This window comes from Actinocorallia libanotica, from assembly GCF_039525175.1.
GTDB lineage: Bacteria > Actinomycetota > Actinomycetes > Streptosporangiales > Streptosporangiaceae > Actinocorallia > Actinocorallia libanotica.
This window is the reverse complement of record NZ_BAAAHH010000022.1, coordinates 1-56,144: the sequence shown is the minus strand read 5'-3', so window position 1 is coordinate 56,144 and position 56,144 is coordinate 1. Positions and strand designations below refer to the sequence as shown.

Annotated in this window: 52 protein-coding genes (1 of these 52 running past the window's edge); 29 read left to right on the top strand and 23 right to left on the bottom strand. The window is 72.9% G+C overall.

Annotated elements, in window-relative coordinates:
• Both ABD140_RS24335 and ABD140_RS24330 read left to right on the top strand, forming a co-directional pair.
• A protein-coding gene (locus tag ABD140_RS24335) for a purine-nucleoside phosphorylase (protein ID WP_344243270.1) crosses the window boundary here: on the top strand, positions 1-417 show its 3' portion. The gene continues 381 nt to the left of window position 1, outside the view; 417 of the gene's 798 nt are visible here — the last part of the coding sequence; the start codon falls outside the window, past its left edge; it ends in the stop codon at positions 415-417.
• Positions 414-2,099: a phospho-sugar mutase gene (locus tag ABD140_RS24330; protein ID WP_344243269.1), complete on the top strand. Its 1,686-nt coding sequence runs from the start codon at positions 414-416 to the stop codon at positions 2,097-2,099. The genes ABD140_RS24335 and ABD140_RS24330 overlap by 4 nt, the downstream gene beginning before the upstream one ends.
• Positions 2,100-2,171: 72 nt before the next feature.
• On the opposite strand, the gene ABD140_RS24325 is transcribed toward ABD140_RS24330, so the two are convergent.
• The 6 genes from ABD140_RS24325 to ABD140_RS24300 all read right to left on the bottom strand — a co-directional run bounded on the left by ABD140_RS24325 (position 2,172) and on the right by ABD140_RS24300 (position 8,369).
• Positions 2,172-2,675: a DoxX family protein gene (locus tag ABD140_RS24325; RefSeq protein ID WP_344243268.1), complete on the bottom strand. Its 504-nt coding sequence runs from the start codon at positions 2,673-2,675 to the stop codon at positions 2,172-2,174.
• Between the two features lie 88 nt (positions 2,676-2,763).
• Positions 2,764-3,312, bottom strand: coding sequence for a TetR/AcrR family transcriptional regulator (locus ABD140_RS24320; RefSeq protein WP_344243267.1), 549 nt, complete (start codon positions 3,310-3,312; stop codon positions 2,764-2,766).
• Between the two features lie 45 nt (positions 3,313-3,357).
• Positions 3,358-4,653, bottom strand: coding sequence for a hypothetical protein (locus tag ABD140_RS24315; protein ID WP_344243266.1), 1,296 nt, complete (start codon positions 4,651-4,653; stop codon positions 3,358-3,360).
• Positions 4,654-4,741: 88 nt separating this feature from the next.
• On the bottom strand, positions 4,742-5,998 hold the full coding sequence (locus ABD140_RS24310; protein WP_344243265.1) for an RNA polymerase sigma factor: 1,257 nt from the start codon (positions 5,996-5,998) through the stop codon (positions 4,742-4,744).
• Complete coding sequence (locus ABD140_RS24305; RefSeq protein ID WP_344243264.1) at positions 5,995-6,357, bottom strand: YciI family protein; 363 nt, start codon at positions 6,355-6,357, stop codon at positions 5,995-5,997. Before ABD140_RS24305 ends, ABD140_RS24310 begins: the two co-directional genes overlap by 4 nt.
• A 260-nt stretch (positions 6,358-6,617) precedes the next feature.
• Positions 6,618-8,369 (bottom strand): acetyl/propionyl/methylcrotonyl-CoA carboxylase subunit alpha, encoded by a 1,752-nt coding sequence (locus ABD140_RS24300; RefSeq protein WP_344243263.1) that lies wholly within the window; start codon positions 8,367-8,369, stop codon positions 6,618-6,620.
• A gap of 249 nt (positions 8,370-8,618) precedes the next feature.
• On the opposite strand from ABD140_RS24300, the gene ABD140_RS24295 reads away from it, so the two are divergent.
• Complete coding sequence (locus tag ABD140_RS24295) at positions 8,619-8,891, top strand: WXG100 family type VII secretion target (protein WP_344243262.1); 273 nt, start codon at positions 8,619-8,621, stop codon at positions 8,889-8,891.
• Between the two features lie 250 nt (positions 8,892-9,141).
• Here ABD140_RS24295 and ABD140_RS24290 read toward each other — a convergent pair whose 3' ends face one another.
• The 3 genes from ABD140_RS24290 to ABD140_RS24280 form a co-directional block, all read right to left on the bottom strand.
• A complete protein-coding gene (locus ABD140_RS24290) occupies positions 9,142-9,519 on the bottom strand; it encodes a PIN domain-containing protein (protein ID WP_344243261.1) in 378 nt (125 codons plus the stop codon).
• Positions 9,516-9,809 carry a hypothetical protein gene (locus ABD140_RS24285; protein WP_344243260.1) on the bottom strand — a complete coding sequence of 98 codons (294 nt, stop codon included), beginning with the start codon at positions 9,807-9,809 and terminating at the stop codon, positions 9,516-9,518. The genes ABD140_RS24290 and ABD140_RS24285 overlap by 4 nt, the downstream gene beginning before the upstream one ends.
• A gap of 404 nt (positions 9,810-10,213) precedes the next feature.
• Positions 10,214-14,590: an FtsK/SpoIIIE domain-containing protein gene (locus tag ABD140_RS24280; protein ID WP_344243259.1), complete on the bottom strand. Its 4,377-nt coding sequence runs from the start codon at positions 14,588-14,590 to the stop codon at positions 10,214-10,216.
• Between the two features lie 497 nt (positions 14,591-15,087).
• On the opposite strand from ABD140_RS24280, the gene ABD140_RS24275 reads away from it, so the two are divergent.
• Genes ABD140_RS24275 through ABD140_RS24230 form a run of 10 tightly spaced genes read left to right on the top strand, consistent with a single transcriptional unit; the run spans position 15,088 to position 24,307 of the window.
• The gene (locus ABD140_RS24275; RefSeq protein ID WP_344243258.1) at positions 15,088-15,867 is read left to right on the top strand and encodes a CpaB family protein; all 780 of its coding nucleotides are present in this window, start codon (positions 15,088-15,090) and stop codon (positions 15,865-15,867) included.
• A gap of 4 nt (positions 15,868-15,871) precedes the next feature.
• Positions 15,872-16,759, top strand: a complete 888-nt coding sequence (locus ABD140_RS24270) for a CpaE/TadZ family protein (RefSeq protein ID WP_344243257.1) — start codon at positions 15,872-15,874, stop codon at positions 16,757-16,759.
• Positions 16,760-18,064 (top strand): TadA family conjugal transfer-associated ATPase, encoded by a 1,305-nt coding sequence (locus tag ABD140_RS24265; RefSeq protein ID WP_344243256.1) that lies wholly within the window; start codon positions 16,760-16,762, stop codon positions 18,062-18,064.
• Positions 18,055-18,981, top strand: a complete 927-nt coding sequence (locus ABD140_RS24260) for a type II secretion system F family protein (protein WP_344243255.1) — start codon at positions 18,055-18,057, stop codon at positions 18,979-18,981. The genes ABD140_RS24265 and ABD140_RS24260 overlap by 10 nt, the downstream gene beginning before the upstream one ends.
• Positions 18,978-19,931 carry a type II secretion system F family protein gene (locus tag ABD140_RS24255; RefSeq protein WP_344243254.1) on the top strand — a complete coding sequence of 318 codons (954 nt, stop codon included), beginning with the start codon at positions 18,978-18,980 and terminating at the stop codon, positions 19,929-19,931. The genes ABD140_RS24260 and ABD140_RS24255 overlap by 4 nt, the downstream gene beginning before the upstream one ends.
• Before the next feature lie 9 nt (positions 19,932-19,940).
• Positions 19,941-20,153: a Flp family type IVb pilin gene (locus tag ABD140_RS24250; RefSeq protein ID WP_344243253.1), complete on the top strand. Its 213-nt coding sequence runs from the start codon at positions 19,941-19,943 to the stop codon at positions 20,151-20,153.
• Positions 20,154-20,157: 4 nt separating this feature from the next.
• Entirely contained in the window at positions 20,158-20,589 is a 432-nt protein-coding gene (locus ABD140_RS24245; RefSeq protein ID WP_344243252.1) for a TadE family protein, read from the top strand.
• Positions 20,586-21,038: a TadE/TadG family type IV pilus assembly protein gene (locus ABD140_RS24240; RefSeq protein ID WP_344243251.1), complete on the top strand. Its 453-nt coding sequence runs from the start codon at positions 20,586-20,588 to the stop codon at positions 21,036-21,038. The genes ABD140_RS24245 and ABD140_RS24240 overlap by 4 nt, the downstream gene beginning before the upstream one ends.
• A complete protein-coding gene (locus ABD140_RS24235; RefSeq protein ID WP_344243250.1) occupies positions 21,035-21,460 on the top strand; it encodes a TadE/TadG family type IV pilus assembly protein in 426 nt (141 codons plus the stop codon). Before ABD140_RS24240 ends, ABD140_RS24235 begins: the two co-directional genes overlap by 4 nt.
• Positions 21,461-24,307 carry an AfsR/SARP family transcriptional regulator gene (locus ABD140_RS24230; RefSeq protein ID WP_344243249.1) on the top strand — a complete coding sequence of 949 codons (2,847 nt, stop codon included), beginning with the start codon at positions 21,461-21,463 and terminating at the stop codon, positions 24,305-24,307.
• Here ABD140_RS24230 and ABD140_RS24225 read toward each other — a convergent pair.
• The 4 genes from ABD140_RS24225 to ABD140_RS24210 form a co-directional block, all read right to left on the bottom strand.
• Positions 24,264-24,953 (bottom strand): YncE family protein, encoded by a 690-nt coding sequence (locus ABD140_RS24225; RefSeq protein ID WP_344243248.1) that lies wholly within the window; start codon positions 24,951-24,953, stop codon positions 24,264-24,266. The genes ABD140_RS24230 and ABD140_RS24225 overlap by 44 nt on opposite strands.
• A 121-nt stretch (positions 24,954-25,074) precedes the next feature.
• Positions 25,075-26,097 carry an NYN domain-containing protein gene (locus tag ABD140_RS24220; RefSeq protein WP_344243247.1) on the bottom strand — a complete coding sequence of 341 codons (1,023 nt, stop codon included), beginning with the start codon at positions 26,095-26,097 and terminating at the stop codon, positions 25,075-25,077.
• Between the two features lie 74 nt (positions 26,098-26,171).
• Complete coding sequence (locus tag ABD140_RS24215; protein ID WP_344243246.1) at positions 26,172-26,381, bottom strand: acyl-CoA carboxylase subunit epsilon; 210 nt, start codon at positions 26,379-26,381, stop codon at positions 26,172-26,174.
• Between the two features lie 33 nt (positions 26,382-26,414).
• Positions 26,415-28,007 carry an acyl-CoA carboxylase subunit beta gene (locus ABD140_RS24210; RefSeq protein ID WP_344243245.1) on the bottom strand — a complete coding sequence of 531 codons (1,593 nt, stop codon included), beginning with the start codon at positions 28,005-28,007 and terminating at the stop codon, positions 26,415-26,417.
• A 93-nt stretch (positions 28,008-28,100) separates the two neighbouring features.
• On the opposite strand from ABD140_RS24210, the gene ABD140_RS24205 reads away from it, so the two are divergent.
• From ABD140_RS24205 to ABD140_RS24185, 5 genes are all read left to right on the top strand, one after another.
• Positions 28,101-30,716 (top strand): phosphoenolpyruvate carboxylase, encoded by a 2,616-nt coding sequence (locus ABD140_RS24205; RefSeq protein WP_344243244.1) that lies wholly within the window; start codon positions 28,101-28,103, stop codon positions 30,714-30,716.
• A 50-nt stretch (positions 30,717-30,766) separates the two neighbouring features.
• Complete coding sequence (locus tag ABD140_RS24200; protein ID WP_425544145.1) at positions 30,767-31,663, top strand: biotin--[acetyl-CoA-carboxylase] ligase; 897 nt, start codon at positions 30,767-30,769, stop codon at positions 31,661-31,663.
• A gap of 67 nt (positions 31,664-31,730) precedes the next feature.
• Positions 31,731-32,681: an adenylate/guanylate cyclase domain-containing protein gene (locus tag ABD140_RS24195; RefSeq protein ID WP_344243242.1), complete on the top strand. Its 951-nt coding sequence runs from the start codon at positions 31,731-31,733 to the stop codon at positions 32,679-32,681.
• 60 nt (positions 32,682-32,741) lie between these two features.
• Positions 32,742-34,826: an RNA degradosome polyphosphate kinase gene (locus ABD140_RS24190; protein WP_344243241.1), complete on the top strand. Its 2,085-nt coding sequence runs from the start codon at positions 32,742-32,744 to the stop codon at positions 34,824-34,826.
• A complete protein-coding gene (locus tag ABD140_RS24185; RefSeq protein WP_344243240.1) occupies positions 34,816-35,745 on the top strand; it encodes an NUDIX hydrolase in 930 nt (309 codons plus the stop codon). Before ABD140_RS24190 ends, ABD140_RS24185 begins: the two co-directional genes overlap by 11 nt.
• On the opposite strand, the gene ABD140_RS24180 is transcribed toward ABD140_RS24185, so the two are convergent.
• The 4 genes from ABD140_RS24180 to ABD140_RS24165 all read right to left on the bottom strand — a co-directional run bounded on the left by ABD140_RS24180 (position 35,742) and on the right by ABD140_RS24165 (position 38,833).
• The gene (locus tag ABD140_RS24180; protein WP_344243239.1) at positions 35,742-37,205 is read right to left on the bottom strand and encodes a CYTH and CHAD domain-containing protein; all 1,464 of its coding nucleotides are present in this window, start codon (positions 37,203-37,205) and stop codon (positions 35,742-35,744) included. The genes ABD140_RS24185 and ABD140_RS24180 overlap by 4 nt on opposite strands.
• Before the next feature lie 73 nt (positions 37,206-37,278).
• Entirely contained in the window at positions 37,279-37,752 is a 474-nt protein-coding gene (gene bfr, locus ABD140_RS24175; RefSeq protein WP_344243238.1) for a bacterioferritin, read from the bottom strand.
• 100 nt (positions 37,753-37,852) lie between these two features.
• Complete coding sequence (locus ABD140_RS24170) at positions 37,853-38,197, bottom strand: (2Fe-2S)-binding protein (protein ID WP_344243237.1); 345 nt, start codon at positions 38,195-38,197, stop codon at positions 37,853-37,855.
• 180 nt (positions 38,198-38,377) lie between these two features.
• Positions 38,378-38,833 carry a hypothetical protein gene (locus ABD140_RS24165; RefSeq protein ID WP_344243236.1) on the bottom strand — a complete coding sequence of 152 codons (456 nt, stop codon included), beginning with the start codon at positions 38,831-38,833 and terminating at the stop codon, positions 38,378-38,380.
• Between the two features lie 122 nt (positions 38,834-38,955).
• On the opposite strand from ABD140_RS24165, the gene ABD140_RS24160 reads away from it, so the two are divergent.
• Positions 38,956-39,627 carry a response regulator transcription factor gene (locus ABD140_RS24160; RefSeq protein WP_106403512.1) on the top strand — a complete coding sequence of 224 codons (672 nt, stop codon included), beginning with the start codon at positions 38,956-38,958 and terminating at the stop codon, positions 39,625-39,627.
• A gap of 38 nt (positions 39,628-39,665) precedes the next feature.
• Positions 39,666-40,937, top strand: coding sequence for an ATP-binding protein (locus tag ABD140_RS24155; RefSeq protein WP_344243234.1), 1,272 nt, complete (start codon positions 39,666-39,668; stop codon positions 40,935-40,937).
• Positions 40,938-40,988: 51 nt separating this feature from the next.
• Here ABD140_RS24155 and ABD140_RS24150 read toward each other — a convergent pair whose 3' ends face one another.
• From ABD140_RS24150 to ABD140_RS24140, 3 genes are all read right to left on the bottom strand, one after another.
• Positions 40,989-41,552, bottom strand: a complete 564-nt coding sequence (locus ABD140_RS24150; RefSeq protein WP_344243233.1) for a GtrA family protein — start codon at positions 41,550-41,552, stop codon at positions 40,989-40,991.
• Between the two features lie 131 nt (positions 41,553-41,683).
• Complete coding sequence (gene purE, locus ABD140_RS24145) at positions 41,684-42,175, bottom strand: 5-(carboxyamino)imidazole ribonucleotide mutase (protein WP_344243232.1); 492 nt, start codon at positions 42,173-42,175, stop codon at positions 41,684-41,686.
• Positions 42,175-43,335 (bottom strand): 5-(carboxyamino)imidazole ribonucleotide synthase, encoded by a 1,161-nt coding sequence (locus ABD140_RS24140; RefSeq protein WP_344243231.1) that lies wholly within the window; start codon positions 43,333-43,335, stop codon positions 42,175-42,177. The genes purE and ABD140_RS24140 overlap by 1 nt, the downstream gene beginning before the upstream one ends.
• 44 nt (positions 43,336-43,379) lie before the next feature.
• Between ABD140_RS24140 and ABD140_RS24135 the strand changes: the two genes are divergently transcribed.
• Positions 43,380-44,099, top strand: a complete 720-nt coding sequence (locus ABD140_RS24135) for a glycerophosphodiester phosphodiesterase (RefSeq protein ID WP_344243230.1) — start codon at positions 43,380-43,382, stop codon at positions 44,097-44,099.
• On the opposite strand, the gene ABD140_RS24130 is transcribed toward ABD140_RS24135, so the two are convergent.
• Positions 44,092-45,261, bottom strand: a complete 1,170-nt coding sequence (locus ABD140_RS24130; protein WP_344243229.1) for an acyl-CoA dehydrogenase — start codon at positions 45,259-45,261, stop codon at positions 44,092-44,094. The two genes, ABD140_RS24135 and ABD140_RS24130, sit on opposite strands and share 8 nt — an antisense overlap.
• Positions 45,262-45,305: 44 nt before the next feature.
• On the opposite strand from ABD140_RS24130, the gene ABD140_RS24125 reads away from it, so the two are divergent.
• Complete coding sequence (locus tag ABD140_RS24125; protein WP_344243228.1) at positions 45,306-46,619, top strand: UDP-glucose dehydrogenase family protein; 1,314 nt, start codon at positions 45,306-45,308, stop codon at positions 46,617-46,619.
• Between the two features lie 13 nt (positions 46,620-46,632).
• Here the strand turns inward: ABD140_RS24125 and ABD140_RS24120 are convergent, their stop codons facing one another.
• Complete coding sequence (locus ABD140_RS24120; protein WP_344243227.1) at positions 46,633-47,652, bottom strand: glycosyltransferase family 2 protein; 1,020 nt, start codon at positions 47,650-47,652, stop codon at positions 46,633-46,635.
• 89 nt (positions 47,653-47,741) lie between these two features.
• Here ABD140_RS24120 and ABD140_RS24115 point away from each other — a divergent pair, with 89 nt between their 5' ends.
• Positions 47,742-49,316: an LCP family protein gene (locus ABD140_RS24115; protein ID WP_344243226.1), complete on the top strand. Its 1,575-nt coding sequence runs from the start codon at positions 47,742-47,744 to the stop codon at positions 49,314-49,316.
• Here ABD140_RS24115 and ABD140_RS24110 read toward each other — a convergent pair.
• Positions 49,294-49,995 (bottom strand): IspD/TarI family cytidylyltransferase, encoded by a 702-nt coding sequence (locus tag ABD140_RS24110; protein WP_344243225.1) that lies wholly within the window; start codon positions 49,993-49,995, stop codon positions 49,294-49,296. The genes ABD140_RS24115 and ABD140_RS24110 overlap by 23 nt on opposite strands.
• Before the next feature lie 75 nt (positions 49,996-50,070).
• On the opposite strand from ABD140_RS24110, the gene ABD140_RS24105 reads away from it, so the two are divergent.
• From ABD140_RS24105 to ABD140_RS24080, 6 genes are read left to right on the top strand one after another with little or no spacing between them, the layout of a single operon-like run.
• Complete coding sequence (locus tag ABD140_RS24105; protein WP_344243224.1) at positions 50,071-51,657, top strand: CDP-alcohol phosphatidyltransferase family protein; 1,587 nt, start codon at positions 50,071-50,073, stop codon at positions 51,655-51,657.
• Positions 51,654-52,298, top strand: coding sequence for a DUF5941 domain-containing protein (locus ABD140_RS24100; protein WP_344243223.1), 645 nt, complete (start codon positions 51,654-51,656; stop codon positions 52,296-52,298). The genes ABD140_RS24105 and ABD140_RS24100 overlap by 4 nt, the downstream gene beginning before the upstream one ends.
• A complete protein-coding gene (locus ABD140_RS24095; RefSeq protein ID WP_344243222.1) occupies positions 52,295-53,035 on the top strand; it encodes a phosphocholine cytidylyltransferase family protein in 741 nt (246 codons plus the stop codon). Before ABD140_RS24100 ends, ABD140_RS24095 begins: the two co-directional genes overlap by 4 nt.
• A 5-nt stretch (positions 53,036-53,040) precedes the next feature.
• Positions 53,041-54,096: an iron-containing alcohol dehydrogenase family protein gene (locus tag ABD140_RS24090; RefSeq protein WP_344243355.1), complete on the top strand. Its 1,056-nt coding sequence runs from the start codon at positions 53,041-53,043 to the stop codon at positions 54,094-54,096.
• A gap of 1 nt (position 54,097) precedes the next feature.
• Positions 54,098-54,976: a CDP-alcohol phosphatidyltransferase family protein gene (locus ABD140_RS24085; RefSeq protein WP_344243221.1), complete on the top strand. Its 879-nt coding sequence runs from the start codon at positions 54,098-54,100 to the stop codon at positions 54,974-54,976.
• Positions 54,977-54,990: 14 nt separating this feature from the next.
• Positions 54,991-55,860 carry a glycosyltransferase family 2 protein gene (locus tag ABD140_RS24080; protein ID WP_344243220.1) on the top strand — a complete coding sequence of 290 codons (870 nt, stop codon included), beginning with the start codon at positions 54,991-54,993 and terminating at the stop codon, positions 55,858-55,860.
• The last annotated feature ends 284 nt before the right edge of the window (positions 55,861-56,144 follow it).

Sequence of the window (56,144 nt, the reverse complement as noted above, 5' to 3'; positions counted from 1 at the left end):
GGCGACCCGGTGCTCATCGCCGACCATCTGAACCTCAGCGGCGCCAACCCGCTGACCGGCACGTCCTTCCTCGACCTGACCGAGGTCTACTCCAGGCGGCTGCGGGCGCTGGCCAAGAGCGTCGAGCCGGAGCTGGACGAGGGCGTCTACGCGGCCTTCCGCGGCCCCACGTACGAGACGCCGGCCGAGATCCGCATGCTGCAGACGCTGGGCGCCGACCTCATCGGCATGTCCACGGTCCTGGAGGCGATCGCGGCGCGCGAGGGCGGCGCGGAGGTCCTGGGCCTCTCCCTGGTGACGAACATCGCGGCGGGCCTGTCGGACGCCCTGCTGGACCACGAGGAGGTGCTGGCGGCCGGGCTCGCCGCCGCCGAGCGCATGGGCCGCCTGCTGGTGACGGTGGTGGAGCGCCTGTGAACCTGCGGGAACACGCCGAGGCGTGGCTCGCCCAGGACCCGGACCCGGTCACCCAGGCCGAGCTCGGCCTGATCCTGGAGAGCGGGGACACCGCGGCGCTGGCCGACAGGTTCGGCTCCGCGCTGGAGTTCGGCACCGCCGGGCTGCGCGGCGAGCTGGGCGCGGGGCCCAACCGGATGAACCGGGTGACGGTCATGCGGGCGGCGGCCGGGCTGGGCCGCAGGCTGCTGGACGGGGGAGAGGCCCGGGGCCGGGCCGTCATGATCGGCTACGACGCGCGGCACGGCTCCCACCGGTTCGCGCTGGACTCCGCGGCGGTGCTGTCGGGCATGGGGGTGCGCGCCTGGCTGCTGCCGGGGCCGCTGCCCACGCCCGTGCTGGCGTACGCGGTGCGCCACCTGGCGGCCGACGCCGGGGTCATGGTCACCGCGAGCCACAACCCGCCGGGCGACAACGGCTACAAGGTCTACTGGGGCGACGGCTCGCAGATCGTGCCGCCGGTGGACGAGGAGATCGCCGTCCGGATCGCGGCGGTGGGGCCGGTGAACGAGCTGCCGCTGGGCACCGCGCCCGGCCGCGCCCGCGACCCGGAGGAGGCGACCTGGAAGGTGCTCGGCGACGAGATCGTCCAGGCCTACCTGGAGGCGCTGCGCCAGATCCCGCTGGGGGACGCGCGGGACGTGCGGGTGGCCTACACGCCGCTGCACGGGGTGGGCGCGGCCACGGCGCTGCGGGCGTTCATGGAGTTCGGGTTCGCCGCCCCGCTGGTGGTGCCCGAGCAGTGCCTGCCCGACCCGGACTTCCCCACGGTCGCCTTCCCCAACCCGGAGGAGCCGGGGGCGATGGACCTGGTGCTGGAGCTGGCCGGCCGGGTCGGCGCGGACCTGGCGCTGGCCAACGACCCGGACGCCGACCGGTGCGCGGTGGCCGTCCCGCTGCCCGGCGGAGGCTGGCGCCTGCTCACCGGCGACGAGGTCGGCGGCCTGCTGGCCGAGCACGTGCTGCGCCGCACCGAGGGCGACGACCGGCTGGTGGCCACCACGATCGTCTCCTCCTCGCTGCTGGGCCGGATCGCCGAGGCCCACGGGGTGCACTACGCCGAGACGCTCACCGGCTTCAAGTGGATCATGCGGGCGGGCTCGCCCACCCACCGGCTCGTCTTCGGCTACGAGGAGGCGCTGGGCTACAGCCTCGGCGGCGACCGCGGCCTGCCGGTCCACGACAAGGACGGCATCGGCGCGGCGCTGGCCGTGGCGGCGCTGGCCGCGGAGGCGGGACGCGACGGCCGGACGCTGCTGGACCTCCTGGACGACCAGGCGCGGCGCTTCGGCGTGCACGCCACCGGCCAGCTGTCGGTGCGGGTCGCCGACAAGGCGCTGATCGACGGGGCGATGGCGGCGCTGCGCCGGGACCCGCCCGCCGAGCTGGGGGGCCGCGCGGTGACGCGGGTCGACGACCTGGCCCTGGGCGTGGACAACCTGCCGCCCACCGAGGGGCTGCGGTTCCGCCTGGCGGGCGGCGCCCGGGTGGTGATCCGCCCTTCGGGCACCGAACCCAAGCTCAAGTGCTACCTGGAGGCCGTCGTCCCGGTGGAGGGCGACGACGTCGCGGCCGCCCGCCAGGCGGCCGCCGCCGACCTGGAGGCCCTGCGGACGGCGATGGCGGCCTACCTGCCCGCCTAGTCCCGGGTGCTCGTACGGCCCAGGGCCCGGTTGCGGAAGGTGATCCGCAACCGGGCCCGATGCCTTCACCCGTCAGGAGACGGGCGCGGGCGAGGCGGAGCGGGTCCGGTGGACGATCCCGGACGCCCAGAGGGCGACGGCGATGAAGAGGACCTGCTCGGGGACGCGGAACCACAGCGGTGTGGCCGGGTCGCCGTTCAGGGGGATCCCTTCGGCGGCGGCGTGGACGTTGGCCGGGAACATCAGGACGAACAGGATGGCGAGGCAGACGCCCGCCGCCGGGCGGGTCCGCGCCAGGACGAGGCCGAGCGCGCCGAGGAGCTCCAGCACCCCGGTCGCGTAGACCACGAAGCGGGGGAAGGGGACGTAGGGCGGGACCATCGCCACCATGTCGTCGTGGCCGGGCATCGCCGTGACGCTCTCCGGCAGGAAGTGCGCGAGGCCGGTGAAGAAGAGCATGACGGCCAGGCCGTGGGCGGCGCAGGCGCGCGGGTCGGCGAACCTGCCGACGCCGAGCGCGCCGAGGAGGCGGAAGCCCAGCGCGGGGACCGCGAGCAGCAGAAGAGTCGTGAACATGAGGCTCCTTCCGGGTGCGGGATCGCTAAGGTAGTGATTGACCAATAACTTTCGCCGGCAAAAAAAGGGAGGACGGGGCCGGCGGGGATCAGTCGGCGGACAGCCGCAGGCCGTTCCAGACGCGGTCTTCGAGCGGATAGCCCAGGGCCACCCAGGTGTTGATCATCATGCCGGAGGACATGAAGGCGGCGGTGGTCTCGGGGTCGCCGCCGAGCAGCAGGTGGAGGGTGTCGTAGAGCTCGTCCCAGTCGCGCCGGACGAGCCGTCCGAACTCCTCGTCGCCGCGCTGCTGGGCCTGGAAGGCGGCGACCTGGACCTGCATCTGCATCATCAGCAGGTCGGAGTCGGCGATCAGTGCGAAGTAGGCGGCGGCCAGGGCGCCGTACACCTGCTCCTGCGGCACCCCCTCGGCCGCCTCGGTGAAGGTGTCGCGGGTCCGGACGAGGCAGAGCCGCGTCGCGGCCAGGAAGATGGCGCGCTTGTTGGGGAAGAGGCGGAAGAGGTAGGGCTGGGAGACCCCGGCCCGCCGGGCGATGGACTCGGTGGAGGTGCCCTCGTAGCCGCCGCGGGCGAACTCGCTCATCGCCGCGGCGATCACTGAACGGCGGCGCTCCTCCGCGCTCATCCTCGGGCTCATGCCAGGAAGGTTAGTGACTGATAACTAACTATGCAAGGGGGTTCCTCAGAAGTCTCCGCCGCCGAAGTCCCCGAAGCCACCGCCGCCGCCGAAGTCGCCGAAGCCGCCACCGCCGCCGAAGTCCCCGAAGCCGCCGCCGTGGTCGACGGTGCCGTAGCCCATGCCGCCGAAGCCGCCGCCCCACATCGAGCCGATCGCGGTGCCGATGAGGATGGAGTTGAGCATGCCGAACCCGCCGTAACCGGCGTAGTAACCGCCCGCGTAGGGGGCCCACTGCGGGCCGGCCTCCCAGTACGGGCGGCGCTGCCCGGCCACCTCGACCATGCGGGCCTCGGGGTCGGCGCCGTGCTCCACCCGTTCGGCGTCCGCGGCGCAAGCCGGCACCTCGCGGGCCTGGCCGCCCATGGGGGCCCACAGCACATCGCGGACGGACGGGCCGTGCTGGGGGTTGAAGAAGCAGGGCGGGCGGCGTTCGGGCACAGGTTCGCCCGCCTGCCGGGCCCGGACGGCGACCATGTAGTAGCGTCCGTCCTCCAGGGCGTGGGTGACTTGCTCCATGTCCTCGGACGTGCGGGCGGACTGCGTGGCGGCCTTCGCGCGGTCGTAGGAGTCCAGGGCGCGCACGTAGTCGTCCTTGGCGGCCGGATCGACCTTCGGGTTCTTCAGGTCGAGGTCGAGTGCCGCGATGTCCTCGCCGAGCCGGGTGACGTCCTCCTCCACCCCCTGCTTGAGCTCCTGCAGCTGCCGCTGCTCGTCCCGGGCCCGGCGGCGCCTGCTCGCCCTGACGTAGAAGAACCCGCCGACCACCAGGATCAGCAGCACGCCGAGGAACCCGTAGGTGAGCGCGCTGCTGGCGGTGGAGGGCCGCTGGCCGGAGGCGACGTTCACCGAGTCCACGAAGGAGACCAGCCCGTCGGCGGGCTGACCCCGGTGCTCGCTGGCGGCCTCCGAGGCGAGCCGCCCCGCCTCCCCGCGGCTCAGCCCGGTCTGCCCGAGCGAACCCGCGGCGAAGTGCCGTCCGGACAGCAGCCCGTACACCCCGGTGCTGCCCATGGCGTTGGCGATCTCGGCCAGGTACTGGTTGGAGGTCTGCGCGCTGCCCATGTCCCCGGTGACCACCAGGTACACCGGCGTCGGCGAGTCCTTGACCGCCTGTTTCACCCGCGCGACGCCCGCCGCGTCCAGTGTCGTCTGGCCGGGCGCGGCATAGAACCGCTCGCTCCGCAGCGCCGAGATGACCGACGGGTCCGGCTGCGCCGCCGCCCGCGCGTGCACACCCCCGACGGGCAGGAGTGCCGCGATCAGGGCGATGAGCAGAGAGAACACCCGCGTGAGCGCCATATGTCCATGTTGCTCGGTTTTGTCCTGTTCAATCCTGGGCGGACGTCAAAGCCGGGTATGCCTGGTCACAGAAGGCGGCTCTGACCGCTCAGGAGGCCTTCGGGGACAGGCGGGCGGCGCGGGTGAGGAGATGGCGGCGTTCCGGGGCGCTGAGGGCGCGGTGGGCGGCGGCGCGGTAGGCGGAGGCGGCCTCGGTGAGGTCGCCTTGCAGCTCCAGGAGGTGGGCGCGGGTGGCGAGGAGGCGGTGGCCGCGGGACAGGCGGGCGTCGGCCTCCAAAGCCGCGAGCAGCTCCAGCGCGGGGGCGGGGCCGTGGACCATGGCGACGGCGACGGCGCGGTTGAGCGAGGTGACCGGGTTGGGGGCGATCTTCTCCAGCAGGTCGTACAGGCCCAGGATCTGGGGCCAGTCGGTGGCGGAGGGGTCCGCGGCCTCGGTGTGCACCCCGGCTATGGCGGCCTGGAGCTGGTAGGGGCCGAGGGGGGAGGCGCCGCCCAGGGCGCGGGTCAGGAGGGCGGCGGCCTCGTCGACCAGGGCGCGGTCCCAGCGGGAGCGGTCCTGCTCGGACAGGGGCACCAGGGAGCCGTCGGGGGCGGTGCGGGCGGGGCGGCGGGCGTCGGCGAAGAGCATCAGGGCGAGCAGGCCCAGGACCTCCGGGTCCTCGGGGAGGGCGCGGCGCAGCAGGCGGGTGAGGCGGATGGCCTCCCCCGACAGCGAGGGGGCGGTCAGGGAGTCGCCGTCCGAGGCCGTGTAGCCCTCGTTGAAGATCAGGTAGAGGACGTGCAGCACCTCCGCGAGCCGCTCCGCCCGCTCGGCCGCCTCCGGCGGGCGGAAGGGCAGGTTCGAGGTCCTGATGCTCTGCTTGGCGCGGCTGATCCGCTGGGCCATCGTCGGTTCGGGGACCAGGAAGGCGGCGGCGATCTGCGCGGTGCTCAGGCCGCCCACCGCGCGCAGGGTCAGGGCGATGCGGCTCGGCGTGGACAGCGCCGGATGGCAGCACAGGAAGAGCAGCGTCAGGGAGTCGTCGCGGTCGGTCTCCGGGTCGGCGTCCGCGGGGCGGGCGAGCAGCTCCGACTGCGGCGTGGCCAGGACGACGCGGTCCTCGCGGAGCCTGCGGGAGCGCTCGGCCCGCACCTGGTCCACCAGCCTGCGGGAGGCCACGGTGACCAGCCAGCCGCGCGGGTTGTCCGGAACGCCCTCGGCGGGCCAGCTCAGCGCGGCGGCCAGCAGCGCCTCCTGGACCGCGTCCTCGCACAGGTCGAACCCGCCGTACCGGCGGACGAGCGCCACGAGGACCTGCGGCGCCAGCTCGCGCAGCAGGTCCTCGACGCCGGGGGCGCCGCTCACGCGTCCGCCGGGGCCTCGTGCAGGACCGGCCAGAACTCCACCGCGTCCTGGTCGGCGGAGGGGATCTCCGCCGCGATCTGCAGCGCCCGCTCCTCGCTCTCGCAGTCCAGCAGGTAGAAGCTGGCCATGTACTCCTTGGTCTCCAGGTAGGGGCCGTCGGTGACGGCCGGGGCGCCGTTCTCCCGGCGCACCAGCCGGGCGTTCACCGCGTCCGCCAGCCCGTACGCGCCCACCAGCTCGCCGGTCTCGCGGTACTTCCGGTTGAACGCGTCCTGCCTGGCGATCGCCTCGGGCCACTCCTCCGCCGGAATCGAGTCCCACTTCTCCTGGTTCCCGTAGATCATCAGCAGGTACTTCATCGCGGTGGCCTTCCTCTCGGCGCGCCCCTCCGGCGCGCTCTCACCCCTGAGTCGGAGCCGTCCGGCCCGGCTCGACATCCCTCACGGAATTCTTTCAAGATCTTTTCGCCCGGACGGCCGAACGGCCGAACGCCCGGGTCCCGAACGCCCGGGTCCCGAACGCCCGGGTCCCGGACGGCCGGGTCCCGGACGGCCGAAGGCCGGAGGTCCCGTGCGGGGAGCACGGGCCTCCGGCCTTCGCGGACAGGACGGGGGAGCCGTCAGTCCTTGATCTCGCAGATGGCGGCGCCGCTGGTGACGGTCTGGCCGACCTCGGCGGCCAGACCCGTGATGGTGCCGGCCTTGTGGGCGGTCAGGGGCTGCTCCATCTTCATGGCCTCCAGGACCACGACGGTCTCGCCTTCGGCGACGGCCGCGCCGTCCTCGACGAGGATCTTGACGATGGTGCCCTGCATGGGGGAGACCAGGGAGTCGCCGCTGGCGGCCGCGGCGGCGCCCTTCTTCTTGCCGCCGCGCTTGGGGGCGGCCTTGCCGGCGGCCGGAGCCGCGGCGCCCGCGCCCAGGCCGGAGGGCAGCACGACCTCCAGGCGCTTGCCGCCGACCTCGACGACGACCTTCTCCCGCTCGCCGGCCTCATCGGCCTCGGCGGCCGGACCGGCGTACGGCTCGATCTTGTTGTCGTACTCGGTCTCGATCCAGCGGGTGTGGACCGAGAACGGGGCGTCGGTGTACGCGGGCTGGGTGAGGATGTCCCGGTGGAAGGGGATCACCGTGGGCATGCCCTCGATGCCGTACTCCGCCAGCGCCCGGCGGCCCCGCTCGATGGCCTGCTCGCGGGTGGCGCCGGTGACGATCAGCTTGGCGACCAGGGAGTCGAACGACTGCGGCACCGTCTGGCCCGCGACGTAGCCGGAGTCCAGGCGCACGCCGGGCCCGGTCGGGATCTCCATCGCGGAGATGGTGCCCGGGGCGGGCAGGAAGCCGCGTCCGGCGTCCTCGGCGTTGATGCGGAACTCGATGGAGTGGCCGCGGATCTCCGGGTCGCCGTAGCCCAGCTCCTCGCCGTCGGCGATGCGGAACATCTCGCGGACCAGGTCGATGCCGGTGACCTCCTCGGTGACCGGGTGCTCGACCTGCAGGCGGGTGTTGACCTCCAGGAAGGAGATCGTGCCGTCCTGGCCGACGAGGAACTCGCACGTGCCCGCGCCGACGTACCCGGCCTCCTTCAGGATCGCCTTGGAGGAGGAGTACAGCAGCTCCAGCTGGGCGTCGCTGAGGAACGGCGCGGGGGCCTCCTCCACCAGCTTCTGGTGGCGGCGCTGCAGCGAGCAGTCGCGGGTGGAGACCACGACGACGTTGCCGTGCCTGTCGGCCAGGCACTGGGTCTCGACGTGGCGGGGCTTGTCGAGGTAGCGCTCGACGAAGCACTCGCCGCGGCCGAACGCGCCGACGGCCTCGCGGACCGCCGACTCGTACAGCTCGGGCACCTCTTCCAGGGCGCGGGCGACCTTCAGGCCGCGCCCGCCGCCGCCGAACGCCGCCTTGATCGCGATGGGGAGGCCGTGCTCCTTGGCGAACGCGACGACCTCGTCGGCGCCCGAGACCGGGTCGGCGGTGCCCGCCACCAGCGGGGCGCCGACCTTCTGCGCGATGTGCCGGGCCTGGACCTTGTCGCCCAGGGAGGTGATCGCGGCCGGGGGCGGCCCGATCCAGATGAGCCCGGCGTCGGTGACGGCCTGGGCGAAGTCGGCGTTCTCCGACAGGAACCCGTAGCCCGGGTGGACCGCGTCGGCGCCGGAGTCGGAGGCGATCTTGAGCAGCTTCTCGACGTTCAGGTACGACTCGGCGGCGGTCTGCCCGCCCAGCGCGTACGCCTCGTCGGCGACGCGCACGTGCAGGGCGTCGAGGTCCTGCTCGCTGTAGACCGCGACGCTGCCCAGCCCCGCGTCCCGGCAGGCACGCGCGACCCGCACCGCGATCTCGCCCCGGTTGGCGATGAGAACTTTCCGCAACGTACGACTCCGTCCATGAGAACCGTCTGAGGGATCACCCCTGACCCGACCCGTCGAAACGCGAGTTTAGGGAATCGGATTTTCCGCTGCATAATCGCCTCCTTATTTCGGGGCTTCTGCAGGTGACTCAGGGGGTTCACGACGTTTTGGCCGGATGCGGACGTCCCGGTCCCGCCCTGTCGTGGCCGAAGTGGTGTGAGCTGTGGGAGGTACACCGGCAATCCGGCTCGACGAGCGAGAGGACGACCCATGGGTGCGGACCGCAGAGGCGGCAACATCGGCCAGATGGAAGAACTCGCCCGCCTGTTCTCCCGGCACTCCAAGAACCTCGACGCCCTCATCAAGGACCTCAACGGCCGCACCGTCGGCTCCACCGAGATCTGGTGGGGCCCCGGCGCCGACCGCTTCCGCACCGCCTGGGCCGAGGCCAAGAGCGCCTTCGACAAGATGGCCCTCGCCCTCGAAGAAGGCGCCACCGACGTCCGCCGCTCCCAGCAGAACATCGAAGCCGCCACCCGCTGACGCCCCAGAGGCTCAGCGGCCTCCTGACGGCTCAGCGGCGTTCTGACGGCCCGGGGCGTCTTGGCGTCCTGACAGCCTGGAGCGTCCTGACGGCCTGAAGCGTCCTGACGGCTCGGAGGCGTCGTGGTGGCGGAGGTTCCTGACGGTCGGAGACTTCGTGGTGGCAGGGGCGTTCTGACGGCTTGGAGCGTTCTGTCCGCGATCCGGCCCGGGCGGGTGCGGTCGCTCCCCTCGGAAGCGGCGGGGAGGGTCAGGGGATGATCTCGCGGATGGTCATGCCCATGCCCGCGTAGCGGGCGGGGAGGGCGGTGCAGACCGGCCGGCCCTCGGGGGAGTCCGCCTTGGGGCGGGCCTCGAAGGCGGCGTGGGCGAAGGCCCAGTCGACGCCGCTCTCCAGGAGCTCGCCGAGGCAGTGCCCCTCGACGCCGCCCAGGGGCAGGAACCGGAGCTTGTCCAGGGTCAGGAGGAACTCGCCGAGGCGGGGGCGGCGCGCGGTCGCGGCGGCCAGGCAGAGGGCGGGCACCAGCAGCGGCCGGCCGGGCTCCTTGGCGGCCTCGACCATGATCTGCGCCATGTGGCGGCTGCCCATCGCGGCGAGCGCCGTGTGGTCCAGGATGTGCGGGATCACCGGCGCTCCGCGTCGGCGGGGATCTCCGCGGCCGGGGTGCCCTCGGCGAGCCAGCGCTCCCAGTCGGCGCGGGTGCCCCGGGGGTCGACGTTCGCGCGGTACTCGGCGAGCAGGAAGTCGTACAGCCGCCGCCGCTGCTCCTCCAGCTCCGCCAGATCCGGCTCGGCGGGCCGGCCGAAGGCGCTCTCCAGCAGCTCCTGCACGGAGATCCCCCGCTCCGCGGCGAGCCCGGCGAGATGCCGGCGCATCCGTTCGTCGATCTGGAAGGACGAGGCCTCGAGACGGTCCATCCCGCGAGTGTAAGCGCCCTCTCTTCGCTCTACGCGTTCTTTGCGATACCCAAAGTCACGACCCGCCCTTCCGGCCAACGACTCGCTCTTCCGGCTACGACTCGGCCTTCCGGCCATGGGCCGGTCTCCTGGTCACGGTTGGCCTTCAGGTCAACGAGCCGTCTCCCGGCCGCGGGCCGGTCTTCCGGTCACGACTCGGTCTCCCGGCCAACGACTCGCCCTTCCGGCCACGGCTCGCCCTTCCGGCCACGGCTCGGCCTTCCGGCCATGGGCCGGTCTCCTGGTCACGGTTGGCCTTCAGGTCAACGAGCCGTCTCCCGGCCACGGACCGGTCTCTCGGCCACGGGCCGGTCTTCCGGCCGTGGGCCGGTTTTCCGGTCACGACTCGCCCTTCCGGGCATGGGTCAGTCTTCGGCGGGGGTCGGGGGGAGGGCGGCCTGGACGGGGGTGGGGGTGCCGGAGAGGATGAGGAGGCCGCGGCCCGGGGGGCCGGCGTAGGAGGCGTTGCGGGGGAGGCGGAGGCCGAAGAGCTCGCCGTCGTCGGGGGACTGGACGCCCAGGAGGAGGCCGGTGCGGGTCTTGCGGGCGTCGGCGATGAAGCCGCGGTAGCCGCGGCTGAGGTCCTCGGTGGTGCCGGCCAGGACGACGGCGTGCTCGCCGTCGCGGGCGCTGCGCAGCAGGGCCTGGACGGCGTCGCCGAGCTCGGTCTCGTCGATCAGCTCGGCGTCGTCCACCAGGACGGCGAAGCGGTGCTCGGCGGCGGTGAGCGCCTCGACCTCGGGCTCCTCGGCGGTGGAGTCCAGCACCGCCAGCACGCCGGGGACGCCGCGCAGCTCCCGCAGCGGAGAGCGGCGCGGCGTGATCACCAGCAGCGGCACGTCCCGTTCCAGCAGGCTGCGGGCGATGGTCGCCAAGGTGGTGGAGCGGCCCGAGCGGGGCGGCCCGGCCACGATGAAGGAAGGGCCCTCCTCCAGCAGGTCGACGCCGGCCGGGGAGAGGGTGTCGCCGCCCGCGCCGACCAGGCACCACAGCGGCGACGGCGGGCGGAAGTCCGGCCGCAGGGCCAGGGCCTCCTCGGAGGTGACGCGGGCGGGCAGCTCGTCCACCCGCAGCGGGCCCGGCAGCACCCGGCCGTAGCGGGCCGCCGCCGCTGCCGCGATCTCCTGCAGGGCGGCGACCTGGGCGGCGCCCGACGGGTCGCGGCCGAGGATGCCGATCTGCGACTCCAGGGTCGGCGCGTTCGGGGTGACGCGCAGGGCGCGCCCCGGCGGCATGTGGGCGGGGATGTGCGCGTCGGGCAGGCCCGCGTAGCCGTAGTCGGACGGGTCGGACATGCGCAGGATCAGCCGCCGGTCGAAGGCCATCGCCGCCTGGCCCGTCAGGCCCGTGCGGTCGCCGGTGAAGACGGCGCGCAGCCCGACCGCGGCGCCCTCCTGGAGCAGCCGCAGCAGCCCGGTGACCAGGCGCCCGTAGTCGTAGTGCTCGAAGGCGGCGGTGAAGCCCTCCCAGCGGTCCAGGAGGAGCACCGTCCAGGGCAGCCGCTCGCCCGCCGAGACGGTGGCGCGCTGCTCGGCCAGCGAGGCGAACCCCGCCTCGGCGAGCAGTTGCCGGCGCCGCCCCACCTCGGCGTTCAGCGCGTTCAGCAGCCGCTCGACCCGGTCGTGGGACTCGCGCGGGACGACGGCGCCGCAGTGCGGCAGCGCGGCCAGCGGGGCCAGCCCGCCGCCGCCGCAGTCGATCGCGTACAGGTGCACGTCGTAGGGGGTGCAGGAGGCGGCCAGCGCCCCGGCGAGCGAGCGCAGCGCCGTGGTGCGGCCCGACTGGGCGGAACCGGCGAGGTAGAGGTGGCCGTCCTGCTCCAGGTCCAGGGCGAGCGGCGCGCGGCTCTGCGCGGCGGGCAGGTCGGTGACGCCGAACTCCACGGGCGGCACCCGCACCACCGAGCCCCCGGCGGCGGGCCGCGGGGACAGCCCGACCGCGTCGGGCAGCGGGGTCAGCCACGGGCTCGGCTGGGGCGGGATCCCCGCCTTGCGCGCGGCCTCGGCGACCGCCCGCACCAGCACCGCGAGGTCGGTGACCTGCTCGTCCTGCTGGTCGGCGGGGACGGGCAGCGGATGGCCGAGCTGCGCCCAGCCGAGCGTCCGCGCCTCGGTGGGCCGGCCGCCGCCGCCGCGCCGCCCGCCGATCCGCGCCGACTGCACCGCCGCGACCGGGCCCGCGCCGGACTTCACGAAGCAGCGCCCCGGCGTCGCCTTGGCGATCCCGGACCCGACGGGCCCGTCCAGCACGTCGGTGGAGTCCTCGGGGTCGGTGACCCGCAGCGCGATCCGCAGGTTGGTGTTGGCGCGGATCTCGGCGGTCACCACCCCCGCGGGCCGCTGGGTGGCCAGGATGAGGTGCACGCCCAGCGAACGCCCCCTGCGCCCGATGTCCACCAGCCCGTCGACGAACCCCGGCAGTTCGGCCGCCATCGCCGCGAACTCGTCGATGACCAGCACCAGCCGCGGCAGCGCGGGCGGCTCCTCGCCCCGCGCGGCGTCCTGGGCGGTGCGGGCGGCCTGGTAGTCCTCGATGTCCTTGGCGCCGGCGCGGAGGAGCAGGTGCTCGCGGCGGCGCAGCTCGGCGGCGAGGGACTCCAGGGCGCGTTCGGTGAGGTGGCCGTCGAGGTCGGTGACCATGCCGACGGTGTGGGGGAGGGCGGCGCAGTCCTTGAAGGCGGCGCCGCCCTTGTAGTCGATGAGGACGAACGTCATCTCGTCCGGGCGGTTGCGCACCGCCAGGGCGGCGATGAGCGTCTGCAGCAGCTCGGACTTGCCGGCGCCGGTGGTGCCGGCGACGAGGCCGTGCGGCCCGTCGGCGCTCAGGTCGATCTCGAACGGGCCGCCGGAGCCCACGCCGACGGGCACCCGGGTGGCGCGCCCGCCGCGCCGCCAGCCGTCCAGGACGTGCGCGGCGGTGGGGTCGGGCATGCCGAGCAGGTCCAGCAGCCGGGCGGAGGCGGGCAGCGCCTCGGCGGTGTCCTCGCGGGAGACGTCCTTGATCGGCGCCAGCGCCCGGCCGAGCCGCCCGGCCCACTGCACGCCCACCCGGTCGGCCAGCACGGGGCCGAGCGCCTCCAGGCCGTGGCCGCGCAGCCGCAGGTGGTCGGCATCGGCCCAGGAGGCGACGACGGTGCACTCCTCGGGCAGCAGCCGCTCCTCGTCGTCCAGGCAGACGACGTGGACGCCGTACTCGTGGCCGTGCTTGAGCACCTGCGGCATGCCGGGCGCGCGCCGCAGGGAGCGCGCGCCGTCCAGGACGAGCAGGATGTTGTAGGGGACCTCGGCTCTGGGCCGTGCCGAGGCGTCGAAGGCGCTCTGCTGCCGCCCCCGCCGCCGCTCGGTGATCTTGATGGCGAGCTCGGTGATGCGTCCCGCGGTGCTCACCGGGTCGGCGCCGACCAGCGCCACGCACTCCTCGCCCTCGCGCGGCGCGCAGTGCGGCAGCCAGCGCACCCAGTTCCAGTGCTCCTCGGCCGCGTCGTCGGCGGCCAGCACCACGATCGACAGGTCGCGCGGGCTGTGCAGCGCCGCGGCCTGCCCGACCAGCCAGCGCGCGACCTCGCGGGAGCGCTCGCGCGGCCCGGTGAGCCCGAGGACGCCGTACTCGGTCATCGGCAGCGGCACCGGGACGCTGCGCGCGACGGGCGGCATCTCCTGCTCGCCGCGGGCGAGCGCCTCGCGGACGTCCTCCTCGGCGCCCTCCAGCTCGATGGCGGCGGGCAGGTCGGCGAGCCCGAGGCGCAGGTGGAGGGTGTCGGGGTCGCCCAGGCGGCGCTCCCACAGCCGCCGCCGGGGCCCGGTGGCGGTGAGCAGGACCTCGGCGGGGTCGGGATGGGCGGCCCGCCGGTCGCGTTCGTCGGCGCGCCGCAGCTCCTCCAGATCCTTGGAGAAATAGGCGGATTTAAGCTGGTATTCCTTGTAAGCCTTTTTGTAGGACTTCCTGCCGTACAGGCGGTCGCCGACCCACTCGGCGACCATCATCAGCGGCCAGGCGAGCGCGAAGAGCGCCCAGTACCACTGGCCCAGCACCCAGGCCATGACCAGCCCGAACACCGAGAAGAGCAGGGCGCCGAAAAGGCGCAGCCTTTCCCTTCCCTGTTTCTCCGGAAGGTGGGGCACCTTCATCCGCTTGGGCTGGTTCCGCGGCGCTATCCGGGGCGGCCGGTTGAACGCCATTCCCTGTGGAAGCGGTTCCAGATGGGTGTCGGGTGAACTGTTCGGCATCAGGGACAGAACGGAATTGCCGCAGACGAGTACCGCGCCTTGCGGCCATTCCCGTTCGCCGTCCAGCTCCTCGCCGTCCAGGGTCGCGCCGGGGGCGGCCCGCACCGTCGTGCCCGAGCGGCCCACCGTCACCGTGACCCCCGCGGAGAGGTGCGCGGCACCCGGCCCGAGCCGGTGCACCCGGCCCGCGTCGGGCCCGCCGACGACGCGCACCTCCACCAGCCCGTCGGGCTCGGACGTCAGCGTCGCCGGGACGGTGGCGGCGTCCAGCGTGATGATCGCGCCGTCGCGCAACTCCCGCGCGGCGCGGGCGGTGGGGTCGAGCATGCGCCCGTCCGCGTAGATCGCCTGCTGCAGGGAGACGACGTTGCGCTCCCCCGCGGAGGCCTGGTGCCCCGGCTGCGCCAGCAGCCCCGCCAGTGTCCGTGCCACGGCCGCCACCGAGGCGTCCGCGTCGCCGCTGACCAGGACGTCACGAGGGCCGGCGCCGTCCAGCGCCGTCAACGAGATCCGCACGCACCACTCCGCTTCGCCGGGGGACGGAAGGCCGGATCAAGAGTCCCACAGGAGCCGTGCGCGCGGGGGCCCCCGAACGCCGTCCTGTGGATCGTTCGGTGCGCGTCAGCGCACGTTCGGCCGCCAATAGGGCGTGTCAGCGCACGTCAGTCCGTGGATGAGGAGCCTTCCGGACGGCCGACTTCAGCACTCATGGCGAATCTGCGGTCAGACTCCAGTCAGATCAAACGTATCGGCGGTGGTCGTCGGTCCGGGAAACGGTGTTTGATCTCTGGGGAAAAGGGTAGCCGTGCCCTGCATGCACCTTGATCACGCACTTCGCACGCATATCCGGGGTACCATCGCGCCAAGCGCAGAAAACCGGTCAATTTCCTACACTCGGTTACGAGAGTGCGTCAGGTACTGGAATCCATTGACGTGACGTTGTCAAGACCGCAAGCATGGTCGCTCCGGCCGTTTTGCAGAGTGCTCGGATACCCCCCGGAGTGGCCAGAGCGATGAGGACCAGTCAGCCCAGTCAGCCGACCGGCACCAACAACACCGGCCCCCGCGGGCTCGGCACGGGCCTGGCGGCCTCCGCCGGACAGCGGCTCCCGGTGCCGCCGCGCGAGCGCAAGCCCGCCCTGGCGGCGCTGGCGGTGCTGCTCATCCTCGGCGGGGCGCTGGCCAGCGCCTACCTCGTCATCCAGAGCGGCGACCGGGTGTCGGCCATCGCGGTCGAGAGGGCGGTCGCCGCCGGGGAGCGCATCCCGGCCAACGCGCTCAAAGAGGTGTCCATCGGCGACACCGGCATCCCGTACGTGCGCTGGAGCGAACGCGACAAGGTGGCCCAGGCCTACGCCAAGGTGCCGCTCACCCCGGGCTCCCTGCTCACCAACAACATGGTGAGCGCCGAGCAGGCCACCACCACGGGACGGCTCGTCGTCGGCCTCTCGCTGAAGGCGGGCCAGGTGCCCAGCGAGGGCCTGCAGCCGGGCCAGACCGTCGCCCTGTACGCGGTCGGCGGGCGCGAGTCCGGCATCAAGGCCGGCACGCTCCTGGCGCCCGACGCCGTGGTGCGCAAGGTGGCGGGCTCGGACACCGGCGACTCCAAGCTGGTGAACACCACGAGGGCCTCCACCGAGGTCAGGGTCTCGGTCGAGGTGCTGCCCGAGCAGGCGCCCGCCGTCACCCAGGCCGCCTCGGCCGGGGACGTGGCGGTCGCGGTGGTCCCGCCGGGCACCACGGTGCCGGTGCCGCAGGCCAAGCCCCAGACCAAGACCAAGCCGGGCGGGTGAGCCGGTGGCACTGATCGCGCTGGCCGCCGACAAGGGCGCGCCCGGGGTGACCACCGCCGCGGTGGCCCTGGGCGCGGTCTGGCCCCGCCCCGTCATGGTCGCCGAGTGCGACCCGGCGGGCGGCGACCTCGTCTACCGCCTGCCCGGCGAGCACGGCATGCTCGACCCGGCCAAGGGCATGCTCTCGCTGGCCACCGAGGCCCGCCGCGGCCTGCGCCCCGAGCAGATCGCCCCGCACACCCAGCGGCTGGTCGGCGGCCTCGACGTGCTGGTCGGGCTGACCAACGCCGAGCAGTCCAAGGGCCTGGACTGGCTGTGGAGCCCGCTGGGCCGCTCGTTCGCGATCCTGCCGGGCGTGGACGTGCTCGCCGACTGCGGCAGGCTCGGGCCCGGTTCGGCGCCGCTGGACCTGCTGCGCGAGGCCGACCTCGTCGTCCTGGTCACCCACGCCACCCTGGAGCACGTCGCGCACCTGCGCGAGCGCCTCTCCCAGCTGTCGGCCGACCTGCCGCAGCAGCGCGCCAGGCTCGGCGTGGTGGTGGTCGCCGACCCGCGCGGCTACCGCGGCTCGCTGACCGAGGTCGAGCGGGTGCTGGCCCAGTCCAAACTGCCCGCCGCGGTGCTCGGCGGCCTGGCCTACGACCCCAAGGGCGCGCAGATGCTGCGCGGCGAGTGGGGCGGCAGGCTCGACAAGTCGCTGCTCATCCGCTCGGCGCGCGAGCTGGCCGGCAACCTGATGCAGCGGCCCGTGCTGGAGCGCCCGGCGCAGCAGGCCCCGTCCCCCTCGGTGGTCGCGGACCCGCGGCACGCCACCGGTCCCCAGGGCTTCGCCCGGCCGGATCCCCGGCAGTCGGGGTCGCACCAGATCATGGGCGAGCGGAGGGGGCGCTAGATGGACCACGTCCTGGTCAAGCGGCTGCGCCAGGAGGTCGGCGACCGGCTGGCCCACCAGCGCCGCCTCGACGCCGCCTCGGGCCTGCCGCCGATGTCGGCCGAGGACGAGCGGCAGTTCGCCCGCGCGCTCATCGCCCAGGTGCTGGAGGAGCACGCCCGCTCGGAGATCGGCTACGGGCGCCGCCCGCCGACCGCCGAAGAGGAGGAGGAGTACGCCGCCGGCATCCACGCCGCGCTGTTCGGCGTCGGCCGCCTCCAGCCGCTCCTGGAGGACCAGGAGATCGAGAACATCGACATCAACGGCTGCGACCGGGTGTTCCTGTCCTACTCCGACGGCCGCGAGGTGATGGCCGAGCCGGTCGCCGACTCCGACGAGGAGCTGGTCGAGCTCATCCAGATCCTCGCCGCCTACTCGGGCCTGTCCTCGCGCCCGTTCGACACCGCCAACCCGCAGCTGGACCTGCGGCTGCCCGACGGCTCCCGGCTCTCGGCCGTCATGGACGTCACCCAGCGGCCCGCGCTGTCCATCCGGCGCGCCCGCCTGGGCAAGGTGTTCCTGGACGACCTGGTCGGCAACGGCACGGTCTCGTCGGAGCTGGCGGCGTTCTTCCGCGCCGCGGTCGCCGCCCGCAAGAACATCATGATCTCCGGGGCCACCAACGCCGGCAAGACGACGCTGCTGCGCGCGGTCGCCAACGAGATCCAGCCGCACGAGCGGCTCATCACCGTCGAGCGCGCGCTGGAGCTGGGCCTGGAGCAGTTCCCCGAGCTGCACCCCAACGTGGTCGCCTTCGAGCAGCGGCTGCCCAACTCCGAGGGCCACGGCGCGATCTCGATGGCCGAGCTGGTGCGCCGCTCGCTGCGCATGAACCCCTCCCGGGTCATCGTCGGCGAGGTGCTGGGCGACGAGATCGTCACCATGCTCAACGCGATGACCCAGGGCAACGACGGCTCCCTGTCGACGATCCACGCCAACTCCTCGATGGAGGTCTTCAACCGCATCGCCACCTACGCGATCCAGTCCGAGGAGCGGCTGCCGATCGAGGCCACCCACATGCTCATCGCGGGCGCCATCGACTTCGTGGTCTTCATCGACAAGCGCAACGACTACCACCGGGGCGGGCGGCTGCGCCGGTTCGTCTCCAGCGTCCGCGAGGTGACCGGCTGCGACGGCCGCGTGCTGTCGTCGGAGATCTTCGCGCCCGACTCCGGCGGCCTGGCCAGGGTCCACGCGCCCATCGCCTGCGCCGACGAGCTCGCCGAGTTCGGCTACGACCGGGCCGGGGCGGTGGGGTGGTCGTGATCCTCGACCTGGACGTCCTCCTCGCCCTGTTCGCCGGCGGCGTCGCCGCGGCCGGGCTGGTGCTGCTGGTGATGGCGGTGCGCGGCATGCCAGCCCGGCCGGGCCGGCGCACCCCGCGCTCCCGCGAGGAGCTCATCAAGGCGGTCACCACCCGGACGGGCATCGCGATCATCGCCGGACTGGGGGCGCTGGTCGTCACCCGCTGGGTGGTGGTGGCGGCCGGCATCGCGCTGCTGGTGCTGGGCTGGGAGAGCGTGGCGGGCGGCGCGGCCGAGGAGCGCCGCTCCATGGCGCGGCTGGAGGGCCTGGCGTCCTGGGCGGAGTCGCTGCGCGACACCATCGCCGGCGCGGTCGGCCTGGAGCAGGCCATCCCCTCCTCGGTGAGGGCCGCGGCCCCGGCGCTGCAGCCGCCGCTGCGCGCGCTGGTCGACCGCATGCACACCCGGGTCCCGCTGCCCGAGGCGCTGCGCAGGTTCGCCGACGACCTCGATGACTCCTCGGCCGACCTCATCGTCGCGGCGCTGATCCTCAATGCGCGGCTGCGCGGGCCCGGCCTGCGCGAGATGCTCGGCGCGCTGGCCACCTCGGCCCGCACCGAGCTGGAGATGCGCCGCCGCGTGGCCGCCTACCGCGCCTCCACCCGCCGCAGCGTCCAGATCGTCGTGATCTTCTCGGTCGGCTTCGCGCTCGCGCTGACCGTCCTCAACCCCGGCTATGTGGCGCCCTACGGCACGTTCCTGGGCCAGGTCGTGCTGGCCGCGGTGGTCGGCCTGTACGCGCTCGGGTTCTTCTGGCTGCGCCGCCTCGCCAAGTTCCAGCTGCCGCAGCGGCTGCTGGGCGCGGCCGAGCCGGTCGCCGCCGAGGCGGAGCGGCCGCTGCGCGGCAGGGCCGCGATGGACGCGGGGGTGGGCCGGTGACCGGGGCGATGCTGGCCGGCGCCGTCGTCGGTCTGGGCCTGTTCACGCTGCTGCGCGCCCTCTTCCCGGCCCGCCGCGGCCTGCGGGCGCGGCTGTCGGAGTACGACGAGGCGGCACGGCGCGCCCAGCCCGGCAGGACGCCCGTGCGGCCCCCGGTCCCCGCCAAGCCCGCCAAGCAGGAAGAGGCGGAAGATAAACCGCCCAAGCGCACGGACAAGGTGCAGACGGAGCTGGGCCGCTCGCTGGCGCGGTTCTGCGAGGAGCGCGGCTGGGAGCTGCGCAGCACCCGCGCCGACCTGGCGATCCTGGGCCGCGACTACGAGACGTACCTGGCGAGCAAGGTGCTCACGCCGATCGTGGCGCTGGCCTTCACCCCGGTGTTCATGGTGCTGGTGATGTTCGCGGGCGGGATCTCGCTGAGCATCCCGCTGTGGGTGGGGCTGGCCTTCGCCGGCGTCGCGTTCTTCTTCCCCGACCTCCAGCTCAGGCAGGCCGCGGCCGAGGCCCGCGAGGACTTCCGGCACGTCGTCGGCGCGTTCCTCGACCTGGTCGCGATGAACCTGGCGGGGGGCCGCGGGGTGCCCGAGGCGCTGATGTCCGCCGCGCAGGTCGGCTCCGGCTGGCCGATGCTGCGCATCCGCGAGGCGCTGGCCAACGCGCGCATCGCCGGCATGACGCCCTGGCAGGCGCTGGGGGTGCTGGGCGAGGAGATCGACGTCGCGGAGCTGGCCGACCTGGCCTCCGCGCTGGCGCTGGTCGCCGACGACGGCGCCAAGGTGCGCCAGTCGCTCTCGGCGCGGGCGGGATCGATGCGCAGCCGGGAGATCTCCGCCATCGAAGGCAGGGCCGGACAGAACTCGCAGACCATGCTCATCGCCCAGCTCTCGTTCTGCCTGGGCTTCCTCGTCTTCCTGATCTACCCGTCGGCCGTCCAGGTCATCAGTTTCTAGGAGGTTGCCGTGAACCCGCTCCAGCACCCCGCCGTGGCGTACCTGCGCACGATGCTCGCGGTCCGGATGGACCGCCTCCGCGACGAGGAGGACCGCAGCGCCGGCGCGTCCGCCATCGAATGGGCCATCATCACCGGCCTGATCGCGGCGATCACGCTGGCCATCGCGGTCACCATCCGCGCCGCCATCACGGGCGCCGCCAACAACATCCAGACCCAGTAACCCGATGGCGGTCCCCGCGAGGAAGGACCGGGGCGCCACCGCGATGGAGTGGGCGCTGCTCACGCCGGTCATCCTGCTCGTCATCCTGCTGTGCATCCAGTTCATGATGGTCTACCACGCCAACCACATCGCGCTGGCCGCGGCGCAGGCGGGCTCCCGGGCCGCCCGCGAGGCGGGTCCCGGAGGCGGCTGGGAGGGCGTCGGCGACGCGGCGGCCCGCAACACGGTGGCCCAGCTCGGCCCCGGAGCACTGCTGCTGACGGGCGTCACTCCGTACGGAGACGGCGTCTACGACCGCGGTTTCGAGGTGACCGGAACCGCGAAGGCGGTGGTCCCGGGAATGACGTTCACCGTCACCAAGCGCGCCGTCGGCCCGGTGGAGTGCTTCCGCCCGGACGTCGGCGAGGCCAAGGTCTGCGAGGAGGACGCCGGATGAGGCGCCCGGGACGCGAAGACCGCGGCGGCATGACGCTGGAGCTGGCGCTCCTGACGCCCCTGCTGGTGCTGCTGTTCCTCTTCCTCGCGCTGGTCGGGCGGCTGGTGAACGTGCAGAGCCAGCTCGACGGCGCCGCGCGCGACGGCGCGAGGGCGGCCTCGGTCGCCCGCAGCGAGGGCGACGCCCAGGCGTTCGCCGTCGAGGCCGTCGAGCAGTCGCTGGGCGGCGCCACCTTCTGCCTGGGCGACGCCGCGCAGACGGAGGTCGACCTCGGCGGCTGGGAGCCCGGCGGCCAGGTCACGGTGACCGTCACCTGCCAGACCGACCTGACCGGCCTGGACCTGGTGCCGTTCGCGGGCAACCCGGAGAAGACCGGGACGGCGTCCGCGCCCATCGACACCTACCGCCGCATGGACTGCGGCGGAGCACCCTGCGAGGTACCCGAATGAGCGGGAAGGCGGAGCGGGCGCGGGACCGCGGCACGTTCAGCATGTTCACCGTGCTGTTCACGCCGATGGTGCTGCTCTTCGCGGGCCTGCTGTTCGACGGCGGACTGGCCATCCACGCCCGCCAGCGCGCCCTGGACATCGCCGAGCAGGCGGCCCGCGCGGGCGCCGACGAGATCGACGTCGAGGTGCTGCGCGACACCGGAGAGCCGGTCCTGGCCGGTGACGCCTGCGGCCGGGCGCTGGAGTTCGTCGGCACGTTCGACGCGAACGGCTACGACGGCGGCTGCGCGCTGACCGGCGCGGACGAGGTCACCGTCCAGGTCGCCAAGCAGGTGGACACGATTTTCCTCGGCCTGATCGGGGTGAACGCGTTTACCATCGAGGTCGAGGCCGCGGCACATCCGGAAGACGGGGCGGACTGAGTGAATCGTAGGCGGCCCGTGGCGGCGCGGGAGCAGCGGAGCGTCGGCGACGTGGTGGCCGGCCTCCTGGCCCTGCTGGCGCTGCTCGCGCTCGCGGTCGGCGTGCCGGCGGCGCTGCTGAGGTTCACCGGCTCGCCGCTCCCCGAGGAGGTGCCCGACGGCTCGGTGTTCACCGAGCCGCTCGACACCGAGACGATCCTCTACGTGGTCACCCTCGGCGTCTGGCTGGCCTGGCTGCAGCTGGTCGTCTGCCTGCTGGTCGAGCTGCACGCCGGGGTGCGCGGCATCGGCGTCCCGGCGCGGGTGCCGCTGGCCGGGGCGACCCAGGCGGTCGTGCACAAGCTGGTGGTGGCGGTGCTGCTGCTGTTCACCGCGACGACGGCCATCATGCCCGCGTTCACCCAGCCCCAGGCCCAGCCCCAGCAGTACCGGGTGACGCAGATGGCCGCGCACGAGGAGCTGCGCGCGCCGCAGGCGCAGAGCGGTCCGCAGGGGCAGCGGCCCGCCGCGTCCCCCCAGGAGCGGGACGGCACCACCGCCAAGATCTACACGGTGCAGCCGCCGCACGGGCGCCACCATGAAAGCCTCTGGGAGATCGCCGAGAAGTGCCTGGGCGACGGGCGGCGCTACAAGGAGATCTTCGAGCTCAACAAAAGCCACGTCCAGCCCGACGGCTCGCGGCTGCAGAAGGCGAGCCTGATCCGTCCGGGCTGGGTGATGGAGATGCCCTCCGACGCCCGCAACACCGAGATCATCCCCAAGTCCCAGCTGCGGGAGTACTTCCGCGACGGCCATCCCGCCCCGCCGGCCGCCCAGCCGAAGCCCGCTCCGCAGAAGGAGGAGAAGAAGGCCGACCCGCCGGTCGAGCAGCAGGGCCCCGCCGAGCAGCAGGGCCCCGCCGCGCAGACGCCCCGTCCGGCGCAGCCGGAGGCGCCCGGCCAGGTGCACGCCGAGCAGCGGCCCCAGCAGTCGCCCGCGCCGACACCCGTCCTGGAGGTCCAGCCGCAGGAGCAGCCCTTCCCCTGGCCCGAGGCGCTGGCCGGCACGTCGCTGCTGGCCGCCGGCCTGCTCACCGGCCTGGGCATGCGCCGCCGCGCCCAGGTGATGCGGCGCAGGCCCGGAGAGATGATCGCGCGTCCGGAGGGCGCGAGCGCGCTGGCCGAGCAGGCGCTGCGGATCGGCGCGGACCCCGAGGGCGTGCGGGCGCTCGACCTGGGCCTGCGCCTGCTGTCCCAAGGGCTGGCCGCCCAGCGGCGCACCCCGCCGACCGTCTACGGGGCGCACCTGGGCACGCGGACCCTCGACCTGTGGATCGCGCCCGCCGACGAGAACCCGCCGAGCCCGTGGGAGCCGCACGACGGCGGCCAGGTGTGGCGGCTGCACACCGCGGCGCTGGACGCGCTGAAGGAGCGGGACTTCGCCGACGTGCTCGCCCCCTACCCGGGCCTGATCTCGCTGGGCGTCAACGAGAGCGGCAGGGTGCTGGCCGACCTGGAGGCCGCGCACGGCCTCATCGCCGTGGACGGCCCGCCCGAGCAGCGCAAGGCGGCGCTCGCCGCGATGGCGGTGGAACTGGCCACCAACAGCTGGTCGGACCACATGCGGCTGACCCTGGTGGGCTTCGGCGGCGAGCTGCAGCAGATCGCCCCCGGCCGCATCCGGTGTGTGCCGTCGCTGGCCGAGGCGCTGCCCGAGCTGGAGGCGCGCACGGCGGAGGTGCGCCAGGCGCTGTACGCCGCGGGCGCCGACTCGGTGCTCACCGGCCGGTGCCGCGGCGTGTCCGGCGAGGCGTGGATGCCGCACTACCTGGTGGTCGCCGACCAGCCGTCCAAGGCCGACGCGGCGCGGCTGGTGGCACTGGCCCGGACGGGCCAGCGGCTGTCCGCCGGATACCTGGTCGCAGGCCGGGTCGAGGACGCCACCTGGCAGTGGCGGATCGACGAGAAGGGCGAGCTGGACGCCGGGGTCCTGGGCTTCCAGGTCACCGCGCAGCGCATCTCCGAACCGGAGTACCACGCGGTCGCCGGCCTGTTCCGCACGGCGGGCCGCACCGAGGGCGTGCCGCTGCCCGCGGTGCCGGCGGAGCCGCCGGCGGGCGTGGAGCGGCACTCGGCCGGCATCAGGATGCTGGGCCGCGCCACGGTGGAGGCGCCCGGCACGGTCGACGAGACCCGCCGCGACCTGTGCGCCGAGGTCCTGGTCTACCTGGCGGCGCACCCCGGCGGGGTGCACCCCACGGTGCTGAGCGGCGCGGTCTGGCCGCGCGGGGTCACCGCCGGGGTCCGCGACTCCACCATCGCGATGGCGGCCGACTGGCTGGGCCGCGACTCCCGCGGCAGGCCGAACCTGTACTCCGACGAGCGGGGCAGGCTCCGGCTCGGCTCGGAGGTGCGCGTGGACCTCCAGCACTTCCGCTTCCTGCTGTGGCGTTCGGCGGCCGAGCCCGCCTCGGAGGCGGCGTACCTGTCGCACGCGCTCGAACTCGTCAGGGGCCCGCTGCTGGAGGGCCGCCCGAAGGGCCGCTACTCCTGGCTGGCCGCCGACGAGCTGGAGTACGAGACCGTGGCCCGCGTGGTGGACGCCGCCCACCGCCTGGGCGAGCTGCGGACGGCCGAGGGCGACGTCCGGGGCGCCGTCCAGGCCGCCCGCGCCGGGCTGCGCCTGGCCCCCGACGACGAGGTGCTGTGGCGCGACCTCCTGCGCGCCACCCAGGCCACCGGCGACCACACCGCGGTCCGCGCCGCCGTGGACGAGCTCCGCGGCCGCGCCGACCTCGACCTCCTGCAGCCCGAGACCGAGGCCCTCATCGAGGAGCTGGCGCCGCGCGCCCACGCCCGCGGAGCCTGACGCCCGTCTCGGCGGAGCGGGCCGCCCAGTCGATCCCGAGCAGGGTGCGCCCGCACGCGGTGACGACGCGGGAGCCGTCGGCGGTGAGGCCGGGGACGGAGGTCGGGGCGCACGGCAGGGGAAGGGACGAGCGCGGCGCCATCGTCTCGGGGTCGCGGAGCTCCAGGCGGCGGGCGGTCAGCAGCAGGGCGGTGCTCCCGTCCCGGGCGAACAGCAGGTGCCGGGCTGCGCGGACGCGCACCGGCCGTCCGGCGCGCAGGGTGGCGGGGTCCACCGGCAGGAGCGTCCGCGGGCCGACCGCCCAGAGCGTACGCCCGTCCGGCGCCGGGACCACGCTGCGCACCGGTGCGGGCGCCGCCACCCGGGCGAGCCGGACGAGGGCGCGCGGATCGAGCACGTCCAGGCCCCCGTCGCCGGGAGGGCCGGGAAGAAGGAGCCGTTCGGCGGGGAGGGAGGCGGCGCCGCCGCTTCCGCCTCGCGCGTCCTCCCGCGGAGCGGGCGGCACCGGGTGCGGGACCGCCGCGCCGAGCCCCACCAGCTCCGCGGCGGGCGCGCCGTCCCCGCGGAACCGCACGCCCTCGCAGCCCGCGAGGGCGGCGAGGCTCAGCGCGGCGGCCGCCGCGAGCCGAATACCCGCAGTCTCCATCCGCCAGAATGTAGCGCCACGGACACGCTCCGTACCGCCATGAGCGGGAAAAACTCCGAGCCGCGCCGCGGCCGGAAGGCTCCGGGACGGGTCCGGGGACGGGAAGGGCTCCGGCCGGGTGTCAGGAGTCGGACTTGCCGATGCCGATGCCGAACTCGCGGTAGACGCGCTCCCAGAAGCCGTCGCGCAGCCAGGTGCGCGCCTCCTGGTAGGGGCGCAGGGAGCGGCCGAGCACCTTCTCGGCGTCGATGAGGAGCTCCTTGTCGATGACCGGGGGCAGGATCGGCCCCGGCAGGAGGTCGCGGATGTTGTCGCGGCCCCGCTCGAACACCCACTTCTGCGCGACGTGCTCGCCGATCTCCAGCATCTGGTTGCGGTCGGGTCCCAGCTTGCTCTCGGCGGGCGCCTTGGCGACCGCCGTCCCCGGGGCGCCGGCCGCGGTGCCCGCCGGGGGCGCGGTGCCCACCCGCGCGGGCGCCGGGGGCGCGACCTTCCCGGCGAAGACCTGGGCGGGGGAGGGCACCGGGGGCCGCGGCCCGTTCAGCACGGCGGGCGCGGGCGGCGCGGGCACCGCCATCCCGCCGACCTTGACGAAATAGGGGCGCAGGAAGTCGGCGAGCAGCACCTCGACCGTGTCGGACTCCCAGACCAGCCACTCGGCCTGGTTGGAGCCGTGCGTGGGCTCCACCCCCCACAGGTGGACCCGCACCCCGTAGCCCTGGGCGGCCTCGACCGCGGGCAGCATGTCCTCGTCCCCGGCGAGCAGCACCGCGTCGGTGATCGCCCGGTGCTGGGCCAGGGTCTCCAGGTCGGCGCGCAGCTGGGCGTCCACGCCCTTCTGCTGGCCCTGGGCGTTGAGGTTGCCCAGGCGCAGCTTCACCAGCGGCAGGTTGGCGATCACCCGCTGCTCGACGGTCGGCTGCTTGCGGGGGGCGGCGTCGAACCAGTACATGCGCAGGAGCTCGCCGTTGATCTGCTCGTCGGCGTGCTCGGTCAGCGCCCGGATCAGCTTCTCGGCGTACACCCGGTACTCGCGCCGGGAACCGGCCTCCAGCAGCAGCGCGCCGGAGGCAGCGTAAAGGTAGCCCGCGTCGACGAAGATCGCGTAGCGGGCCGGTTGCGGTAGGAACTCCGAGGTGGCCATGAGAAGACCACCCTATGTCCACCAAGGCTTCTCCGGCGGCTACTTGCTCCCCGCGTTTCCGCGAATCCGGAGCGTCAGCCCGGCAGGGCGCTCGCCCGCCACGCCCCGGGACCGGAGCGGAGCGGGCGGCGCGCCAGGCGGGAGCGGTCGGTCCAGGCCGACGGGCGGCGCGCCTCGGGGGCGGCCGCCCCCGAGGGGCGGGCGGAGAGCACCGCGACCAGCGCGGCGATCTCCTCGGGGGTCGCGTCCCCCTTGACGACCTGAAGGAACGGCCGCTCACTCATGCTTCAACCTCCGGCGGGGCGCCCACGGAACGACTACAGGGGAATGTTGCCGTGCTTCTTGGGCGGCAGGGTCTTGCGCTTGTCCTTGAGCGCGCGCAGCGCCTTGATGACGTGGACGCGGGTCTCGGACGGCTTGATGACCGCGTCGACGTACCCGCGCTCGGCGGCGATGTAGGGGTTGGCCAGCGTGTCCTCGTACTCGGTGACCAGTTCCGCGCGGCGCGCGTCCGGGTCCTCGGAGGCGGCGAGCTCGCGCCGGTAGAGGATGTTGACCGCGCCCTGCGCGCCCATGACCGCGATCTGCGCGGTCGGCCACGCCAGGTTGACGTCGGCGCCCAGGTGCTTGGAGCCCATGACGTCGTAGGCGCCGCCGTACGCCTTGCGGGTGATGACCGTGACCAGCGGGACGGTCGCCTCGGCGTAGGCGTACAGCAGCTTGGCGCCGCGCCGGATGATGCCGTCCCACTCCTGGTCGGTGCCCGGAAGGAAGCCCGGCACGTCGACGAAGGTCAGGACCGGCACGTTGAAGGCGTCGCAGGTGCGGATGAACCGCGCGGCCTTCTCCGAGGCGTCGATGTCCAGGCAGCCGGCGAACTGCATCGGCTGGTTGGCCACCACGCCGACGCTGCGCCCGTCGACGCGGCCGAAGCCGACGACGATGTTGGGCGCGAACAGCGGCTGGACCTCCAGGAAGTCGCCCTCGTCCAGCACGGCCTCGATGACCTTGTGCATGTCGTAGGGCTGGTTGGCCGAGTCCGGGATGAGGGTGTCGAGCTCGGCGAGGACCTCCAGCTCGGCGGCCGGCTCGAACTCCGGCGCCTCGGACATGTTGTTCGAGGGCAGGTAGGACAGCAGTTCCTTGACGTAGTCGATCGCGTCCTGCTCGTCCGGGGCCATGTAGTGGGCCACGCCGGACTTGCTGTTGTGGGTGCGCGCGCCGCCCAGCTCCTCGAACGTCACCTCCTCGCCGGTGACCGTCTTGATCACGTCGGGGCCGGTGATGAACATGTGGGAGGTCTGGTCGACCATGACGATGAAGTCGGTCAGCGCGGGGGAGTACACGTGGCCGCCGGCGTTCGCGCCCATGATGAGGGAGATCTGCGGGATGACGCCGCTGGCGTGCACGTTGCGCTTGAAGATCTCGGCGTAGAGGCCCAGGGCCACCACGCCCTCCTGGATGCGGGCGCCGCCGCCCTCGTTGATGCCGATGATCGGGCAGCCGGTGTTCAGCGCCATGTCGAGCATCTTGACGATCTTCTCGCCGTAGACCTCGCCGAGGGAGCCGCCGAAGAGCGTCACGTCCTGGGAGAACACGCAGACCTGGCGGCCGTCCACCGTGCCGTAGCCGATCACGACGCCGTCGCTGTAGGGGCGCTTGCTCTCCAGCCCGAACATCGTCGAGCGGTGCCGCGCGAACTCGTCGAACTCGACGAAGGAGTCCTCGTCCAGCAGCGCCTCGACCCGCTCGCGGGCGGTCATCTTGCCCTTGGCATGCTGCTTCTCGACGGCCGCCGCCGAGCTCGCGTGCACGGCTTCGTACCTGCGTCGCTCAAGGTCGGCGATTTTTCCCGCCGTGGTGTGTATGTCGATTTTTTCGACCGGGGGTTCAACCGCTTCCATCGCCATGCGCGCAAGAGTAACCGGACGCTTCTCGGGGTCTGCGCACTGGGGGGCGAAGTGACTGGTATAGACCAATTGATTCCTAGGTAGGATGCCTACGTGACCGAGAGACTTGCCACGCAGATCCGCCTTGACCTGCCCGAAGAGCTGCGCGCGGACGTGCGCCTGCTGGGCTCCCTGCTGGGCCGGGCACTGGTGGAGTACGGCGGTCAGGGGCTGCTGGACGACGTCGAGGAGCTCCGCCGCTCCGTGATCGCCGCCCGCAAGGGCGAGCTGCCGGGGGACCGGGTGGCCGAGCTGGTGGCCGGCTGGCCGCTGGAGCGCGCCGAGCTGGTCGCGCGCGCCTTCTCCGTCTACTTCCACCTGACCAACCTCGCCGAGGAGCACCACCGCATCCGCACCCTGCGCCAGCGGGACGTGGCGGGCGGCGAGCCCCAGCGCGCCTCCTTCGCCGCCGCGGTCGCCGAGCTGGACGACCCGGCCGAGGCCGTCGCCGGGCTGGAGTTCCGCCCGGTCCTGACCGCCCACCCCACCGAGGCGCGGCGCCGCGCGGTGGTCACCTCCATCTCCCGCGTCAGCGACCTGCTGCACGCCTACGACGACTCCGCCGCCCACAGCGAGCGCGCGGACCTGCGCCGCCGGATGCGCGAGGAGATCGACCTGCTGTGGCGCACCGCCCAGCGCCGGCACCAGCAGATGGACCCGCTGGACGAGGTGCGCGTGGCGCTCGCCGCCTTCGACGAGACGATCTTCCGGGTGATCCCCCGGATCTACCGCTCGCTGGACACCGTGCTGAAGGGGGAGGACGAGCGCGACGAGGGCGCCACCCGGCCCCCGCTGGCCCCCGCCTACGTGCGCTTCGGCAGCTGGATCGGCGGCGACCGCGACGGCAACCCGTACGTGACGGCCCAGGTCACCCGCCAGGCGTTCAAGATCCAGTCCCAGCACGTGCTGATCGCGCTGGAGAACGCCGCCACCCGCATCGGGCGGCAGCTGACCGCCCACCAGGACACCACCCCGCCGTCGGCGGAGCTGCAGGGCGCGCTGGGCACGGCCCGCACCGCCCACCCCGAGCTGCTCGGCGAGATCGCCGCGCGCTCGCCCGGCGAGCCGCACCGCCAGTACCTCCTGTACGCGGCCGAGCGCATCAGGGCGACCCGGACGCGCAACGCCGACCTCGGCTACGGCGGCCCCGAGGAGCTGCTGGACGACCTGGTCCTGCTGCAGGACTCCCTGGCCTCGGCGGGGGCGGAGCGGCAGGCCTACGGCGAGCTGCAGCACCTGGTCTGGCAGGTGGAGACCTTCGGCTTCCACCTGGCCGAGCTGGAGATCCGCCAGCACTCCGCGGTGCACGAGAAGGCGCTGGCGGAGGTGCGGGCGGGAGGCGCCCTCTCGCCGCAGACCGAGGAGGTCCTCGACACGATGCGGGTGGTCGCCTGGGCGCAGAAGCGCTTCGGCGAGCAGGCCTGCAGCCGCTACATCATCTCCTTCTCCCGCTCGGCCGCCGACATCGCCGCGGTCTACGAGCTGGCGGCGTCCCTGGGCCCGGAGGCGCCGGTCCTGGACGTGGTGCCCCTGTTCGAGACCGGCGAGGACCTGGAGCGCGCCGTCGCGGTGCTGGACGAGGCGCTCGAACTGCCGCCGGTGCGCCGCAGGCTCGCCCAGACGGGGCGGCGCCTGGAGGTCATGCTCGGCTACTCCGACTCGGCCAAGATCCTCGGCCCGGCCAGCGCGACGCTGCTGCTGTACGACACCCAGGAGGCGCTGGCCGGCTGGGCCGAGGCCAACGGCGTCACGCTCACCCTCTTCCACGGCCGCGGCGGCTCGCTGGGCCGCGGCGGCGGCCCGGCGGGCCGGGCGATCCTGGCCCAGGCGCCCGGTTCGGTCGCCGGCCGGTTCAAGGTCACCGAGCAGGGCGAGGTCATCTTCGCCCGGTACGGCCACCCCGAGATCGCGCGCCGCCACGTCGAGCAGGTCACCAACGCGGTGCTGCTGGCCTCCACCCCGAAGGTCGAGCGCACCGCGCGCGAGGCCGCCGCGCGGTTCCGGCCGCTGGCCGACCGGCTGAGCGAGGCCGCGCACCGGGCGTTCCGCGGCCTGGTGGAGGCCGACGGCTTCGCCGAGTGGTTCTCCCGGGTCTCCCCGCTGGCCGAGATCGGCGAGCTGCGCATCGGCTCCCGCCCGTCGCGCCGCACCGGCGCGAGCTCCCTGGACGACCTGCGCGCCATCCCTTGGGTGTTCGCCTGGACCCAGACCAGGGTCAACCTGCCCGCCTGGTTCGGGCTCGGCTCCGGCCTGGCCGCCGTCGCCGGCGACCCGGACCTGCGCGAGGCGTACGCGTCCTGGCCGTTGTTCGCCGCGATGATCGACAACGCCGAGATGTCGCTGGCCAAGACCGACCGCGACATCGCCGAGCGCTACCTGGCCCTGGGCGACCGCCCCGACCTGAGCGCCGTCGTCATGGCCGAGTACGACCGCACGCTGGAGCTGGTGCTGTCGGTCACCGGCCACACCCGCCTGCTGGAGAACCGCAAGGTGCTCTCGCGCGCGGTGGAGCTGCGCAACCCCTACGTCGACGCCCTCAGCCACCTCCAGCTGCGCGCCCTCCAGGCGCTGCGCTCCGGCGAGGTGCCCGAGGCCGAGCGGCCGCACCTGGAGAACCTCCTCCTCCTGTCGGTCAACGGCGTCGCCGCGGGCCTGCAGAACACCGGCTGACCGAGCCCCCGTGCCCCGCGGAGGGGGACGGGTGGGATTGGATGGACGCCATGGACGCGTATTCCGACCTCGACCGGCCGCCGCTGAACGAGCGGACGCTCAACCGCGCCCTGGTGCGGGAGGGCTCGTTCTGGCGCGAGGTGCGGGTGACGGAGGAGACCGGCTCCACCAACGCCGACCTGGCCGAGCGCGTCAGGGCGGAGGCCGCGCGGGGCGGCGAGGTCCCCGAGGGGACGGTCCTGGTGGCCGAGGCGCAGACGGCGGGACGGGGGCGGCTGGGCCGCGCCTGGAACGCGCCGCCGCGCTCGGGGCTGATGTTCTCGGTGCTGCTGCGGCCCGGTCCCGGGGTGCCCGCGACGCGGCTGGGCTGGCTGCCGCTGCTGACCGGGGTGGCGGCCGCGGCCGCGATCCGGTCGGTGACCGCGGCCGCGGGCCGCGGCGACTACGGCGACGAGCCGGGCGGCGCCACCGTCGGCGCCGGGCTGAAGTGGCCGAACGACCTGCTGGTGGGGGAGCGGAAGCTGGCCGGGATCCTGGCCGAGCGCGTCGACGGCGCGGTCGTGGTCGGGGTGGGGATGAACGTGTCGCTGCGCGAGGACGAGCTGCCCGTGCCGACGGCGACCTCGCTGGTGCTGGAGACCGCCGCGGTCGTCGACCGGGAGATCGTCCTGCGGGCGGTGCTGCGGGAGCTGGCGCTGCGGTACGCCGAGTGGCGGGCCGCGGACGGCGATCCGGACGGCAGCGGGCTGCGCGCGGCCTACCGCGAGCACTCGGCCACTCTCGGCCGGGAGGTGCGGATGGAGCTGCCGGGCGGGAACTCCGTGACGGGCACCGCCGTTGACGTGGACGCCGAGGGGAGGCTGGTGGTCGGGACGGCGGCCGGAGAACGTGCTTTCACCGCTGGTGATGTCGTTCATGTCCGGAATCCGAGACGAGCGGGACAGTAGTGACAACCATCACATAACCTTTGTCGCGCGGCCGTGACGATCGGTCGTGGAATCGGGGAGTTGAAGGATGTCCGGGCAGGTGCGAGGGCCGCAGGAGCTGGAAGAGCTCCTCCTGGGCGGTGAGCTGCGTTACACCAGGGTGGACGCCGCGGAGCTGACCGGGGTCTCCAGGAAGTTCGCCGAACGGCTGTGGCGCTCGTTCGGCTTCGCCGGCCCCGGCGACGACGTGCCGGCCTTCTCCGACAGCGACCTGGAGGCGCTGAAGCGCATCCAGGGGCTGATGGGGCGCGGGATGTCCGAGGAGCTCGTGCTGCGCCAGGCCCGGGCGCTGGGCCAGACGATGGCGCGGCTGGCCGAGTGGCAGACCGGCATGCTGCTGGGCGCCGACCCCGGGACCAACCTGCTGAGCGAGGGCTACCTGGCCGAGATGGAGCCCCTGGTGCTCCACGCCTGGCGGCGGCAGCTGGCCGCCTCGGTGGCGCGGGCGCTGGCCTCGGCCTCCGACGGCGACCTGCCGGGCCGCGGCCCGGTGGCGGTGGGCTTCGCGGACATGGTCTCCTTCACCGCGATGAGCCGCGAGCTGAGCGAGCTGGAGCTGGGCCGGGTGGTCGAGCGCTTCGAGGAGACGGCCTCGGACATCGTGGCGGCGCACGGGGCGCGGCTGGTCAAGACCCTCGGGGACGAGGTGCTGTACGCCGCCGACGACGCGCGGGTCGGCGTGGAGATCGGGATGGCGATCTCCGAGGCGGTCCGGGACGAGACCGAGGTGCCCGACGTGCGGGTGGGCATGGCCTACGGGCCGGTCCTGCCCCTGATGGGCGACATCTTCGGCACCACGGTGAACATGGCCTCGCGGCTCACCTCGATCGCCCGGCCGGGCACCCTGGTGGCCGATCCCGCCCTCGCCGCGGAACTGGAAGGGGATCCCGCCTACGAACTGGTGCGCATCGTGCGTAGACCGGTGCGGGGACTGGGCATCATCCAACCGTACGTCGTGCGGCGCGCCGCACGGCAGTGAAAAATTCCAGAAACCCCGAGTCCACCGCCTGTTCATCTGCAAGGGGGACCATCAACCATCATGAGCGCCATTCCAGGACAGATCTCCCGAGACGAACCCCTTCCTGAGGATCGCTTCCTGGACCGCGAGGAGAGCTGGCTCCAGTTCAACCAGCGGGTGCTGGAACTCGCCGAAGACGAGACCCTCCCGCTGCTGGAGCGCGCACGCTTCCTCGCCATATTCTCCACCAACCTGGACGAGTTCTTCATGGTCCGGGTCGCCGGCCTCCTCCGCCGGATCGCCACCGGCCTGGCCGTCCGCTCCGCCAGCGGGCGCCAGCCCCGCGAGGTGCTGGAGCGCACCGCCGTCATCGCGCACGAGCTGATGCTGCGCCACGCCGCCTGCTTCCGCGACGACGTCCTGCCCGCCCTGGCCAAGCAGGACATCGAGATCCTGCGCTGGGAGGAGCTGGCCGAGGCCGAGCGCGAGCACCTGCGGCGGCTCTTCCGCGAGCGGATCTACCCGGTGCTCACCCCGCTGGTCGTCGACTCCGCCCACCCCTTCCCCTACATCTCCGGCCGGTCGCTCAACCTCGCCATCGTCGTCCGCGACCCCGACACCGAGGCGCGCCTGTTCGCCCGCGTGAAGGTCCCCGAGATACTGCCGCGGTTCATGGAGGCCTCGCCCAACCGCTTCACCCCCCTCGAGGACGTCATCGCCGCCCACCTCACCCAGCTGTTCAACGGGATGGAGGTCCTGGAGCACCACGCCTTCCGCGTCACCCGCAACCAGGACCTCGAGGTCGACGAGGACATCGCCGAGGACCTCCTCCTGGCCCTGGAGAAGGAGCTGCTGCGCCGCCGCTTCGGCCCGGTGGTCCGCCTGGAGGTGGAGGAGTCCATCTCCCCGGAGGTCCTCGAGCTGCTCACCGAGGAGCTGGGCGTGGAGGAGCGCCAGATCTACCGCGTCCCGGGCCCGCTGGACCTCGGCGGCCTGCACCAGATCGCCGACCTGGACCGCAGCGAGCTGAAGTACCCGCCGTTCGTGCCGTCCAAGGCGGCGCTGCCCACCGAGGGCGGCGTCTTCGCCGCGCTGCGCGAGCGGGACATCGTCGTCCAGCACCCCTACGACTCCTTCGCCACCAGCGTGCAGCGCATGGTCGAGGAGGCGGCGGCCGACCCCAGGGTGCTGGCGATCAAGCAGACCCTCTACCGGACCAGCGGCGACTCCCCGATCGTGGACGCGCTCATCGACGCCGCCGACGCCGGGAAGCAGGTCGTGGTGATCGTCGAGATCAAGGCGCGGTTCGACGAGAGCGCCAACATCGAGTGGGCGCGCAAGCTGGAGCAGGCCGGCTGCCACGTGGTGTACGGCTTCGTCGGCCTCAAGACCCACTGCAAGCTGCTGCTGGTCGTCCGCCAGGAGGCCGACGGCAGCCTGCGGCGCTACTGCCACATCGGCACCGGCAACTACCACCCCAAGACCGCGCGCCTGTACGAGGACCTCGGCCTGCTGACGGCCGACCTGGAGATCGCCGAGGACGTCACCGAGCTGTTCAACCACCTGACGGGATACTCCCGCCAGGTCAGCTACCGCCAGCTCCTCGTGGCGCCCAACACCCTGCGCAGCGGCCTCGTCCTGCGCATCGAACGGGAGATCGGGCACCACCGCGCGGGCCGCCCGGCGCACATCCGCTTCAAGTGCAACAGCCTCGTGGACGAGGTCGTCATCGACGCGCTCTACCGCGCCTCGCAGGCCGGAGTGCCGGTGGACGTCTGGGTGCGCGGCATCTGCGCGCTGCGTCCGGGAGTGCCGGGCCTGTCGGAGAACATCCGGGTGCGCAGCGTGCTGGGGCGCTTCCTGGAGCACTCGCGCATCTTCGCCTACGAGTGCGGCGGCAAGCCCGAGGTGTGGTTCGGCAGCGCCGACCTCATGCACCGCAACCTCGACCGGCGGGTCGAGGCGCTGGTGCGGGTCAACGACCCGGTCCACCGCGACGAGCTGCTCCGGCTGCTCGACAAGGGCGTCGCCGCCGACACCTCCTCCTGGTGGCTGGACGGCGACGGGGTGTGGACCCGCCACAACGGCGACGCCGAGGCCCCGGCCCTGGACATCCAGACGCACCTGATGCGTTCGCGCCGCTGGAGAACCGTGGATGGCGGCTGACCCCCCGGTGATCAGGGCGGCCGGGACGGTGCTGGGCCGTCCCGGCGCCGCGGGCCGCGAGGTCGCCCTCGTCCACCGGCCCCGGTACGGCGACTGGAGCCTTCCCAAGGGCAAGGCCGCGGCGGGCGAGCACCCCCTGCGCACCGCGGTGCGCGAGACCGCCGAGGAGACGGGGGTGACGCCCCGCCTGGGCCCGCGCCTGCCGTCCGTGGAGTACGAGACGGCCAGGGGGCCCAAGCGCGTCGACTACTGGGCTGCCGAGGCCGCCGCGGCGGATCCCTTCTCGGCGGGCGACGAGGTCGACCGGTGGGAGTGGGTGCCGCTGGCCGAGGCCCGCGACCGGCTCACCTACGCCCACGACGCCGGGGTGCTGGCCGCCTACGCCGAGCTGCCGGAACACACCCGCCCGGTGATCGTCCTGCGGCACGCCCCGGCGGGGGAGAAGCGGCACTGGCACGACCGCGACCTCGTCCGCCCGCTGGACGACAGAGGCCGGGAGGAGGCGGCCGTGCTGTCGCGGCTGCTGCACTCCTACGCGCCGCGGCGGGCGTTCAGCTCGGCCACCGCCCGGTGCCTGGAGAGCCTGCTGGACTACGCGTTCGCGCTGGACGTCCCGCTCGTCGCCGACCAGTCCTTCACCCTGGCCTCCACCACCCCCGAGCGGGCCGCCGCGCGCCTGCGCGAACTGCTCGGCTCCCCCGGCGAGGAGCACGACGGGCTCGTGGTGTGCACGCACGGGGAACTGGTCCCCGTGCTGGCGCGGGCGGCGTGCCCGCCGGACCGGCTCCCGGCGGACCCGTCGCTGCCCAAGGCGTCCTTCTGGGTCTTCCACCGCGCACCCGGCGCGGACGGGGCGGTCGTCTCGGTGGAGCGCCACGACGTCCGCGCCGGGCGGGGGGACCGGCGCGGCGGGACCTAGCCCAGCCGGGGGAGGACGCGGGAGCGGGCGTCGGTCCAGGCCGCCTCGACCTCCTCCCGCGCCCGCTCGGCCTCGCAGCGCTCCAGCCCGTACAGGGCGCCGAGGCCGAACGCCTCATCGACGGAGGCGGGCTCCACGGCCCTGAGCTGCTCCTGGGCGATGACGCCGTCCTGGAACCTGCCCAGGACCTCCTGGAGGGATTTGGCGGCCTTGGAGACGGCTCTGGCGTCCTTGCCGAGCGCCTCCTGGACGGCGTCCGCCACGTAGCGCATGCGCTTGGCGGCCTTGCGCGTCTCATGGCGCGCCTCGTCGGCCTCCTCCGCGGTGGGCGCCTCGCCGATCGCGGCGTGGGCGTTCTCCAGCCGCTTCCAGCTCCGGCGGAGGAGCGCGCGCAGCTCCCCCTCGGCGGCGCGGTGCGCGCGCCTGGTGAACGGCGGGGCGGCCAGCAGCCGGTCCAGGGCGTCGAGGAGGGCGAAGTACCGCTCGCCGGAGAGCTCCCGGCGGACGGCGGTGTAGCCCTTGCGCTCGCGCTTCTTGATCCGGCGCAGCCAGGCCGGGTCGGCCTCGCAGACCTCCGGCAGCGAGGCCAGCCGCGCGCCGAACCGCTCGTGCAGCACCTCGGCGTCCCTGACCTCGCCCAGCACCGCGGCCAGCCAGCGCAGCTCGGCCTGCAGCGGGTCGGTGACCGCGCGGTCCAGCAGGGGCCTGCCGCCGGCCAGGACGCTGCGCAGCCGGCGCACCGCCACGCGCATCCTGTGGACGGCGTCGAACTGCTCCAGCCGCACCCGCGGGTCCCAGGACAGCAGGTCCTCCACCTGGGCGGCGAGGTGCCGCAGCAGGACGTCTCCGGCGCGGGAGCCGGCCGGGGAGGGCGGGGCGGCGACCCGGTCGGCCAGCAGCCTGCCCAGCTTGGAGGAGCCCGCGGCCCGGCGCGCTCCGGCCTCGCGCAGCCGTGCGCCGACGCGGTCCAGGAGGGCGGGGTCGCCGGAGACCAGCTCGACCTCGATCTCGCGCCAGGACGAGCCTCCCGGCGTCCCGGCGATCGTCCCGGTGACCAGGTCGTCGGCGACCTCGGCGAGCACCTCGCCCGAGGGGGAGCGCAGCTCGCGGACGGTCCGCACGGTGGAGAGCGTCGCGACCGGGCCCGTCCGGCGGCCCCGCGTGTGGGCGTGCAGGAGTCCGGCCAGCTCCGGGGGAAGGGTCTCGGAGAGAGGAGCCCGATGCTCGCGCTTGGCGTCGGGCCCCGCGGGGATCTTCAGGTGCCACCCCGCGTCCGTGCCGCCGGTGCGGCGGCGCAGGGTGAGCTTGCGGGCGGCGAGCCTGAGGTCGTCGGTGTCGTGGTAGACGGCCTCCAGTTCATGGACGACGGGTTCGCCGACCTCCGCCAGATCGGTCAGATCCGGCAGGGCGAACCCGCTGTCCGCGTCGAACTTGAGCTCGACCTCCAAGTGCTCGGTCATGACCGGCCACCCCTTCCGCCGTCTGGATCAGGACCATCCAGGGTGTCACGCGCGGATAACGGAGGGGTCCCGGTCAGCTGGGCTCGGTGAAGCGCTGGATGTACAGCGGCTCGCCGAGCTTCTCCAGCAGGCCCAGCTCGGTCTCGAGGTAGTCGACGTGCGACTCCTCGTCCTCCAGGATGTGCTCGAAGATGCGGGCGGAGGTGACGTCGCCCTTGCGGCGCATGACCTCGATGCCGTGGCGCAGCCGGACGACCGCCTCCATCTCGACGGTCAGGTCGGCCTCCAGCTGCTCCTTGACCGTCTGCCCGATGCGCAGCGGATTGAGCTTCTGGTAGTTGGGCAGCGCCTCGAGGAAGAGCAGCCGGTCGGTGAGGACCTCGGCGTGCTTCATCTCGTCGATGGACTCGTCATAGGTGTGCTTGGCCAGCTTCACCAGGCCCCAGTTCTCCTGCATCTTGGCATGCAGGAAGTACTGGTTGATCGCCGTCAGTTCCGCGGTGAGCTGCTCGTTGAGCAGCGCGAGGATTTCCTTATCGCCTTCCATGAGTACATCCAAGCACGTTTCATAGGCAGCACGACAAGCCCGACGGCGTGTCGCCATCAGGCTCGGATGCCGCGCAGGGGGCCCGCGGCCGGCGGAAGGATCAGGCGGCGGGCTGCTTCACCCCCTTGCGGGTGCGGCGCTGGTGCGGGGGCCGGGCGGAGGCGGGTTCCTCGGCCTCGGCCGCGGTCGCCGGCGGGATCTCCGGGACGCGCTCCTCCGCGGCGGCGGGGACCGGCTGCAGGGTGGCGGGGCCGCCGGTGAGGGCGTCCATGAGCTCCGAGGCGGTCCGCCACTCGCTCACCATGGCCGTGATGCGCCTGGTGCAGGAGCCGCAGCCGGGCCGCATGCCGCAGCCCTCCTTCACCGCGCGGGTGGTCTGCGCGCCGGCCGCGAGGCAGTCGTGCACGGCGTCCTCGGTAACGGCGTTGCAGATGCACACGTACATCGCGGGTCCTTAGGGGGCGGCGGCCAGGTTCATTAGGTTAGGCATCCCTAAGTTACATGAGGCTTGCCTTGCCTGGCCAGACCCCCGGCGGTTCCCGGCGCCGGCCCCGGGCGGAGCGCGGTGGGTAAAGGCCCGGAAAACGCGGCACTCCAGGCCTTCTGTGGCTTGGGGTGATGTGCGTCACATATCGGTCCGGCGTTGTCGGTAGGCGCGTTCGCGGGCCGAGGAGACCGGCGTGTGCGCGCTCTTCCGCCGCCCTCCCAGGACCCAGGCGGCCAGGACGACGATGTTGGCCGAGAAGAACAGCAGGAGCATGTTGTGCCGGGCGGCCCACCACCCTCTGAGGGGCTCGTCGACTACCGGCAGGCCGAACAGCAGGGTGAGCAGGCAGAGCAGGATCGTGAGCGCCGCGTTGGCCAGGGCGTACCACCAGGCGCGGCTGGCGTCCTCGATCAGGAGCCAGACGGCGCCCGCCCAGGCGATGACGCAGGAGAAGATCATGAAAACGCCGACATAGCCCTCGATGGCGAATCCTTGGGGCAGGCCGAGGATCTGGGTCATCAGGACGCCGCCGAACAGCATGACCCCCGCCGCCCGCGCCACCTCGGGTTGCGGCTGCACCGGCGTCCGGGACATAGGGGTTTTCCTCCACAAGAGTGGGATGATTCGTATTTGAGTTTGTACTACGAGTGGCAAACCGCAGGTCAAGCCTGTGTGCTTGCCCAGGAAACGTTCATGAATGGTCCTACGATCGGTGCATGACCTCAGTACTGCTCGCCGAGGACGACACGTCCATCTCCGAGCCTCTCGCGCGTGCGCTGCGCAGGGAGGGCTACAACGTCGAAGTGAGCCCCGACGGGCCCCAGGCTCTGGAGCGGGCCCTCGGCGGCGGCGTCGACCTCATCGTGCTCGACCTCGGCCTGCCCGAGCTCGACGGGCTGGAGGTGGCGCGCCGGGTGCGCTCCGAGGGGCACGGAGTGCCCATCCTGATCCTCACCGCCCGGGCGGACGAGGTCGACACCGTGGTCGGCCTGGACGCCGGTGCCGACGACTACGTCACCAAGCCCTTCCGGCTGGCCGAACTGCTGGCGCGGGTCCGCGCGCTGCTGCGCCGCGGCAGCACCGAGACGCCGATCGTGCAGGGGGTCAGGATCGACGCCGAGTCCCGCCGGGCGTGGATGGGCGAGAACGAGCTCCAGCTGACCACCAAGGAGTTCGACCTCCTGCGGGTGCTGGTGCGCGACGCGGGCAAGGTGGTCACCCGCGAGCAGATCATGCGCGAGGTGTGGGACACCAACTGGTGGGGCTCGACCAAGACCCTCGACATGCACATCTCCTGGCTGCGGCGCAAGCTCGGGGACGACGCCGCCAGCCCCAGGTACATCACCACCGTGCGGGGTGTCGGCTTCCGGTTCGAACGCGGAGACTGAGAACGAGGCCGGCCGCCTCCGCCGGCCATGGGGGATGAATGAGACGCCGACTCGTACTGTCCACCCTCGGGGTGGCGGTCACGGCGATCCTGCTGCTCGGCATCCCGTTGGCCTACGTGGTCAGCAAGCTCATCTACGACGATGCCAAGCAGGGGTTGGACACCGCGGCCGCCAGCCTGGTCAAGGAGGTGGAGGTACCGCTGGGCCAGGGCCGCAGGCCCGACCCGGCGCAGATCTCCGGCGCCTACCCGAACCTCCGCGTCGAGATCAGGCTCCCCGACAACACGGTGGAGACGGCGGGCCCGCCGCTGACGGGGCCGGTCATGTCCTCGACCAGCAGCCGGGGCAACGTCACGGTCACCGTCCACCGGCGGTACTCCGAGGTGCGCGACGAGGTGCTCCGGCAGCTGCTGCTGATCGCCAGCCTGGTGCTGCTGGGCGTGGCGATCGCGACCGGGATGGCGATCCTGCTGGCCCGCCGGCTCACCCTGCCGCTGGTCGACCTGGCCGACACCGCCGCCGGGCTGGGGACGGGCAACGCCCGGCCCCGGCGCCGCCGCTACGGCATCCCGGAGGTCGACACCGTCGCGGAGGTCCTGGACAACAGCGCGGTGCGGATCGCCGACCTGCTGGCGGCCAGCCGCGAGTTCGCCTCGGACGCCAGCCACCAGCTGCGCACCCCGCTCACCGCGCTGACCATGCGCCTGGAGGAGATGATCGAGGCGGCCGACTACCCCGACGTGGTGCGCGAGGAGGGCCAGGCGGCGCTGGCCCAGGCCGAGCGCCTGGTCGCGGTGGTGGAGCAGCTGCTGGCCCGGGCGCGGCACGACCGCACCGGCCAGGCGGTGCCGACCGCGATCGACCTGGTGATCGAGCAGCAGGTCGAGGAATGGCGGCCGATCTTCGCCAAGGACGGCAGGCAGATCCGGATCGAGGGCGAGCCCGACCTGGTGGCGGTGGTGACGCCCAGCTGCCTGTCGCAGATCCTGGCCACCCTGCTGGACAACTCCCTGATGCACGGGGAGGGCACGGTCACCATCCACACCCTGCTGACCCGGCAGAACGTGATCGTCGAGGTGGGGGACGAGGGCCCCGGCGTCCCGCCGGAACTGGCCCGCAAGATCTTCGAACGCAACGTCAGCGGCGGCGGCGGCACCGGGCTCGGGCTCTACCTGGCCCGCTCCCTGGCGGCCGTGGACGGCGGCAGGCTGGAGCTGGTGCAGCCCAAGCCCGCGCTGTTCGCCTACCTGATGCGCCGCAAGGAGGACGCCCAGCTGGCCTCCGAGCGGGTGGTCAGCGGTCCGGTCTGATCAACGACCGGATTTGATCAACGACCAAGCTTGATCAGGGACCTGGCTTGATCAACGACCGGGCCGGACGGTGGCGCCCGTCCGTGTGCCGCGGTGCCGGCCGGGAGCGGGCACCCCGGGGGTGACGGTGCCGCTCTGCCCGGCCGGGAAGGGCTGCGGGGCGGGAACGCCCGGCTGGACGGTGTGGACGGCGGGCTCGGGGGCGGTGAACACCCACTTGCGGTACGACCAGAAGCGGAAGACCGTGGCGGCGCCCGTGCCGATGATCAGCGCCAGGTTGGAGGCGATCGTCGACCGCTGGTCCAGCACGTAGTAGCCGAACGCGATGAAGATCTGGGTGATCACCAGACCGACCCCGTTGAAGACGAAGAACAGCACGTACTCCCGGCCGAGGCCGCTGCGCTCGCGGTGCCGGAACGTCCAGTACCGGTTGGCGAAGTAGGCGAACGTGGTGGCGATCACGGTGGCCAGGGTGGTCGAGGTCAGCGGCCCCATCGCGAGCGCGGTGTGGAACACGTTGAAGAACGCGAAGGTGATCACGAAGGAGAGGGCGCCGACGCTGCCGAACTTGGCAAGCTCGCGGGCCATGCGGCGCAGCCGCGCCCAGAGATCCACCAGGAGGCTCACAGTAGAACGACCAGCCCTTCGGTCACGGAGTGTCCGCACACGAGGTGCGACGAGAACAGAACGTCACCCCGGTTCATGGACATTCCCGTCGAGTAGAGAGTTCCCGGGGCGGAGGCCGCCTACAGACCCTCCCGCAGCCGTTCTCCCTTGGCTTTCGCCTGACGGTACAAATCTTGCTGGAACTCCAGCATTTTCGTGCTGAGTTCGGAATTCTCCGCGGCAAGGATACGCACCGCCAGCAGACCCGCGTTGCGCGCGGCCCCCACGGCCACCGTGGCCACCGGCACCCCGGCGGGCATCTGGACGATCGACAGCAGCGAGTCCATGCCGTCCAGGTACTTCAGCGGCACCGGGACGCCGATCACCGGCAGCGGGGTGACGCTGGCCAGCATCCCGGGCAGGTGGGCGGCGCCCCCGGCGCCCGCGATGATCACCTTGAGCCCGCGCTCCCGGGCCGAGGACCCGTACTCGATCATCTCGTGCGGCATGCGGTGCGCCGAGACCACGTCGGCCTCGAACTCCACGCCGAACTCCGCCAGGGCCTCGGCGGCGGCCTTCATCACCGGCCAGTCCGAGTCGCTGCCCATGACCACGCCGACCTGCGGAGCCATCACTTCTCCCTCTCCTCGGGGTAGACCGAACCCGGATCGCGCAGGTAGTCGACGGCGTGCGCCGCCCGTGCCCGCATCCGCTCCAGGTCCTCTCCCGTCACGTTCACATGGCCGATCTTGCGGCCGGGCCGGACGCCCTTGCCGTAGAAGTGGATCTTCGCGCCGGGGTCGTGCGCCATCACGTGCTCGTAGCGCGGGTAGAGGTCGGGATCCTCCCCGCCGAGCAGGTTGCCCATGACCGTCCAGGCGGCGCTGGTGGCGGTGTCGCCCAGCGGCAGGTCGAGCACGGCCCGCAGGTGCTGCTCGAACTGGGAGGTGCGGCTGCCGTCCATGGTCCAGTGGCCGGAGTTGTGCGGCCGCATGGCCAGCTCGTTGACGACCACGCCCTCGGCGGTCTGGAACAGCTCGACCGCCAGCAGTCCCGTCACGCCGAGCTCCTCGGCCAGCCGCAGGGCCAGCTCCTGGGCGTGCGCGGCGGTCTCGGGGTCCAGGTCGGCGGCGGGGGCGATCACCTCGACGCAGATGCCGTCCCGCTGGACGGTCTCCACCACCGGGTAGGCGGCGCCCTGGCCGTGCGGGGAGCGGGCGACCAGCGCCGCGAGCTCCCGCCGGAAGTCCACCCGCTCCTCGGCCATCAGCGGGGTGCCCGCCGCGAGCAGCTCGGGGAGGAGGGCGGCGGCCTCGGCCGCGGAGTCCACGACCCACACGCCCTTGCCGTCGTAGCCGCCGCGCGTCGCCTTCAGGACGACCGGCCATCCGTGCTTTCCGGCGAAGGCCGTGACATCGTCTTCGGCGTGGACGGGAGCGAAGGCGGGGCAGGGGGCGCCCAGGGCGGACAGCCGCTCGCGCATCACCAGCTTGTCCTGGGCGTGCAGCAGGGCGGCGGAGCCGGGCCGGCAGACCACTCCCGCCTCCTCCAGCGCCCTGATGTGCTCGCCCGGCACGTGCTCGTGGTCCCAGGTGACCACGTCGCAGCCCTCGGCGAAGGCGAGCAGGTCGGCCAGGGACTCGTGCGAGCCCAGCCGCACGTCGGCGCAGACCAGCGCCGCGGACTCGTCGGGGGCGCCGGCCAGCACCCGCAGCCGGACGCCGAGCGCGATCGCGGCCTGCTGGGTCATCCGGGCGAGCTGACCGCCGCCCACCATTCCGACAACAGGCATCTGACCAGGACTTCTCACATCGAGCAGCTTAGTGGGGGCGCACCATGATGTTTGACGGCACACCGACGATCATCGGACACCGGGGCTGCGGCTCGGGGCCGGGGGAGAACACCCTGGAGTCCCTGCTGCGGGCCGTTGACCTGGGATCGGACTGGGTGGAGCTCGACGTCCAGCGCGCCGCGGACGACGGCCTGGTGGTGCGGCACGACCACACGTCCGAGGACGGTTCCTTCCTCGTCGACGGGCCGTGCGGCGGCCTGCCGCGGATCGAGGAGGTGTTCGAGGCGCTGCCCGGGCACGTCGGCGTCGACGTGGACGTCAAGACGGTGCTGGAGGACGCGCTGGACCCGCGGACGGCGCCCCTGCTGGAGCGGGTGCTGCGCGAGGAGGCGCGCCGCAGGCCGCTGCTGGTCACCTCGTTCGATCCGGCGCTGCTGCTGGCCCTGGCCGGGACGGGCGTGCCGCGCGGCCTGCTGACCTGGCTCTGGTTCCCCATCGGCCACGCCGTCGCCGCCGCGGCCGGGCTGGGCCTGCAGGCGGTGGCCCTGCACACCGGCTCCTGCGAGCCCGCCGCCAAGCAGCGCCCGTTCGCCGACTGCGTGGAGACCGCGCACAAGGCGGGCCTGGAGGTCATGGTCTGGTGCCCGCAGCCCGCCGACCTGGTGAAGTACGCGGCGGCCGACGCGGTGATCGTCGACGAGGTCCCGGCCGCGCTCGCCGCGCGGCGGGCGATGGCGGCCGGGACGGGCGGAGCGGCTACCTGAGGATCTGGCGGGCCATGACGACGCGCTGGATCTGGTTGGTGCCCTCGTAGATCTGGCAGATCTTGGCGTCGCGCATCATGCGCTCGACCGGGAAGTCCTGGGTGTAGCCGTAGCCGCCGAGGAGCTGGACGGCGTCGGTGGTGACGTCCATGGCCACGTCGGAGGCCAGGCACTTGCAGGCCGAGGAGACGAAGGTCAGGTCCGGGATCTCCTCGCCGTGGAAGGCGCGCTCGGACTTGATCGCCGCGTGGTAGGTCAGCTGGCGGGCGCCCTCCAGGCGCATCGCCATGTCGGCGAGCATGAACTGCACGCCCTGGAAGTCGCTGACCGGCTTGCCGAACTGCTTGCGCTCCTTGACGTAGCCGATGGCGTAGTCCAGGGCGCCCTGGGCGATGCCGAGGGCCTGGGCGGCGATGGTGATGCGGGTGTGGTCCAAGGTGGCCAGCGCGGTCTTGAAGCCGGTGCCCTCGGCGCCGATGATCCGGTCGGCCGGGATGCGCACGTCCTCCAGGATGACCTGGCGGGTGGGGGAGCCCTTGATGCCGAGCTTGCGCTCCTTGGCCCCGAAGGAGACGCCCGGGTCGGACTTCTCCACCACGAACGCCGAGATCCCGCGGGCGCCCTCGCCGGGGTCGGTCACGGCCATGACGGTGTAGTACTCCGACACCCCCGCGTTGGTGATCCACATCTTGGTGCCGTTGAGCACCCAGTGGTCGCCGTCGCGCACGGCACGGGTCTTCATGCCCGCGGCGTCGGACCCGGCATCGGGCTCGGACAGAGCGTAGGAGAACATAGCCTCACCACGTGCCACCGGCGCCAGGTACCTCCGCTTGAGGTCCTCGCCGCCGGACAACAGAACAGGTACCGTGCCGAGCTTGTTCACCGCGGGAATGAGCGAGGAGGACGCGCAGGCGCGCGCCACCTCCTCGATCACGATCACGGTGGCCAGCGCGTCGGCCCCGTTGCCTCCGTAGGCCTCGGGGATGTGGACGGCGTGCAGGTCGCCTGCCACCAGCGCGTCCAGGGCCTCCTGCGGGAACCGCGCCTGGTCGTCGACCTCGGCGGCGTGCGGCGCGATCTTGGTCTCCGCGAGTTCGCGGACCGTCCGGCGGAGCAGCTCGTGTTCCTCGGACGGGGCATAGGCGGGATAGTCAGAGCTCATGGCAGGCATGCTACCCGCCAGTAGAATTGAGGAGGTTTGTGGTGATGAAGCGGCTGACGGTCATCGGAACCGGGTACCTGGGCGCCACCCATGCGGCGTGCATGGCCGAACTCGGGTTCGAGGTGCTCGGCATCGACGTGCTGCCCGACAGGATCGAGCGGCTGGCCGCCGGAGACCTCCCGTTCTACGAGCCGGGCCTGCCCGAGGTGCTGCGCCGCAACCTGGAGAACGGCCGCCTGCGCTTCACCACTTCCTACGAGGAGATCGCCGAGTTCGGCGACGTGCACTTCGTGTGCGTGGGCACCCCGCAGAAGCCCGGCGAGTACGCCGCCGACGTCTCCTACGTCGACGCCTCGATCACCGCGCTCGCCCCGCTGCTGACCCGCGAGTGCCTGGTCGTCGGCAAGTCCACGGTCCCCGTCGGCACCGCCACCCGGGTCGCCGAGCTGCTGACGCGGCTGGCGCCCTCGCCCGAGGTGGAACTGGCCTGGAACCCCGAGTTCCTGCGCGAGGGCTACGCCGTCCAGGACACCCTGCGCCCCGACCGGCTGGTGATCGGCGTGCGGTCCGAGCGCGCCGAGAACGTCCTGCGCGAGGTCTACGCCCGCCAGCTCGCCGACGGCGTCCCGCTGGTGGTCACCGACTTCGCCACCTCGGAGCTGGTCAAGGTCTCGGCGAACGCCTTCCTGGCCACCAAGATCTCCTTCATCAACGCCATGGCCGAGGTCTGCGAGGCCACCGGCGCCGACGTCACCAAGCTCTCCCAGGCGCTGGCCCACGACGACCGCATCGGCGGCAGGTTCCTCGGTCCCGGCCTCGGCTTCGGCGGCGGCTGCCTGCCCAAGGACATCCGGGCGTTCATGGCCCGCGCCGGCGAGCTCGGCGTCGACCAGGCGCTGTCGTTCCTGCGCGAGGTGGACGCCATCAACATCCGCCGCCGGATCCGCATGGTCGACCTGGCCCGCGTCCTGCTCGGCGGATCCTTCCGCGGCCGCAAGGTCTGCGTGCTGGGCGCGGCGTTCAAGCCCAACTCCGACGACGTGCGCGACTCGCCCGCCCTCGACGTGGCGGCCGAGATCCGCCTCCAGGGCGGCGACGTCACCGTCTACGACCCCCAGGCCCTGGACAACGCGCGCAAGGCGCAGCCGTCGCTCGGCTTCGGCAACTCCGCGCTGGAGGCGGCCGCCGGCGCCGACGTCGTCCTGCTGCTCACCGAGTGGCGCGAGTTCCGCGACCTCGACCCCGAGGTGCTGGGCGCCCAGGTGCACATGCGCAACATCGTGGACGGCAGGAACGCCCTGCACCCCGAGCAGTGGCGGGCGGCCGGCTGGACCTACCGGGCCCTGGGCCGCCCCTAGCCGCGCGGGGGGCTCACCGGTCCTTGGTGAGCCCCAGCCCGGGCGGGCTGGTCAGGAAGCCCAGGCCCCAGGAGATGTGCATCGTGGCGTAGACGAAGGGCAGGCAGAGCCTGGCCTTCCAGGGCAGGTCCTCGCCGGTCAGCAGCGTGCCGCCCACCGGGACGGTCAGGAAGTAGCCGACCGGCAGGATCCAGCCCGGCCAGAAGCCGACCAGCCCGGCCACGGTGCCCACCAGGATCCCGGCGACCGCCAGCGGCGGCGCCAGGTACCGCAGGTTCAGCGTGCCCTGGTGCTCGCGGCCCACCACCCGGCGCCAGCGGCCGGTGTAGAAGAACTGCTTGGCCAGCTGCTTGAGGTCGGGCCGGGGCCGGTAGGTGACGCGCATGGCCGGGGTGAACCAGATGCGCCCGCCGGACTGGCGGATGCGGTGGTTCATCTCCCAGTCCTGGGCGCGCACGAACGTCTCGTCGTAGCCGCCGACCCGCTCCAGCGCGCTGCGCCGGAACGTGCCGAGGTAGACCGTCTCCACCTCGCCGGCCTCACCGCCGGTGTGGAAGCGGGCGTTGCCGACGCCGAACTTCGACGTCATCGCCCGCGCCACCGCCTTCTCGAACGGGGTGACGCCCTCGGCGGCCATCAGCCCGCCGACGTTGTCGGCGTTGTGGGCGTCCATGGTCTCCACCGCGATCCGGATGTAGTCGGCGGGCAGCAGCGAGTGCCCGTCGACCCGGACGATGATGGAGTACTGCGACGCCTTGATCGCGATGTTCAGCCCGTTGGGGGTGCGGCCCGTGGGATTGCGCGCGAGGATCACCCGGGGATCGCGCTGCGCGAGGCGGCCTGCGATCTCGTCGGTCCGGTCCTTGGAGGGACCGAGGGCGAGCACGAGCTCCAGCTCGCCCGGGTAGTCCTGCGCCATGATGCGGTTGACCGCATCCTCGAGGTGGCGTTCCTCGTTGAGCACGGGCATGACGACGGACACGGCCGGCCACGTGGTGCGCGGCTCGCCGTCAGCGTGGAGAGACTGATTCATGACGGCGCCACGGTAACGTATCCAGCCAGGTCCGCAGGCCACGATCGGAGGGTTTCCCGTCCGTCGGGGCGGAGCGAAGGGGGCTGGACATGGCCGGGGACGACGACCCGATCGAGCAGTACTTCCGCCCCAGACCCGCCGGGGCCGAGGGCCCGGGCGGGCCCGTGGCCGACGACAGCGGCAGCTGGGACGCCGTCGCCGTCGACAGCGAGCGCGCGCCGAAGGTGAAGCTCGACCCCCCGCGGGGCCGCCGCAGGGCGGGCGGGCCGGGCTCGGCCCGCGAGGCCGTGCGCCGCCGCCGCAACCTCATCGCCACCGCCTCCGTCTCGGCCGTGGTGCTCCTGGCCTCCGGCACCGCCTGGGGCTTCCAGGAGTTCCTCCAGGGCCGGATCCAGACCGTCGACATCGACCTGGACGGGGGCTCCGGGCCGAAGGGCTCGATGAACATCCTGCTCGCCGGCGTCGACAAGCGCGACGGCATGAGCGAGGCCGACATCAAGCGGCTGCACCTGGGCCGCGAGAAGGGCGCCCGCTCGGACACGATGGTGCTGATGCACATCTCCGAGGACCGCGACCAGGTGACGATGGTCAGCCTGCCGCGCGACACCCTGGTGACGATCCCCGCCCACAAGGACGCCCGGGGCGAGCGGGTCGCCGCCCAGCAGGGGAAGCTCACCTGGGCCTACTCCTACGGCGGCCAGCAGCTGATGAAGGACACGATCGAGGACCACACCGGGCTGGCCATCGACCACTACGCCGAGGTCAACTTCCTGGGCTTCCTCAAGGTCGTCGACGCCGTCGGCGGGGTGGAGGTCTGCACCGAGCAGGCCATCGACGACCGCGCCAGCGGGCTGAAGCTCAGCCCCGGCACCCACCACGTGGACGGCGCCACCGCCCTGGCCTACGCGCGGGTCCGGCACGGGCTCGGCGAGGACATCGGGCGGATGCAGCGCCAGCAGCTGTTCCTGTCCTCCCTGCTGAAGCAGTCGCTGGGCAAGATCAAGGACCCGGTGCGGGGCACGAAGGTGCTGGAGGCCATGCTCGGCGCCGTCCGGGTGGACCCGGGGCTGAAGAAGGACGCCCCCAAGCTGGTCGACCAGTTCAAGAACCTGTCGCTGGACGACGTGCGGTTCGTGAAGGTGCCCCTGAAGGACCCGGCGGGCACCGCGCTGCTCGGCGGGGTCAACCAGTCCGTCGTGCTGTGGGACGAGGGGGAGGCGCGCAGCCTGTTCCGCAAGATCGACCGGGACGAGCCGCTGGCCGACCCCGAGCCCGCCGCGACTCCCACGGCCGAGCCGCTGACCGTCGCGCCCGAGCAGATCTCCGTGCGGGTGCGCAACGGCACCGGCGTCACCGGCGCCGCCAAGAAGGCCAGCGCCGCGCTGACCGCGGTCGGCTTCCGCGCCCCCTGGGTGACCGGTGTCGTGCAGCGCGCGAACATCAAGCCCACGGTCATCCGCTACGGCCCGGCCCGCGCCGACTCGGCCCGCACCCTGGCCGCCTCCCTCCCGTTCGCGCAGCTGCAGAAGGCCGCGGCGCTGGGCGACGGGATCGAGCTGGTCGTGGGCAGCGACTGGGCCAGGCCCAAGAAGGTGGAGACCGCCGCCGAGCGGGCGGCCCCCGACTTCGAGACGAAGACCGCTACGCAGAACCTGTGCGGGTAGCCGCCAGGTGCTCGGCCAGCACCAGGTCGAGCGGCTCGGTGACCTTGAGCAGCCGCTCGTCGCCCGCCACGATCTTGATGGGCGTGTCCGGGAGGTAGCGGTGCACCACGCCGCAGTCGTCGGTGGCGACGAACTCCGGGTCCTTCAGAGCGAGCTCGTAGGCGGCGCGCAGGGTGGCGAACCGGAACCCCTGCGGGGTCTGGAACCGCACCAGGCTCGGCCGCGGCGGCATGTCGCGCACCAGCCCGTCGGCCACCGCCACCACGGTGTCGGTGACGGGCAGCGCCACCGCGACGGACTCGTACGTCTCCAGGGCCGCCAGGCAGCGCTCCAGCACGTCGTGCCCGACGAACGCGCGGGCGGCGTCGTGGAACAGGACGCACGCGTCGTCCGGCTCGTTCCGCGTCGCCTCCATCGCCCGCAGCGTGGAGGCCGTACGGGTCGCGCCGCCCTCGATCACCTCGACCCGCCCGCCGTAGGGGGCCGCGATCTTCTCGGCCTCGGCCACGTGCCCCGAGGCCATGACGACGATGACCCGGTCGAGCAGCGCCGAGGTGGCGAAGGCCTCCACGGGGTAGGCCAGCAGCGGACGGCCTCCGACCTCGATCAACTGCTTCGGCCGGCCCGCGCCGACCCGCAGGCCGACACCCCCGGCGAGGATCACACCGGTTGTTTTCACCTGGTACTCCTCCGCTCCCCTCCCGCGCACCCACTAGGCTGAGGGCTTTGTGATCTGCTGTGTTGGAGGCCGCGAGTGACGTTCGTGGTGCTGGCCACCGAGCCAGACGACCCGACAGCCGAGCTCGCGTATGACGACCGGGTGACCGTGCTCGACCGGCTGCTGGGGCAGCTGGCGGCACACAACGTATCGGACGTGCGCGTGGTCGCCCGGCCCGAGGCGGCCTCGGTGCTGCGCAAGAACGGCCGCAAGGTGGTCGAGTCGCCGGACCTGGCGACCGACCTGTTCGAGATCGGGAAACTGGCGCGCGCCGCCGATGAGCTCTACCTCGCGCACGCCGACCTGGTGGTCAGCGAGGAGCTGCTGATCCGCCTGCTGCGCGACAAGACCACCACCGCGGTCACCGCCAAGCAGCCGGTGACCGGCGCCCGCCCGGCCGTGCGCATCGCCCGCCGCCGGGTGGTCTCGGCGGGGTCGCCCTTCCACCAGGTCACCGACCCGGGCGGGGTGTTCCGCGGCGCGCTCAAGGTCGTCGACACCGCGCTGCTCGCCGAGCTGTGCGAGCGGCTGACCATGCTGGTGGACCTGCTGCCCAGGGTGGACGTGCCGGTCCGCCAGCTCGGCCGCCGCTCCGCCGACGGCCTCGAGGTCTTCGTCGACAACGAGGCGCGCGACGAGTTCGACCGCGCCGTCGCGCAGGACCCCGTGCTGGGCTCCACCGCGCCGCGCGGCGACGACGCCGCCGGGCTCCTGCTGGTCGCGCTGGCCCGCGCCGGCGTGCCGGTCGCCGCCCGCAACGTCGACGTCCTGGTCTGCGAACGCGTCCTGGCGCCCGAGCAGGCCGCCGCCGCCCGCCGCGCCGTGGAGGCCGTCGACGAGGACCGGGTCAGGCTGGACGCGGCGGTGAAGTCCAACGACGGCTTCTTCACCACGTACTTCGTCAGCAGCTACTCCAAGTACCTGGCCCGCTGGGCGGCGCGGATGCGGCTCACCCCCAACGTGGTGACCTGCATCTCCATGGCGATCGCCGCGGTCGCCGCCCTGTGGTTCGCCGCGGGCACCCGCACGGGCCTGGTCACCGGCGGGATCCTGCTGTACTTCGCCTTCGTCTTCGACTGCGTGGACGGCCAGGTCGCCCGCTACACCCGCAAGTTCTCCACCCTGGGCGCCTGGCTGGACGCCACCTTCGACCGGGCCAAGGAGTACCTGGCGTACGCGGGCCTGGCCGTCGGCTACAGCGCCGCCCACCCCGGTCCCGGGGACGTCTGGGGCCTGGCCTGCGCCGTGATCATCCTGCAGACCTGCCGCCACATGGTCGACTTCAGCTTCGCCGTCCACAAGGGCGCGGCGCCCCCGGCGCCGATCAAGGAGCTCCCGCTGGACGTCCCCGACGACAGCCTGCTCGACCCGCCCGCCCGCCCGGCCCCGCGCCGCGGCGGCCTGGGCATGCTGGCCGTGCGGGCGAGCGCCGCGCTGGAGCGCGTCCCGGGCGCCCGCTGGGCCAAGAAGATCATCATCCTGCCGATCGGTGAGCGCTTCGCCCTCATCGCCCTGACGGCGGCGTTCTTCGACGCCCGCGTCACCTTCCTCGCCCTGCTGGCCTGGGGCGGCCTCGCCGCCGCCTACACCCTCTCCGGACGCGTTCTGAGGTCCCTGGCATGACCGTCGCCGACACCCAAGCGCGCGCCGCGGCGCGCACCGCCCAGCAGTGCGCCTACCGCGACGACGGCCCGGTCTCCCGCGCCCTCGGCCGCCTGGCCGGCGGGCGGATCGGGCCGCTCGCACCGGTCCTGGCCGCCGGCGCGCTGACGGCCGCCCTGCTGGTCGCGGGCGCCCGGACGGACTCCCTCCCGCTGCTGCTGGCACCCGCCGTCCTGCTGACGCTGCTGGCCGGCCCCACCTCCGCGCACCCGCACGGCGGCAGGCTCGACTGGCTCGTACCCCCGGCGATCAGGGCCATCGAGTATGGTTACCTCGCCGTGCTCGGGTTCGACCAGGGGGTTCCCCGCCCGCTGGTCTACACACTGCTCGCCGTGCTGGTCTACCACCACTACGACACCGTCTACCGGACCCGCCAGGGACTGTGGCCGCCCGACTGGGTGTACCAGGCCGGACTCGGCTGGGACGGCCGGATGCTGATCGCCGCGGGAGCCGCGGCGGTCGGGTTCGCCACCCCCGCCTACGCCGTCCTCGCCGTGTACCTGGGCGTGCTGTTCGGGTGGGAGAGCGTTCGCACCTGGCTGGAGACCGAGCGCGGCAGCACAGGGGCCGAAGTTGATCTGGAAGAGGAGGCCGGCGCATGATCGGCATGATTCTGGCGGCCGGCGCGGGGCGCCGCCTGCGCCCGTACACCGACACCCTGCCCAAGGCACTGGTGCCGGTCGATGGTGAGACCACCATCATGGACATCTCGCTGCGCAACCTCGCCGCGGCGGGGCTGAGCGAGGTCGTCATCGTCGTGGGCTACTGCGCCGGCGCCGTCGAGGAGCGCAAGGCCGCCCTCGAGGAGAAGTACGGCGTGCGGATCACGCTGGTGCACAACGACAAGGCCGAGGAGTGGAACAACGCCTACTCCATGTGGCTGGCCCGCGAGCACTTCGCCAAGGGCGTCCTCATGGTGAACGGCGACACGGTCCACCCGGTCTCCGTCGAGAAGACGCTGCTGGCGGCCCGCGACCCCGAGAAGGCGTCCATCCTCCTGGCGGTCGACGACGTCAAGAAGCTCGCCGACGAGGAGATGAAGGTGATCCTCTCCCCGGAGGGCACCCTCCAGCGCATCACCAAGCTCATGGACCCCGCCGACGCCGCCGGCGAGTACATCGGCGCGACCCTGCTGGAGCCGGCCGCCGCCGAGGCGCTGGCCGACGCGCTCAAGGCCACCTTCGAGAAGGACACCGACCTCTACTACGAGGACGGCTACCAGGAGTACGTCAACCGGGGCGGCACCATCGCCGTGGCCCCGATCGGCGAGGTCTCCTGGGTCGAGGTGGACAACCACGAGGACCTCGCGAAGGCCAGGGAGATCGCGTGCCACTACTGACGCGGATGCTGACCGCGCCGCTGTCGATCGACGTGCGGCGCGGAGCCATCGCGTCCCTCGGCGAACTGCTGGCCGACCGGCGGATCGCCACCGAGGGGCGCGTCGCCGTCGCGGTCGGGCCCGGCCAGGGCGACGTCATCGCCGAGCACGTCCGGCCGTCCCTCGCCGAGTGCGAGGTCTTCCGGGTGCCCGGCGGCACCGTCGACGCCGCCGTCGAGCTGGGCAGCCGGCTGCGCGGCGGCTCGTACGAGGCGGTCGTCGCGATCGGCGGCGGCAAGACCATCGACGCCACCAAGTACGCGGCGACCCTCGCGGGCATCCCGATGGTCTCGGTCGCCACGAACCTCTCGCACGACGGCATCTGCTCGCCGGTCGCCTCCCTGGAGCACGACGAGGGCAAGGGCTCCTTCGGCGTCGTCATGCCGATCGCCATGATCGTCGACCTGGACTACGTGCGGGCCGCGCCCGAGGGCCTGGTGCGCTCGGGCGTCGGCGACGTCGTCAGCAACCTGTCGGCCGTGGCGGACTGGGAGCTGGCGCACGCCGAGACCGGCGAGCCCATCGACCGGCTCGCCCTGACCGTCGCGCGCACCGCCGCCGAGGCCCTGATCCACCAGCCCGCCTCGATCGAGTCCGACGCGTTCCTCACCGTCCTGGCCGAGGGCCTGGTGCTGTCGGGCATGGCGATGTCGTTCGCGGGCTCCTCCCAGCCGGCCAGCGGCGGCGACCACGAGATCCTGCACGCCGTCGACCGGCTCTTCCCCGGCACCGCCAACCACGGCGAGCTCGCCGGGCTCGGCGCGCTGTTCTGCCACTTCCTGCGCCGGGAGTACCTCGGAGAGGACCCCCAGCGGGCGCGGATCGTCGCGGACTGCCTGAGCCGGCACCGGCTGCCGCTCGTCCCCGGCGACGTCGGCCTCAACGCCGAGCAGTTCGCCCAGGCCGTCGCCTTCGCGCCGTCCACCCGGCCGGGCCGCTACACCGTCCTGGAGTACCTCAACCTGGACGAGGCGAAGATCCGCACCGCGGTGGGCAAGTACCTACAGGAGTTCGGTAGCTGAGATGCCCCCCAGGACCTACAGCCTCAAGGAGATCCGGGAGAAGGGCCAGCCCCCCGGCCTGAAGGACCGCCGCAACGAGGAGCACTGGGCCGGACGGCTCTACGCCCGCTCGCTGTCGCCGTTCCTCACCTGGATCTCGCTCCGGGTCGGGCTCTCGCCCAACCAGCTGACCTACCTGATGATCCTCTCCGGGCTCGGCGCGGGCGTCGCGTTCGCCTGGGGCACCGGCCTGGTCAGCGCGATCGTCGGCGCGTTCCTCGTCCAGCTCTACCTGGTGCTGGACTGCACCGACGGCGAGGTCGCCCGGATCACCGGCCGCACCTCCATCACGGGCGTCTACCTGGACCGGCTCGGCCACTACTTCTCCGAGGTCGCGGTCGTCATCGGTCTCGGCCTCCGCGCCGAGAAGCAGTTCGACCTCCCCTGGGGCCAGGGCGGCTGGATCATGCTCGGCCTGCTCGGCGCGCTCGGCGTCGCTCTGATCAAGGCCGAGACCGACAACGTCGTGGTGGCCCGCGCCAAGTCCGGGCTGCCCGCCGACCCGCCCGGCGGCGACCGTGCCCTGCGTCCCACCTCCACCTGGCTGGCGCTCGCCCGCCAGGCGGCGTCCCTGGTGAAGTTCCACCGCATCATCGGCGCGGTCGAGCTGTCCCTGCTGATCCTCGCGGCCGCGGTGCTGGACCGTGTTCTCGACCTGCCCGAGCATGGAGAAGAGGGCCTCTCCGTCTACAAGGCCGCGGAGACCGGTCTGGGGAGCTACTTCGGGTCGCCGGTCGAGTGGTCGGTGACCAGGGGTCTGCTGGTGGCGGTGGCCGCGGTCGCGGTCCTGCAGACGGTCCTGCACTTCGTGAGCATCGTCGCCTCGCGGCGGCTGAAGTAGTAGAAGAGGTTTTCGTGAAGCTCTCGGTCGTGGTGCTGACGATGGGCAACCGCCCGGTCGAGCTGGAGCGCGCGCTGCGCAGCGCGCTGAACCAGAAGGACGTGGACGTCGAGGTCGTCATCGTCGGCAACGGCGTGCGCGGCGACTGGACGCCGCCGGTGGACGACGCGCGCATCCGGACGGTGCTGCTGCCCGAGAACATCGGCGTCCCCGCCGGACGCAACCGCGGCGTGCTGGAGACGACCGGCGACATCGTGATCTTCCTGGACGACGACGGGCACTACCCGTCGCTGGAACTGGGCAAGCGGCTCCAGTCGATGTTCGAGGCCGACCCGCGCCTGGGCATCGTGTCCTTCCAGATCAAGGACCCGGACGGCGGTCCCGGCCAGCGCCGCCACGTGCCGCGGCTGCGGGCCGGGGACCCCGACCGGTCCTCGTCCGCCACCACGTTCCTCGGCGGGGCGAGCGCGGTCCGCCGCGCCGCCTTCGACGCGGGCGGCGGGCTGCCGGAGAACTTCTTCTTCGCCCACGAGGAGACCGACCTCGCCTGGCAGGTGCTGAACGCCGGCTACGGCATCGTCTACGACGCGGAATCCGTGATGTGCCACCCGCCGACGCTGGCGACACGGCACGCGTCCTTCTACCGGTACAACGCGCGCAACCGGGTGTGGCTGGCCAAGCGGAACCTGCCCTGGCCGATCGCGGTGGTTTACCTCGCCGACTGGGTGGGCATCACGGTCCTGCGCGAACGTAAGATGGACGCTCTGAAGCCCTGGTTCAAGGGCTTCGCGGAAGGTTGCCGTAACGACGCGGGGCCGCGCCGGCCCATCAGCTGGCGGACGGCCTGGCGGATGACCCGCACCGGGCGCCCGCCGATCGTCTGAGAGCGGTCTACTGGTTTGGTTTGACTCACCCCGGGGGAGAGCGTAGAGTTCTCTCTTGTGCCCAACCGGGGCGCGGGACGCCTGAGCGGTCTGAGATCGCGGCGGCCGGCCGGTGGGCAAAAGCCAGGAAAAACAAAGGTATGCTACTGCATTTCCTTTTTTGGAATGGCTGGCGGAAAACGAGCCGAATTGACAGTCGGCGGGGATCTGCTAAATTAGAGACATCGCAGCGAGGGAAACGCCGAAAGGCGCAGAACGAACTGCAGGGTCCCACTCCAAGGGGA

Bases quoted from the DNA above. Each gene is read 5' to 3' on its own strand.
- ABD140_RS24325 (WP_344243268.1), bottom strand. From the start codon at position 2,675: ATGTTCACGACTCTTCTGCTGCTCGCGGTCCCCGCGCTGGGCTTCCGC.
- ABD140_RS24320 (WP_344243267.1), bottom strand. From the start codon at position 3,312: ATGAGCCCGAGGATGAGCGCGGAGGAGCGCCGCCGTTCAGTGATCGCC.
- ABD140_RS24315 (WP_344243266.1), bottom strand. From the start codon at position 4,653: ATGGCGCTCACGCGGGTGTTCTCTCTGCTCATCGCCCTGATCGCGGCA.
- ABD140_RS24305 (WP_344243264.1), bottom strand. From the start codon at position 6,357: ATGAAGTACCTGCTGATGATCTACGGGAACCAGGAGAAGTGGGACTCG.
- ABD140_RS24295 (WP_344243262.1), top strand. From the start codon at position 8,619: ATGGGTGCGGACCGCAGAGGCGGCAACATCGGCCAGATGGAAGAACTC.
- ABD140_RS24285 (WP_344243260.1), bottom strand. From the start codon at position 9,809: ATGGACCGTCTCGAGGCCTCGTCCTTCCAGATCGACGAACGGATGCGC.
- ABD140_RS24275 (WP_344243258.1), top strand. From the start codon at position 15,088: ATGAGGACCAGTCAGCCCAGTCAGCCGACCGGCACCAACAACACCGGC.
- ABD140_RS24265 (WP_344243256.1), top strand. From the start codon at position 16,760: ATGGACCACGTCCTGGTCAAGCGGCTGCGCCAGGAGGTCGGCGACCGG.
- ABD140_RS24245 (WP_344243252.1), top strand. From the start codon at position 20,158: ATGGCGGTCCCCGCGAGGAAGGACCGGGGCGCCACCGCGATGGAGTGG.
- ABD140_RS24240 (WP_344243251.1), top strand. From the start codon at position 20,586: ATGAGGCGCCCGGGACGCGAAGACCGCGGCGGCATGACGCTGGAGCTG.
- ABD140_RS24235 (WP_344243250.1), top strand. From the start codon at position 21,035: ATGAGCGGGAAGGCGGAGCGGGCGCGGGACCGCGGCACGTTCAGCATG.
- ABD140_RS24225 (WP_344243248.1), bottom strand. From the start codon at position 24,953: ATGGAGACTGCGGGTATTCGGCTCGCGGCGGCCGCCGCGCTGAGCCTC.
- ABD140_RS24220 (WP_344243247.1), bottom strand. From the start codon at position 26,097: ATGGCCACCTCGGAGTTCCTACCGCAACCGGCCCGCTACGCGATCTTC.
- ABD140_RS24215 (WP_344243246.1), bottom strand. From the start codon at position 26,381: ATGAGTGAGCGGCCGTTCCTTCAGGTCGTCAAGGGGGACGCGACCCCC.
- ABD140_RS24210 (WP_344243245.1), bottom strand. From the start codon at position 28,007: ATGGCGATGGAAGCGGTTGAACCCCCGGTCGAAAAAATCGACATACAC.
- ABD140_RS24200 (WP_425544145.1), top strand. From the start codon at position 30,767: ATGGACGCGTATTCCGACCTCGACCGGCCGCCGCTGAACGAGCGGACG.
- ABD140_RS24195 (WP_344243242.1), top strand. From the start codon at position 31,731: ATGTCCGGGCAGGTGCGAGGGCCGCAGGAGCTGGAAGAGCTCCTCCTG.
- ABD140_RS24190 (WP_344243241.1), top strand. From the start codon at position 32,742: ATGAGCGCCATTCCAGGACAGATCTCCCGAGACGAACCCCTTCCTGAG.
- ABD140_RS24185 (WP_344243240.1), top strand. From the start codon at position 34,816: ATGGCGGCTGACCCCCCGGTGATCAGGGCGGCCGGGACGGTGCTGGGC.
- ABD140_RS24180 (WP_344243239.1), bottom strand. From the start codon at position 37,205: ATGACCGAGCACTTGGAGGTCGAGCTCAAGTTCGACGCGGACAGCGGG.
- bfr (WP_344243238.1), bottom strand. From the start codon at position 37,752: ATGGAAGGCGATAAGGAAATCCTCGCGCTGCTCAACGAGCAGCTCACC.
- ABD140_RS24170 (WP_344243237.1), bottom strand. From the start codon at position 38,197: ATGTACGTGTGCATCTGCAACGCCGTTACCGAGGACGCCGTGCACGAC.
- ABD140_RS24165 (WP_344243236.1), bottom strand. From the start codon at position 38,833: ATGTCCCGGACGCCGGTGCAGCCGCAACCCGAGGTGGCGCGGGCGGCG.
- ABD140_RS24160 (WP_106403512.1), top strand. From the start codon at position 38,956: ATGACCTCAGTACTGCTCGCCGAGGACGACACGTCCATCTCCGAGCCT.
- ABD140_RS24155 (WP_344243234.1), top strand. From the start codon at position 39,666: ATGAGACGCCGACTCGTACTGTCCACCCTCGGGGTGGCGGTCACGGCG.
- purE (WP_344243232.1), bottom strand. From the start codon at position 42,175: ATGGCTCCGCAGGTCGGCGTGGTCATGGGCAGCGACTCGGACTGGCCG.
- ABD140_RS24140 (WP_344243231.1), bottom strand. From the start codon at position 43,335: ATGCCTGTTGTCGGAATGGTGGGCGGCGGTCAGCTCGCCCGGATGACC.
- ABD140_RS24135 (WP_344243230.1), top strand. From the start codon at position 43,380: ATGATGTTTGACGGCACACCGACGATCATCGGACACCGGGGCTGCGGC.
- ABD140_RS24130 (WP_344243229.1), bottom strand. From the start codon at position 45,261: ATGAGCTCTGACTATCCCGCCTATGCCCCGTCCGAGGAACACGAGCTG.
- ABD140_RS24125 (WP_344243228.1), top strand. From the start codon at position 45,306: ATGAAGCGGCTGACGGTCATCGGAACCGGGTACCTGGGCGCCACCCAT.
- ABD140_RS24120 (WP_344243227.1), bottom strand. From the start codon at position 47,652: ATGAATCAGTCTCTCCACGCTGACGGCGAGCCGCGCACCACGTGGCCG.
- ABD140_RS24115 (WP_344243226.1), top strand. From the start codon at position 47,742: ATGGCCGGGGACGACGACCCGATCGAGCAGTACTTCCGCCCCAGACCC.
- ABD140_RS24100 (WP_344243223.1), top strand. From the start codon at position 51,654: ATGACCGTCGCCGACACCCAAGCGCGCGCCGCGGCGCGCACCGCCCAG.
- ABD140_RS24095 (WP_344243222.1), top strand. From the start codon at position 52,295: ATGATCGGCATGATTCTGGCGGCCGGCGCGGGGCGCCGCCTGCGCCCG.
- ABD140_RS24090 (WP_344243355.1), top strand. From the start codon at position 53,041: ATGCTGACCGCGCCGCTGTCGATCGACGTGCGGCGCGGAGCCATCGCG.
- ABD140_RS24085 (WP_344243221.1), top strand. From the start codon at position 54,098: ATGCCCCCCAGGACCTACAGCCTCAAGGAGATCCGGGAGAAGGGCCAG.